We start from the raw sequence: 57,671 nt of genomic DNA, 5'->3' as shown, positions 1-57,671 counted from the left end.
GCTGGCCCACCCGGCCGTTCACGACGCCGCGGCCGTGGGCGTGCCCGACCCGGTCATGGGCGAGCGGACCTGCGCGTTCCTCATCGTCCGTGAAGGCGACACCCCGCCGACTCTGCGGGAACTCAAGGAGTTCCTCAAGAGCCGGGGGGTGGCCGCCTACAAGTTCCCCGACCGGATCGAGACGATCGACGTGTTCCCGCGCACGCCGGTCGGCAAGGTCAGCAAGAAGCAACTGGCCGCCCTCCTCACCTGAGACGTGTCCAGACGTACAGACGCATGGACGAAGACGCCCCCGGGTCGTTCCCGGGGGCGTCCTCGTTACTGGCCTACGACGTGCGGTGCGATGCAGGAGAGCTTCTCGCACGTCTCCTCGTACTCGCGTTCCGGCGTGGAGCCCGAGACGACGCCCGCGCCCGCGCGCAGCCAGGACTGCCCGTTCTGGCTGTAGAGGGCGCGCAGGACGAGTGCCGCGTCGAGCGAACCGTCGTCGGAGACGGTCAGGACGGCGCCCGCGTAGAGGCCGCGGGGCTCCTCCATGCGGGCGATCGCGTCCATCGCCTCGCGCTTGGGGATTCCCGACGCCGTCACGCCGGGGAACAGCGCGCGCAGCGCGTCCCAGGAGGTGCGTCCCGCGGCGAGCCTGCCCGTGACACGGGAGGCGAGGTGCTGGACGCTGCCTCGCTCCTTGATGTTCATGAAGTCCGTGACGTGGACGGTGCCCGGCTCGCAGACCCCGTACAGCTCCTCCTGCGAGGTCCGGACGGAGACGGCGTGCTCGAAGATCTCCTTGGGGTCGTTCTGCAGTTCGCGGCGGTGGGCGGAGTCGGTGTCGGAGCCCAGGCCGAACGCGCGGGTGCCCGCCAGGGGCTGGGTGGTGACGACGCCGTTCTCGTCGACGGCGGCCACGACCTCGGGGCTGAAGCCGGTGGACCGGAAGCCGTCGACGTCGAGCAGGAACGAGCGGGCCGGGGTGTTGGCGGCGCGCCCGGCCAGGTAGGTGCCGATGACGTCCACGGGGAAGGGGACGGGCAGGCGCCGGGAGACGATGACCTTCTGGTATTCGCCGGCCTCGATCTCGGCGACGGCGCGGGCGACGTTCTCGCGATAGGCCTCGCCGCCCGTGCGCACGTCGATGGGGGACGGCACGGGGGCCTCCGGCGGGAGGTTCTCCGAGAGCAGCTTGGCCACGGCGTTCAACTCGTCCGGTTCCTCGCCGGTGAGGTAGGCGATGCCCTCTTCGATGCGCACTTCGGTGCGCGGGACGATGAGATGCGCAAGGCGGCCGGTGTAGGGGGTTCCGGCGAACTCGAAGGCGATCCACCCGTAGGCCGTCCAGCCGGAGCCGGGGACTTCGGCGAGCGCGTCACCGAGCGCGCGGGCCGGATCACCGGACCAGGACGTGGCCGATTCCGGCCGTTCGGCCCAGCGGAGACGGACCGTCTCCGCGTCGAGCGTCACCTCGCCGAGGGCGCCGCCCGCGAACCGCCAGGAGCCCGGACGTTCATAAGCCACATAGTCCGTGAACAAGCCCGAGCGGGCCAGACGGGCGACGAGCTGGACCGGATCCGCCGTGACGGGGACGGCGATCTGCGTGCTGACACCGATGGACAACTGACCCACTCCTCTGCCGATCAACTTAGGTAAGGCTAACCTTGCAGAGTTTTCGTAGGCAAGGCTAACCTAACCAATGGGTGGGCGATCTTCGTCCGCATGGTGTTCCTCCAACGGAAGAGTTGAGCGTGCAGGGACAGACGGCCGCGCTTCGGCGCGAACTGATGCGACGGATGATGGCCGAAGCCGGACTCGGCGCCGAGACCGACCGGATCACGCCGAGGACCGCGGAGGGGCCCGCCCCGCTGTCCTACGCGCAGCAGAGCATGTGGCTGCACCACCAGGCGTTCCCCGACAGCCCCGCCTACAACGTCTGCCTCCTCGTCCGCATGAGCGGCGACCTGGACGTCGACGCCCTGCGCGCGGCCCTGCGGGGCCTGCTGCGCCGGCACGCCGTCCTGCGGACCGTCTACGAGGACGGACCGGTGCAGCGCGTCATCCCCGATGACCCGGCTGACACGGCCGACACGCTGGAACTGCCCGTGCACGCGTGCGACGACGCCGAAGCGCGCGCCTCCGAACTCGCCGCCTCGCCTTTCGACCTGCGCAAGGAACGGCCGATCCGGCTGGAACTCCTCCGCCTCGGCGAAGCGGAGTACGCGCTCGTGCTCGTCGTCCACCACATCGCCTGGGACGGCATGACGTGGGGTTCGCTCTCCCGCGACCTGTCGGTCCTCTACCGGGCCGAGATCGACGGCGAGCCCGACGCGCTGCCGCCGCTGAAGGCGCAGTACGCCGACTTCGCCGACTGGGAGCAGAAGCGCGAACTCGACGCCGAGGACCTCGCCTTCTGGCGGAGCCGCCTCGACCCGCCGCCCGCCCCCCTGGAACTGCCCGCCGACGCCCCGCGCGGCGCGACCGTCTCCGAGCGCGGCGGACGCCGTGCGCGCCGGTTCGGCGACGACGTGACGGCCGGAATGCGCGACCTGGCGGCCCGCGAGAACGTCACCCCGTACATGGTGATGCTCGCCGCCTACAAGGTGCTGCTCCACCGCTACACGGGAGCGACGGACATCCCCGTCGGCTCGGCCGTCATGAACCGCGAGCACACCGAGATCGAGCGGCTGGTCGGCAACTTCGGCAACACCCTGGTGCTGCGCAGCGACCTCTCCGGCGAGCCCACCTTCCGCGAGGTGCTGCACCGGGTCCGCGAGGTGTGCACCGAGGGCTTCGCCCACCAGGCGATGCCCTACGACAAGATCATCAAGGAGCTGCGCCCCGCCCGCCGGAGCGGCAGGTCCCCGTACTTCGACACGATGCTGCTGTTCCTCGCCCAGGAGATCGGCGAGCTCGACCTGCCCGGAGTGAAGACGAGCTGGGCGCACATCCACAACGGGACGACGCACTTCGACCTGTCCCTGGAGGCGTTCGTCAGGCCGTCCGGGACGGTCGTGGAGGCCACCTTCCGGCGCGAACTGTTCACCGACGAGCGCATGGACGCGCTGCTCGCGCACCTGGAGACCCTGCTGCGCGCCGCGACCGCCGACCCGTCACGCGCGATCCGCGACCTTCCGCTGCTGGACGAGGCCGAACTCTCCCTCCTGGAGAGTTGGAACGCCACCGACCGGCAGGTCCCGGCCGAGACCATCACGGATCTCTTCGAAGCCCAGGTGCGGCGTACCCCCGACGCCGTGGCCGTCGAATCATCGGACGGCACCCTCACCTACGCCGAGCTGGACGCCCGAGTCACGGCCCTGGCCGCCCGTCTGGGCACCGGGCGCGGCGACGTGGTGGCCCTGGCGCTTCCGCGTACCCCGACCCTGGTGGTCGCCCTCCTCGCGGTCCTCAAGACGGGAGCCGCCTACCTGCCCCTGGACCTCGCCCACCCCGCGGACCGGCTCGCCTACATGCTCCAGGACGCCGCTCCCAAGTGCGTGATAGCCGACCCCGCCACCGCGGAACTCGTCCCCGAAGGCCACCCCGTGGTGCTCGCGGACGGCACCGGCCCCGAACACTTCGAGCGCCCCGAGGTCCGGGGCGGCGACCTCGCTTACGTGATCTACACCTCGGGCTCGACCGGACGGCCCAAGGGCGTCGCCATCCCGCACACCGCGCTGACGAACTTCCTGTGCACGATGCGGGACCGGCTGGCGCTCGGAGCGGACGACCGCCTCGTCGCGGTGACCACGATCGCCTTCGACATCGCGGTGCTGGAGCTGTACGTGCCGCTGATCAGCGGAGCGACCGTCGTGCTGGCCGACCGCGGCACTGTACGAGACCCCGAACGGCTCGCCGGCCTGCTGCGCGGGGCGACGATCGTCCAGGGCACCCCCTCGCTGCTGGGCACCCTGGACCCCGAGGCGTTCCGCGGCCTGCGCGTCCTGGTGGGCGGCGAGGCCCTGCCCCGCGCCCTCGCCGACGCACTCGCCGCCACCGCCGACGAGGCCGTCAACGTCTACGGTCCGACGGAGGCGACCGTCTGGGCGACTCTCACCGAGCTCCCGTCCGACGGAATCGGCCGCCCCTTCTGGAACACCCGCGCCCACGTCCTGGACGCCGCGCTGCGGCCGGCGCCCGTCGGGGTCCCGGGAGAGCTGTACCTGGCGGGCGACCAGCTCGCCCGCGGCTACGTCGGCCGGCCCGACCTGACCGCCGAACGCTTCGTCGCCGACCCGTACGGCCCGCCCGGCACGCGCATGTACCGGACGGGCGACCTGGCCCGGTGGAACCGCGACGGCTCCCTGGAGTACCTGGGCCGCACAGACGACCAGGTGAAGATCCGCGGCTTCCGCATCGAGCCCGACGAGATCCAGGCCGTGCTGAACGCGGCCCCCGGGGTGGCGCAGGCGGCCGTGGTCGTCCGGGAGGACGTCCCGGGGGACAAGAGGCTCGTCGGCTACGTCACGGCCTCCGGCGACCCCGCCCTGCTCGACCTGGACGAGGTGCGCGCGGCCCTGTCCGACCGCCTCCCCGAGTACATGGTCCCCGCCGCCCTGGTGCGGCTGGACGCGCTGCCCCGGACGGTCAACGGCAAGCTCGACCGCGCCGCGCTCCCCGCCCCCGAGGTCGAGGTCGGGGGACGCGCTCCCCGCGACGAGCGGGAGGCCGCCCTGTGCGCGGTCTTCGCCGAGGTCCTCGGGCTGGAGGAGGTCGGCATCGACGACGACTTCTTCGCCCTCGGAGGCCACTCCCTGCTCGCCACCCGCCTGGCGGGCCGCGTCCGCGCCGCGATGGACGCCGAACTCACCATCGCCGACGTCTTCGAGGCCCCGACCGTGGCGATGCTGGCGCCCCGGCTGGTGGAAGGAGCCCGGGAACGGGTCCGCGACGCGGTCCGCCCCGAGACGGTCCCCGCCTCGCACGCCCAGCGCGGCATCTGGCTGGAGGAGGCGCTGCGCGAGCCGTCGGCCGCCTACACGCTGCCCCTGGGCCTGCGCCTCACCGGCGAGTTCGACCCCGCGGTCCTGCACCGCGCGCTGAAGGACGTCGTGGCCCGCCACGAGGCGCTGCGCACGCTCCTCGTCGCCGACGCCGACGGGCTGCCCGTCCAGCGGATCCTGGACTCGAACGAAGTCGCCTTCGACGTCTTCGACGCCCGCGACTGGACGCCGGAGCGGCTGCACGCCGACCAGGCCCTCGCGGCCTCCCACGTCTTCGACCTCGGCAGGGAACTCCCCATCCGCGCGGCGGTGTGGCGCACCGGCGACACCGAGTGGGTGCTCGTCCTCGTGCAGCACCACTCCGCGGCCGATGAATGGTCGTTCACTCCGCTGCTCGCCGACCTCTCCACGGCGTACGTCTCCCGGTCGGAGGGCGAGGAGCCGGACTGGGCCCCGCTGCCCGTCCAGTACGCCGACTACGCCGCCTGGCAGGCGGGGCGCGACGTCGACGCGCAGCTCTCCCACTGGGAGGAGGCGCTGGCCGGCCTGCCCGCGGAGAGCACCCTTCCGCTCGACCGGCCCCGTCCGGCCGAGGCGGGCCACCGGGGAGGGCTGCTGCCGTTCCGGATGCCGGCCGCCGGGATACGCGAGCTGGCGAGGGAGACCGGCACCAGCGTCTTCATGGTCCTGCACGCCGCCGTCGCGGCCGCCCTGCGCGCCGCCGGGGCGGGAGAGGACCTCGCGCTCGGCTCGCCCATCGCGGGCCGCGCCGACGAGGACCTCACCGACTTGGTCGGGGTCTTCGTCAACCTGCTGGTGCTGCGCACCGACCTGTCGGGCGACCCGGCCTTCCGGGACCTGCTCGAACGGGTCCGCCGCACCGACCTGGCCGCTTTCTCCCACTCCGAGGTGCCCTTCGAGCGGGTGGTGGAGCGCCTGGCCCCCGAACGCTCCCTGGCCCGCAGCCCGCTGTTCCAGGTGATGATCGTGCACCAGCGGCTGGACGACGTGCGGCTGCGGCTGCCCGGCGTCGCCGCCGCGCCGTTCCTGCCCGAGACCGGCGGGGTCAAGTTCGACCTCGACCTGTACTTCGGTGAGGGCGAGGACGAGATCGAGGGCTTCGCGGCCTACTCCACCGACCTCTACGACCGCGAGACGATCGAGGGTCTGCTCGCCGACCTGAGCGGACTGCTCGCCAGGGCGGCCTCCGAACCCGGTCTGCCACTGTCCTCGCTGCTGCCGTCCGCGTCGGAGCGGGCTCCGGCCGCGCAGGCCTACACCGGCCCCCTGGCGGCCGAGCTGATCGAGGCACAGGTCCGGCGCACCTCGGACGCCACGGCCCTCGTCTTCGGCGACGAGTCGCTCACCTACGCCGAGCTGGACGAGCGGGCGGAGCGGCTTGCCGGCCGCCTCGCCGCGGCCGGAGCGGGCCCAGAGCAGGTCGTCGGTATCGCCCTTCCCCGCTCGGCGGACTTCGCGGTCGCGCTGTTCGCCGTGCTCAAGACGGGCGCCGCCTACCTGCCGATCGACGTGACGTACCCGCAGGCCCGGGTGGACCTCATGCTGGAGGCGGCCGAACCGCTGCTCGTCCTGGGGCGCGACGAGCCCCCGGCCGAGACGGCCTCCCTCGACCGCGGCGGCGTCAGGCCCGGACACCCCGCCTACGTGATCTTCACTTCGGGTTCCACCGGAGCCCCCAAAGCCGTCGCCGGGACCCAGCGAGCCCTGGCCAACCGCCTCGCCTGGGGCATCGGCCTGGTCGATCCGGGCGTCCGCGCGGCCAAGAGCTCCCCGTCGTTCATCGACGGCACCACCGAGCTCCTCGGCGGCCTCGTCTGCGGCGACACCGTGGTGATCGCCGACGATGCCACCGCCACCGACCCCATCGCGCTCGCCGAGTTCCTCGACCGCCACCGCGTCACGACGGTGACGGTCGTCCCCAGCCTGCTCAACGCCCTCCTGGAAGCGGGCCCCCCGTCCTCGGTGACCACCTGGATCAGCAGCGGCGAACCCCTCCCCGAGGCGCTCGCCGGCCGCGTGCCGGGACGGCTCATCGACCTGTACGGCTGCTCCGAGGCGGCGGGCGACAGCCTTGTCCGCGAGGTGTCGGCGGGGACCGGCCTGCTTCCGATCGACGGCACCACCGCCTACGTGCTCGACGGCTCCCTGCGCGAAGCCGTCATGGGAGAGCTCTACCTGGCCGGAGAGGGCCTCGCCCGCGGCTACCTGGGCGACCCCGTCCGCACCGCCGAACGCTTCGTCGCCGACCCGTTCGGCCCGCCCGGCTCCCGCCTCTACCGCACCGGCGACCGCGTGCGCCGCCGCCGTGACGGCAGCCTGGAGTTCCTCGGCCGCGCCGACTCCCAGCTCAAGATCCGCGGCTTCCGCATCGAGCCCGGCGAGGTGGAGACGGTCCTGGCCGCGCAGGAAGGCGTCCGGCGCGGCGCCGTGGCCGAACGCTCCGGACGGCTGGTCGGCTACATCGTCGGCGACGCCGCCTCCGTTGATGTCGAGACCCTGCGTGGCCGCCTGGCGGAACTGCTGCCCGACTACCTCGTCCCGTCCCACCTCGTCCGGCTCGACGAACTGCCGCTCAACCCGAACGGCAAACTCGACCGGAAGGCGCTTCCCGAGCCCGACTCCGAAGCCGGAAGGGCACCGCGCACGGAACGGGAGAAGACCGTGGCCGCGCTCTTCGCCGGACTGCTCGGCAAGGACGGCGACGAGATCAGCGCGGAGGCGGACTTCTTCCGCTCCGGCGGCGACAGCATCAGCGCCGCCCTCCTGGTCGCGCGCGCCCGCAAGGCGGGACTGACGGTCACCTTCCGCGACGTGTTCAAGCTGCGTACCGTCGAGGCGCTGGCCCGCCACAGCACCGCCTTCGACGCCACCGCTTCCGCCCAGGTCGAGGAGGACGCCGGCGAACTGCCGCTCTCCCCGCTGCAGGAAGGCCTCCTGTTCCACCTGATGATGGCCGGAGAAGGACGTGACATCTACGTCCAGCAGGCCGTCGTCAAGCTGGAAGGCCCGGTGGACGAAGTCCGCCTCGCCCGCGCCGCCCGCGGCGTGATGGAGAAGTTCCCCAACCTGACGGCCGGGTTCCGTACCGACGGGCTGCGGACCGTGCAGTTCATCCCCGAGGACTTCAACCTCGACTGGACCTACGTTGAGCTTTCTGGCGCCGACCTGGACGCGTTCGTCGAGGAGCAGAGGGCACGGCCGTTCACACCCGGCGAGCCGCCGCTGATCCGGTTCGCACTGGCCCGCGTGGGCGAGGACGACCACCGGCTCGTCCTGACCTCCGAGCTGATCCTGCTCGACGGGTGGTCCGGCGGCCTGCTGGTCACCTCGCTGCTGGAGTCCTACACCGACGCGGAGGCCGAGGCCCGGCGGCCCGTCACGCCGTTCCGCGCCTACCTGGACTGGGTGACGGCCCAGGACCGGGAGTCGGCGGTCAAGGCGTGGGCGCGCAGCCTGGACGGCCTCGAAGAGCCGACCCTCCTGCGTCCCGACCTCCTCGACCGGCCCGCTGACCTCGCCACCGCGCGGGAGCGGCACCTGAGCCTGCCCCCGGACCTCGCGGCCGCACTCGAACGGGCCTCCCGGGAGACCGGCAACACCCTGAGCACCCTCTACGAGACCGCCTGGGGCCTCCTGCTCATGGGCCTCACCGGACGTGACGACGTGGTGTTCGGCGCGTCCGTGTCCGGGCGCCACCCCGACATCGACGGCGTCGAATCCATCGTCGGACTGCTGTTCAACACCATCCCGGTACGGGTCTCGGCGGCACCCGCAGAGCCGGTCGGAGCCGTGATGGACCGGGTTCAGGCCACCCAGGCCGAACTGTTCGACCACTCCTACGTCGCCCTGGCCGACGTCCAGCGTGCCACCGGGCTCGGCACGCTGTTCGACACGCTGTTCGTGTTCCAGAACTTCCCCGGAATGCCCACAGACCGTGGATTCGGCCCGGACGGCGACCTTCGGGTCGTCGACCGCGAGGTGCGCGACGCCACGCACTACCCCGTCACCATGGTGGTGAACCCCGGCGGGAACCTGCGGGTCATGTACCGCACGGACGCGTTCACCGACGCGGAGGCCGAGCGCCTCACCGAGCGGTACGTCCGGCTCCTCCGGACGCTGGCCGCCGACCCGCGGACGGGCTGCGCGGACCTGCCCCTGCTCCTCCCGGGGGAAGAAGAGCGCATCCGCCAGGACTGGGCAGAGGCCGAGAAGCCCGTCCCCGAACTGACCATCGCGGAACTCCTGGCCGACCGCGCCGCGCGCATCCCCGGCGAGACGGCCCTCGTCTCCCAGCCGGACGTGTGCTTCACGTACGCCGAACTGAACGCCGAGGTCAACAAGCTCGCACGGCTCCTGCTGAAGTACGGCGCGGGCCCGGAGAAGGTCGTCGCGCTCGCGCTGCCACGCTCGGCGGAGATGGTCGTCGCCCTGTTCGCGGTGCTGCGTACCGGCGCCGCCTACCTGCCTCTGGAGCTGGACTACCCGGCCGAACGCCTGGACTACATTATCCAGGACGCCGCGCCCACGTGCCTGGTCTCCCACCGGGGTATCGCAGCCGGGCTCACCTACGACACCGGCACAGTGACCCCGATCCTGCTGGACGACCCGGAGGTCGGCGCGGAACTGGCCGCCCAGCCCTCCGGCGACCTCGGGGACGAGGAACTGCCAGGCTTCGCCCCCGGCACTCCCGGACGGCTCGAACACCCCGCGTACGTCATCTACACGTCCGGCTCCACCGGGCGTCCCAAGGGCGTGGTCACCCCCTACAGGGGCCTGACGAACATGCAGTTCAACCACCGGGCCAACATCTTCGACCCGGTGGTGGCCGAGGCCGGACGACGCCTGCGCATCGCGCACACGGTCTCCTTCTCCTTCGACATGTCGTGGGAGGAGCTCCTGTGGCTCATCGAAGGCCACGAGGTGCACGTCTGCGACGAGGACCTGCGGCGCGACGCGGAAGCCCTCACGGCCTACCTGCGCGAACACCGCGTCGACGTCATCAACGTCACGCCCACCTACGCCCAGCAGCTCCTCGAGGAAGGACTGCTGGAGGGCGGGCACCGGCCGCCGCTCGTCCTCCTCGGAGGCGAGGCGGTGCCGACCTCCGTCTGGGACCAGCTGGCCGAGGCCGAAGGGGTGCTCGGCTACAACCTGTACGGGCCGACCGAGTACACCATCAACACCCTCGGCGGCGGCACCACCGACAGCGCCACCCCGACCGTCGGCCGGCCGATCTGGAACACCCGCGCCTACGTGCTGGACGGCTGGCTGCGGCCCGTACCGCCCGGCGTCCCCGGTGAGCTCTACATCGCCGGAGCGGGCCTGGCGCGCGGCTACCTGGGCCGCCCGGACCTGACGGCCGAGAGGTTCGTCGCCGACCCCTACACGGCGGGCGGGCGGATGTACCGGACCGGCGACCTGGTGCGGGTCCGGGAGGACGGCATCATCGACTTCCTCGGCCGCACCGACGACCAGGTGAAGATCCGCGGCTACCGGGTGGAGCTGTCGGAGATCGAGACCGCGCTCGCCGCCGAGCCGGGCGTCGGCCAGGCCGCCGTCATCGCGGTGGACAGCGACGTGCCCGGAGTGAAGCGGCTCGTCGGCTACGTCGTCCCCGACGCCCAGCCGGAGGCCGAAGAGGCCCAGATCGCCGAATGGCAGCAGGTGTACGACGAGGAGTACACCGAGATCGGCACGGCCGTCCACGTCGAGGACTTCGCCGGCTGGGACAGCAGCTACGACGGTGCGCCGATCCCCCTGGAGGAGATGCGCGAGTGGCGTGAGACGACGGTCGAGCGCATCAAGGAGCTGGCTCCGCGCGACCTTCTGGAGATCGGCGTCGGCAGCGGCCTGCTGCTGTCGCGCCTGGCGCCCGTGTGCGAGACGTACCGGGGCACCGACTTGTCCGGCCCCGTCATCGCCAAGCTGCGCGAGGATCTGGGCTCGGGAACGAACGTCACACTGAGCCGCCAGCCCGCCCACGACTTCACCGGCCTGGAGGAGAGCCGCTTCGACACCATCGTCATCAACTCGGTGGTGCAGTACTTCCCGAGCGCCGAGTACCTGGCCGAGGTCATCACCAAGGCCTTCGACCTTCTCCTCCCGGGCGGAGCGCTGTTCATCGGCGACGTCCGCGACCTCAGGACGGCCCGCGCGTTCCACGCCGCCATCCAGCTGCTGCGGGGGAGCGGAGACCTGGCGGCCGTCGACCGCGCCCTGCGCATGGAGAAGGAACTCCTCCTGGAGCCCGCCTTCTTCACCGCCCTCGGCCTGCCCGCGGACGTCGAGATCCGCACCAAGCGCGGCGCCCACCACAACGAACTGACCCGTCACCGCTACGACGTCACCTTCCGGAAGACCGAGGCGTCCCCCGAAGCACGCGTGGTCCCCTGGAGCGGTCTGGACGGTCTGGACGGTCTCGTGGACGAACTGCGGGAACTGCCCGTGCGCGTCCAGGGCGTCCCCGATCCGCGCCTGTCCGGTGAACTCGCCGCCCTGGGGGCGCTGGAGAACGGCGCGAGCGTGGAAGAGGCCCGCGCCCTGCTGGACGGCGCACCCGAAGGCATCGAGCCGGAGACGTTCTACGCTCTCGATCCGGACGTCGTCATCACCCGCTCCGCCGAGCCCGGCCACTACGACGCCGTCTTCGGAGGGGCGGCGGCCCGGCCGCAGGCGGAAGCGGGACGCAAGCCCGCCTCGTACGCCAACAACCCCGCCGCCGCACGCGGCAGAGGAGCACTCGCGTCGAAGGTCAGGGACGCGCTCAAGCAGATCCTGCCCTCCTACATGGTGCCCAGCGCGATCATGACGCTGGACGCGCTGCCGCTGACCGTCAACGGCAAGCTGGACCGCCGCGCCCTGCCGCTGCCCGACGGTCAGGCCGCCGGAGGCACCGGACGCGAGCCGCGCACACCCGTCGAAGGGCTGCTGTGCGCGCTGTTCGCCGAGGCTCTGGACGTCTCCAGGGTCGGTATCGACGACAGCTTCTTCGACCTGGGCGGCCACTCCCTGCTCGCCACGCGCCTGGTGGGCCGCGCCCGTACGGTGCTGCGTACCGAGCTGGCCATCCGGGACCTGTTCGAGGCTCCGACGGTCGCCGAACTCGCCCAGCGCATCCATGACCGCGCGGGTGAAGAGGTACGTCCCCCGCTCACCGTGCGCGAACGTCCCGAACGCATCCCGCTGTCGTTCGCCCAGCGCCGCCTGTGGATGCTCGACCAGCTGCTGCGGGAGGACGACGGTCCTCGCGAGGCGTACCACCTTCCGCTCGCCGTCCGGCTGCGCGGTCCGCTGGACACCACCGCGCTGGAAGCGGCGATCGGTGACGTCGTGGCCCGTCATGAGAGCCTGCGCACCGTCTTCGCCGAGCACGAAGGCACCCCCTACCAGCGCATCCTCGCGCCGGAGCAGGCCAGGCCCGAGCTGGAGATCGCGACCTGCGCCCCGGAGGAGGTCATCGCACGCCCCTTCGACCTCTCCAGGCAGATCCCGCTGCGCGTGGCCGTCTTCCCCGAAGGAGAGAACGAGCACCTGCTGCTGGCGGTCTTCCACCACATCGTGTTCGACGAGTGGTCGTTCGGGCCGTTCGCCCGCGATGTGGCGCAGTCCTACAACGCCCGTACGGCGGGGGACGCGCCCGCCTGGGAGCCCGAGCCCGTCCAGTACGCCGACTACACGCTCTGGCAGCGCGACCTGCTCGGCGACCCGCTCGACCCCGGCAGCAGGCACGCCCGCCAGCTCGCCTACTGGGCGGCCGCGCTGTCCGGCCTGCCGGAGGAGATCCCTCTCCCGGTCGACCGGCCACGGCCCGCCACGGTCGGCCAGCGGGGCGGCACCGCCGTCCGGGAGGTCCCGCGCCCGCTGACCGAGGCGGTGCGCGCCCGCGCCCGTGAGGCCCGCGCCAGCATGTTCATGGTCTGCCAGAGCGCGGTGGCCGCGCTGCTGCACGCGATGGGCGGCGGCGAGGACATCCCGCTGGGCAGCCCGGTCGCGGGCCGCACCGACGACGCGGCCGGCTCCACGATCGGGTTCTTCGTCAACACGCTGGTGCTGCGCGCCGACCTGTCGGGCGACCCGACCCTGGAGGAGCTGCTGGCCCGGATCCGGGACACCGACCTGGCCGGGCTGGCCCACCAGGACCTGCCGTTCGAGGCGGTCGTGGAGGCGCTGAAGCCGCGCCGCGTGCCGGGCCGCAACCCGCTGTTCCAGGTGATGGTGGGCTACGAGGCCCAGGACCCCGGCGAGGTCGTCTTCTCCGGGCTGGAGCAGCGGCCCGCGCTGTTCGGCCCGGCCGCCGCCAAGTTCGACCTGGACTTCATCTTCCGCGAGGAGGGGGAGGACCTGCGGCTGATCGTCGACTACTCGGCCGACCTGTTCGACGCCTCCACCGTGGAGCGGATGATCGACGCGCTGCTGGCCGTCTTCGAGGCGGGCCCGGGGACGCCGGTGAGCGGCCTGCCCGCCTCGCTCACCGCCCGGACGGTCACCGCCGCCGCGGCGCCGGGCGGCGCGGGCGCGGCCTCGCCGGACCGCGAGGCCGCGCTGTGCCGGATCTTCGCCGAGGAACTCGGGGTGGACGCGGTGGGCCCGCACGACGACTTCTTCGACCTGGGCGGCCACTCGCTGCTGGCGATGCGGCTGGTCCGCCGGATCCGCAGGGAGCCGGGCTGCGCCGGGCTGAAGATCGCCACGCTGATGGCCGCCCCGACCGTCGCGGGGATCCTCGGCGTCCTCGGGACTTCCCAGGAGACCCACTGATTGCTAAGTTAGGCAAGCCTTACCTAATACGCCCCCCAGGAAGGACCCATATTCATGCGCAGCACGATGCGCCGGCTGGGTGCCGTGGCCGCACTGGCCCTCGGCCTCAGCCTCACCGCCGCCTGCGGCGGGGAGAGCGACGAGCCGTCGAAGGACGCCCCCGCGAACGCGGCCGGCGCCTTCCCCGTCACCATCGAGCACAAGCTCGGCACCGCGACGATCGAGTCCGAGCCCAAGCGCATCGTCGCCCTCGGCGAGGCCGACCAGGACGCCCTGCTCGCCCTGGGCGTGCAGCCCGTCGGCATGGCCGAGCTGACCGGCGTCCAGGACGACGGCCTCGCCCCCTGGACCGCCTCGAAGATCACCGGTGAGAAGCCCAAGCTGCTCAAGGCCGGCGAGGCCGGGTTCTCCATCGAGGAGATCGCCGCGCTGCAGCCCGACCTGATCCTGGCCGGCGGCGACTACTACATCGACCAGGAGTACGAGAAGCTCTCCAAGCTCGCCCCGACCGTCGCCTACACGACCGGCCCGGCCGAGGACTCCTGGCAGGCCGTCACCGCGCAGGCCGCCAAGGCCGTGGGCCGCGAGGCCGACGGGGGCAAGCTGATCGGCGAGGTCGAGAACAAGATCGAGGCGGTGGTGACGAGCCACCCTGAGCTCAAGGACAAGGGCTTCGCCTTCACCAGCGTCTTCCCGTCGGGGAACATCGGGGTCATGAAGTCCGAGACCGACACCAGCGTGAAGCTGCTCAGCCGGTTCGGCCTGGTGCTGCCCGACGAGATCAAGAAGCTGCCCGGCGAGGGCTTCGCCGCCGAGCTGAGCATCGAGAAGGCCGGTGTCCTGGACACCGACATCCTCATCAGCCACTACAACGACGACCCCGCGACCCAGAAGAAGATCGAGAGCAGCGGCGTGTTCTCGAACCTGAAGGTCGTGAAGCGCGGCTCCTACGTCGCGATCGACCTCAAGGCCTTCTGGCCGCTGCGCACCCCCACCGCGCTGGCCGTCCCCTACGTCGTCGACGAAGTGGTCCCGCAGATCGCCGAGGCGGCGAAGAAGGCGGCCTCCTGACCGTCGCGCCCGTCGCGCCCGTCGCGGCCGGTACCGGCCGCGGCGGCCCTTCTCCCAGGGAGACCCCCATGAGCACCAACCCCTTCGACGATTCCGAAGCCTCCTTCCTCGTCCTGGTCAACGGCGAGGAGCAGCACTCGCTGTGGCCCTCCTTCGCCCCGGTCCCCGAGGGCTGGACGAGCGTGCACGGGCCCGCCGACCGGGCCTCCTGCCTGGACCACGTCCGGACGCACTGGAACGACCTCGCCCCTCTCGGCGTCCGCGCCTGACCTCCCGCTCCACGGACCGCACCGCCCCGAAAGGCGGTGCTTCTGTGTTTTCGGGCGTCCGGCTTGGCAGGGAAGGCCGGGACGGATCCATCAATTGGATCGGATGTCAAAAGACACACCGTCATCGGACGAAGGCAAAACCGGTACGGAGTGAGCTGTACCACTTAACTCCGCTCAGTTTTGGCGATGTTAATTGCTGCGGATCGATCAATCTTCTGAGTGCCCGGACCGGTAATCTCAGCCCGCACAATTTCCCTGTGTAACCCCCCTCATTCGCGAGGTAACTGATGGTGACGGACGCCCCCCAGGTTCTCGGCAGGACCCGGCAACTGATCCTGGATTTGTGGGAGATTTCGCGCCCCGGTCTGTTCCTTGTCTCACTGGTGCCCTTCTACCTGGGATATCTGCTCGCCAGCGGCGAACTGATCGGCCCCGCCACCGGCCTGCTCGGGCTGGTCATCTGGGGGCCCCTGGTGTGGCTGGCGGTCCTGGCCATCAACGACGCCTACGACCTGGAAGGGGACCTGCTCAACCCGAGGAAGGACACCCCGCTGACCAGCGGCCGGATCTCCGAGGGCGGAGCGAAGGCCGCCGCCTACGGATCCGCCGCGCTGGCCCTGGCGCTGTCCTTCGCGGTCCGGCCGGAAATGGCGCTGGCCACCCTCGGTTTCCTGGTGTGCGGATGGGTCTACAGCGTTCCGCCGATGAAATGGAAGAACCGCCCCGGCCTGGACGTGCTGAGCAACTGCACCGCGCTGGGCGTGTTCCCGGTGCTGGGCGGCTGGGCGGCGGTCAAGCCGTTCGACGGGCTCCCCTGGCTGGTCATCGCCGTGGTGCTCCTGGTGGAGATCGCGTTCTACACCCCGACGATGATCCCCGACATCGAGAGCGACCGGGCCAGCGGCTACACCACCATGGCGGTGCGCATCGGAGCCGAGCGCACCTACCTGGTGGGGATGGTCTGCTGGACCGGGTTCTGGCTGCTGACCGTCGGGATGGCCGCCGTCGGCGAGGTGTTCCCGCAGTGGATGGTCTGGCCCTGGGCCGTCTTCGCGCCGGTGTTCCTCTGGCTGTACCACGACGGGCTCAGCAAGGCCCGCGAGCCCAAGGACGTGGGCAGGGGCATGATCCGGGTCGGCAAGCTGTTCCTGCTGCCCTGCCTGCTCTTCGCCCTCGGCTACACCGAGATCATCTCCTTCTGAGCCCTCGCGGCGGGGACCTCCTCGCTCAGAGCCTCCGGGCGTCGATCCGGCTCATCAGCTTCGGCCAGAGGCGCTTGGAGATCCGCCGCCACGCCGGCCAGTTGTGCCGGCCGTCGCCGTAGAGGTTCGCGGTGTAGGGGATGCCCAGGTCGTCCAGGCGTCCGCGGAACTCGCGGTTGGTCTGGCCGACGGTGCGCTCCCCGAAGAGGCCGACGTCGACCGGCCCCACGTCCGGGTCGCCGGGCCCCGGACGTCCGGTGGTGCCCGCGGAGAAGAAGATCCCCGTGCCGCGCAGCCGGGGCGCGAGCACGTACGGGTCGTGCGCGCGCCAGTTGGCGGCGTCGATGCCGGGAAGGCCGTAGATGGCCGTGGGGTCCTGCTTGTTCGCCGCGTTGGTGACCATGGCCAGCGCGGGCATGCCCGGGGCGGTGAGGTGCAGGATTCCGCTGAGCGAGGCGACGTGGCGGAACAGCCCCCGGTGCCGGGCCGCGTAGCCGACCGAGCCCATGCCGCCGGCCGAGACCCCGATCGCCGCGCGCTTCCGCCCCCCGCGGTAGTTGCGCTCGACGAGTTGGACGACATCAGAAGTGTGGAACGTCTCCCAACGGGGCCTGCCGCCCCGGCCGTAGTTGTACCAGTCGGTGTAGCTGCCGTTTCCGCCTTCCGGCATGACGACTATCGCGTCATATTTTCGGGACCATTTCTCGATGTCGGTGTTGCGGGTCCAGGAAGTGTAATCGTCCTGCCCGCCGTGAAATGCATAAAGGACGGGCCAGGTTCTCCTGGCATTCTTCTTCCACTTCTTGGGGAGCAGGATCCGGATCTTCACGGTTCCGTTGAGGTTCGGTGTCCGAACGGTGATGTCGCGCATGTAACGGCTGATCCGCTGCTCCCGGACCACCTTCGCACCGCTGTCCGCCGGGGCCTTCGCGGCCGCTCTGACCGGGACGTCTCCCAGCAGGGGGAGGGCAAGGACCACCCCCATCAGTCCGAAAGTCGCCCACGGGTTATGTTTTCTGCTCATTCCACCCACCGTTCATCCTCCTCCTCGTGGGACAAGAGTGTGGGTGGTGAAATTTGTTATGTATAGACATGAGATGAGTGATAACAAGCGTTCCGCCGGTGAGGTGCGAAAGATCAGCACTGGAATCGCCAACGGGCGTCCGTTGCCCGTGTAGGGGCGGACCGAAAGTGGAGCCGTGAATGGGTGAATAGTCCGGTTTCAGCGGTGCGGGGCGGATTCCGGAGGACCCGGGCGGACACCCAGCTGGGCCGGGGCCAGGCCGTCGAGGAGGCGGTCCAGATGGGCGAGGAGCTCGCCGTGGAGGGGCCAGTGGCCCGGGTCGTCGCGGAGGAGGGAGCCCAGGGCCTCGCGATGGCTCCGGCCCTCGACGAGGAGTTCGTGGGTGGCCATGCCGTACTTCAGGCGGGACTTCGGGCCGGGGGCGGTGGCCGTCGCCGCGAACAGGCGGACCGCGTTCGACAGGCGGCGGAGCGTGAGCGCGAGCTGGGTCCGCACATCCGTCGCCCACATCTCGGAGCCGAGGCCGGTGCGGTCGTGCAGGTGCAGCCACGTGCGGTCGGCCATGCAGAAGGCCAGGCCCCGCAGCCGGATGGCGGAGTGCTCCAGCGAGCTGATCGCGATGCGCAGGTTCTGGGAGGGCCCGCCGCCGGACCGGGTCCTCGGGTTCAGCCGGGTGCTCTCCTCCGCCTCGGTGAGCCTGATCTCGGCCTCCTCGGCCCGGTCCGACAGCCGCCTGCTGCGGCCCAGCCAGGTGGTGGCGTGCACGTTGCCCGGTTCGAGGTGCAGGTCGTCGGCGAGGGATTCGAGCAGCTCGGCGGTGTGGGACGCCAGGTCCAGCAGCCCCTGCTCGGCGGACTCCACCCGGACCGGCGCGGTCAGCAGCACCCCGACCAGCCCGACCAGCGCGCCGATGATCGTCTCCACCACCCGGTCGGCGGCGCCCTCCTGGGTCTGGGTGCCCAGCTGCAGGATGAGCATCGCGCTGATCGGCACCTCGAGCACGTGGTCGCCGAGCTTGAACAATCGGCCCAGCAGCAGCGCGATGCCGATGACGAGGCCCAGGCTCCACCAGCTGAAGCCGATGGGGCCCGCCACCACCACCGCGACGATCACGCCGGTGCTGACGCTGAGGATGCGCTGGAGGGAGTGCCGGAGCGTCTGGTAGAGCGAGACCTGGACGATCAGCAGGGCGGTCAGCGGCGCCAGCAGCGGAGCCCGCACCGTCAGCACCAGATCGGCCACGAGGTAGGCGGCGACCGCGGTCACCACCAGCCTGACGGCGGTCCCCCAGCTCACCCTTTCCTTGATAGGCGATCCGCGGCGCGCGCGCCAGGCTCAGGAACCGGAACTGGAGGGCTCTTGGCTCCAGTTTGGATCTCCTAAGATCCAGGACTCCAGCCACATCCGGGAGTGCCACTCGCCGTGGGGGATGTTCTGGGCGCTCAGCACCGGATACAGGTACCAGAAGTTCAGCAGCACCAGCAGCACGAACCCGCCCGCGATCAGCGAGCCGACGACCCGCCGGGAGCGCGGGACGACCCGCTCGGGCCCGATGATCAGCCCCAGCACCAGGACGACCGCCAGCACCATGAACGGGGCCAGCGGCAGCGCGTAGAACATGAACATGGTCCGGCCGCCGAACGCCGAGGGGAACCAGGCCAGCCACCCCGCCACGTAGGCGGCGATGACCGTCCCGGCCCGCCAGTCGCGGTAGGCCAGCCACAGGAAGACGACGACGATCAGGGCCGCGAGGGCCGCCCACCACAGGGCCGGGGTGCCGATGCCGAGGATCTCGCGGGCGCACTTGTCGGCGCCGCACCCCGTCACCTTGTCGTCGTAGAAGTACGCCACGGGACGGCGCAGGATCGGCCAGTCCCACGGCCGGGACTGGTAGGGGTGCTTGGACGTCAGGCTGTTGTGGAAGTCCAGGATCTCCCGGTGGTAGCGCACCAGGTCGGGCAGTCCTTCGAACGGGCGCAGCCACACGCTCTTCGAGGGGGTGCCCCGGCCCCAGCCGCCGCTGGTGAACAGCCAGCCCGACCAGGTGGCCACGTAGGTGACGACCGGCAGGACGCCCAGGCTCAGCACCGTGGCGGTCCCGTCCTTGGCCAGCGCGCCCCCCACCGGGAACTGCACCCGGGCCGCGCGGCGGGCGCCCGCGTCCCACAGGACGACCAGCAGGAGGAAGACGGCCAGGAAGGGCGCGGCCGACCACTTGGTGCCGCAGGCCAGGCCGAAACAGATCCCGGCCGCGATCCGCCACGGGTGCGCCACCCACGGGCCGAGGGAGAACGCGCGGTCGGGATCGGCTTCGATCTTGGCGGCGAGGGAGCGCCGGGACCGGTCGCGGTCGGCCACCAGGCAGGCGAAGCCGGCCAGGATCCAGAACATCAGGAAGATGTCGAGCAGGGCGGTCCGGCTGGAGACCAGGTGCAGGCCGTCCAGGGCCAGCAGGAGGCCCGCCGTGCAGCCCAGCAGGGTGCTGCCGGTCATCCGCCGGGCCACCCGGCACAGGACGAGCACCGAGAGGGTGCCGACGAGCGCGGCCGTGAACCGCCAGCCGAACGGGGTGACGTTGAACAGCTGCTCGCCGATCGCGATCATCCACTTGCCCGCCGGGGGGTGGGCGATGAAGGAGCCGCCCCCTTCCCAGATCTGGTCGGCCTTGCCCTCCAGGAACAGCTTGTCCGCCAGTTCCTCGGGCTCGCGCACCCAGGAGTGCTCGTACCCGAACCTCAGCAGCGCGTAGGCGTCCTTGGCGTAGTACGTCTCGTCGAAGACGACCGCGCGGGGGATCCCGAGCCGGTCGAAGCGCAGGAAGGCGGCGAAGGCGGTGACGAGCAGCGGCCCGAGCCAGCCCCACAACGCGCTGCCCGGCACCCTGGGAGCCATCTTCTCGCGCAGGGTCGGAGGCGCCGGTGCCGTTTCTCTTTCGATGACAGCCACCCGGCCATCGTAGGGGGATCGGATGCGCGGAATGGGGGCCCCTGTGGACGGGAGGGGGAGAATGGACGGATGAGCACAGGCACCCTCATTCTCGCCGCCGCCCCCATCGGGCGGGCGGACGACGCCTCGCCCCGGCTGCGGGCCGCCCTCGCCGAGGCCCCGGTCATCGCGGCCGAGGACACCCGGCGACTGCGCAGGCTCGCCGCCGACCTGGGGGTGGCGCCGGCGGGCAGGATCGTCTCCTACTACGACCAGAACGAGCGGAGCCGCGCGGTCGAGCTGCTCGGCGACCTGCGCGACGGCAGGGACGTCCTGGTCGTCACGGACGCCGGGATGCCCGGGGTGTCCGATCCCGGTTACCGGCTGGTCGTCGAGGCCGTCGCCGCGGACGTCCCGGTCACGGTCCTGCCGGGCCCGTCGGCGGTGACCACCGCCCTGGTCCTGTCCGGCCTGCCCACGGACCGCTTCTGCTTCGAGGGCTTCCTGCCCCGCAAGGCCGGGGAGCGGGCGGCCAGGCTCGCCGAGCTGGCGGAGGAGCCGCGCACCATGGTCTTCTTCGAGGCCCCCCACCGCCTGACGGCCTCCCTGGAGGCGCTCGCCGCCGCGTTCGGCCCGGCCCGCCGCGCCGCGGTCTGCCGCGAGCTCACCAAGACCTACGAGGAGGTCCGCCGCGCCCCCCTGCCGGAGCTGGCCGCCTGGTCGGCGGACGGCGTCCGGGGCGAGATCACCCTGGTCGTGGAGGGCGCCCCGCCCCGCGAGACCCTCTCGGACCCGGCCGACCTGGCCGAGGCGGTCCTCACCCGCGAACGCGTGGGGCTCTCCCGCAAGGAGGCCATCGCGGAGATCGCCAAGGAGAACAAGGTCCCCAAGAAGATCGTCTACGACGCGGTGCTGAAGGCCGTCCACCGAACCTCGTGAATCTCGGCCTTCCGCGGAGCGCATGGGGCCGCCTGGATCTTCGGCGCGCCCCGGAGCGGCGCTAGGGCGGAGGTTTCCGCGGCGAGATGATCAGCGGGGGGAGCGTCGCGCGGGGGCGGGCGAACGCGTACGCGGCGGCGAGGGCGATGATCGGCGTCGCGGTCAGGGCGTAGCGGTGGTCGAAGTCGACGGTCAGCGGGGGGACGGCCAGGAGAGCGACTCCGGCCGCCCACGGCAGGAGGGCCGAAGGCTCCGCGCGGCGGCGGTACCAGGCGCAGGCGGGCAGGAGCAGGGCCACCGCGAGCACGGGGCCGCGCACCGTGACGGCGTCCTGGTAGGAGCGGATGATCGCGGCGTAGGGCTCGACGACTCTCGTGCCGCTGCTCGCCGGCGTGCCCGGGTCGTAGGCCGTGAGGACGGACGCCGGGGTGCCGCCTCCCAGGACCGGCCAGGTCGGAAGGTCCTCGGCCCGTTCCGGGAAGAGGTATTTGCGGGCCGTCACGGGGGTCGGGTGGTCGTCGCGTTCCCAGCGGAACGTCCGGACGAAGAAGTCGTAGGCGACCGTCCCGGCGTAGTCGAGAGGCTGTTCCAGGATCGCCTGCATCGCGAAGCGCTGGGCGTCCTTGTTGATCTGCGGGTCGAAGGCCTCGCCGTAGTTCCAGCCGATGGGGGACTCGCGGGCCCACACCTGGGAGGAGGAGGCCTTGCGGTCCCGGGGATCGCCTTCCGGGCACAGGTGGCGGAGCTCCTCGGAGATGTTCTCGCACCGGACGAAGGCCGCCGTCCGGCCCCAGAGGAAGACGCCGTCCGTGGCGGTGATCCCGTAGCGGCCGTTCTCCGAGTGGAACCAGCCCGCGTAGCCGACCAGGGGGAGCAGGCCCGTCACCGCGACCAGGCCCACCGCCCTCCAGCGCCGCCGCAGGAGCAGCCAGAGCAGGGCGAGCAGCAGCAGCGGCAGGCCGATCGTCCTGGTCGTCGTGGCGGCGGACAGGAGGAGCCCGGCCGCGGCGAGGCGGGCCGGGTGGTTCCCTGGCCACAGGAGGGCGGTCAGGGCGGCGACGACCAGGAACAGGAACAGCGTGTCGGAGAGGACCAGGCTCTCCAGCTCGATGACGCCTCCGTCGAGCAGGACGGGGGCGGCGGCGAGCGCGGCCCCCCACGGGGGCAGGCCGCGCCGGGTCAGCAGGAGGTAGATCAGCAGGCCGGTGGCGAGCCCGAGCAGGTGCTGGACCGCCACGACCAGTTCGAAGCTGTGGAAAGGGCGCAGCAGCCACAGGAAGAGCCCGTATCCGGCGGGGCGGACGGGGTGGGGGAAGGGCCCCAGTGCGATCTGCACGTAGTCGTAGCTGTCGTTGAACCAGAGGGCGGGCCGGTACCCGAGCGCGGAGACGACCCGCAGCAGCGCCCCGGCTGTGAGAACCGCCACGAAGGCCCGGTGCCGCCGCAGGCGGGGACCGGAACGGGCGGTGGGGGGAGGGGGGCCCGAGCCCTTCTCCCCGGCCGCCGGGAGGGCTCGTCGTATCCTGGTCATCTGATCCAGATCTCGTCGGTCCGATCCATGGGCCTGACCTGCACGAACCGCGACGACGGGTCGCGGTCCACGGTTGCGGCTTGGCAACGGCGCCGATGTGCGGTCAGAATGCCCGGCACCATACTTCACCAGGCCCAGTCGAAATCCTAAGGAGCCCTTTCCCATGGAACTGTCCGTGGTGATGCCTTGTCTGAACGAGGCTGAGACCGTGGAGACCTGCGTCCGCAAGGCAGTGGGTTTCCTGGAGGAGCACGGCATCGACGGCGAGGTCATCGTCGCGGACAACGGGTCCACCGACGGCTCGCAGGCGCTGGCCGAAGCGGCGGGGGCCCGGGTCGTCCCGGTGGTGCTCAAGGGCTACGGCAACGCGCTGATGGGCGGCATCCGGGCCGCGAAGGGCACCTATGTGATCATGGGCGACGCCGACGACTCCTACGACTTCACCGCGCTCATGCCCTTCGTCGAGAAGCTGCGCGAGGGCGCCGACCTGGTGATGGGCAACCGCTTCGAGGGCGGGATCGAGCCGGGCGCCATGCCGCCGCTCCACCGCTACCTGGGCAATCCGGTCCTGTCGTTCGTCGGGCGGCTGTTCTTCGGCTCCAAGATCGGCGACTTCCACTGCGGGCTGCGCGGCTTCCGCCGGGACACCGCGCTGGCGCTGGGCCTGCAGTCGTCCGGCATGGAGTTCGCCTCCGAGCTGGTGGTCAAGATGACCCTCGCCGACGCGAAGATCACCGAGGTGCCGACCACCCTGAAGAAGGACGGCCGGTCCCGTCCCCCGCACCTCAACACCTGGCGGGACGGCTGGCGGCACCTGCGCTTCCTGCTGCTCTACAGCCCCCGCTGGCTGTTCCTCATCCCCGGCCTGGTCCTGATGACGGTGGGGCTGGTCTCCGGGGTGGCGCTGGCGGTCAAGCCGATCGAGATCCGGGGCGTCGTGTTCGACGTCGACACCCTGGTGGGCGCCTCGGCCGCGGTGGTGATCGGCTTCCAGGGGGTGGTGTTCTCCCTGCTCACCAAGGCCTACGGCGTCGCCGAGGGCTTCCTGCCGGCCGACCGCAGGGCCAACTGGCTGCTGAACTCCTGGAGCTTCGAGAAGGGCCTGATCGTCGGCGGGGTGCTGGCGGTCGCGGGCCTGGCCGGGGTCGGCGTCTCGGTCGTGCACTGGCACGGCGCCCAGTTCGGCGAGCTCAACGCCCGGGAGACCCTGCGCATGGTCGTCCCGTCGGCGACCGCGCTGATGATGAGCTGCCAGATGATCCTGGGGACGGCGTTCCTGTCGATCCTGGGCATCCGCCGCTCCAGCCACCCGGGCACCGAGGACGGCGCGCACGAGACGCTCACCGTGGCGGACGCCGTGCGCAAGCAGGACCGCGAGCCGGCGCCCGAGCCGGTGCCGGTGGAGGACTGAGCAGGGGCCGGCCGTGCGGGACGGCACCTGAACGGGAACAAACGGGAACAGGGATTGCGATAGCGCAACGACCGTCCTGTTTCGTCCGACGGTGAACCTCCGATAAGGGAGATTGAGCGCCAAAGCTACTCTTAAGTAAACTCGGGGGTGGGATCGTGACGGAGTCGCCGAAGTGGCGGAAGCTGCAGAAGATGCTTCCGCCCGTGCCGGACCGTGCGGGCCTCCTCGCGTCCGCCCGGCGCCACCGCGTCTTCCTCGCCCTCCTGGGCCTGGCCCTCCTGCTGCGGATCATCACACTCCTCGGCTACCGGTGGGCCATCTGGTTCCCCGACTCCTACCCGTACGTGGACGTGGCCCTGCACCCGCGGCCCGACCCCGTCCGGACCTTCGGCTACCCGCTGCTCCTGATGGTCCTGCGGCCCCTGCACAGCGTCGGGGCCGTGGTGGTCGTCCAGCACCTGATGGGCCTGGCCGCCGCGGGCGTCCTGTACGCGCTGCTGCGCCGCCCGCACCTCTTCCGCGGGAAACGGGCCCTGCCGGGCTGGGCGGCGGCGCTGGCCGTCACCCCGGTGCTGTTCGACGGCAACCAGATCGAGCTGGAGCACCTGCTGCTGTCGGACACCTACTTCCTGCTGCTGGTGACCGCCGCGGCGGCCCTGGTGCTGTGGAGCCCGAAGCCGTCGGCCCGGCAGGTGGTCGCCGCGGGCCTGCTGCTCAGCCTCGCCATCATCACCCGGACCATCGGCACGCCGCTGCTGATCATCCTGCTGGTGTTCCTGGTGATCCGCGGGGTCGGCTGGAGGCTGGTCGCCGGAGGGCTGGCCGCCGCCGTCGTCCCGATCGCCGCCTACTGCGGCTGGTACGCCTCGGAGAACGGGTCGTTCGCGCTCAGCGGCACCGACGGCGTCTTCCTCTACAGCCGCACCATGACGTTCGCGGACTGCGACAAGTTCGGCGACAGGCTGCCCGTCGACGCCTACGCCCTGTGCGACAGCACCCCGCCCGAACAGCGGCCCGTCTCCCACTTCTACGTGTGGGAGGAGAGCCAGATCTTCCGCTACCCGGGCGGCATCTTCGCGCCCTACAAGAGCGACCTGGCCCGCACCTTCGCCAAGGAGGCGATCGTCGCCCAGCCCGGCGACTACCTGAAGGCCTTCCTCACCGACTTCGGGCGGACGTTCCGCTGGGACCGCCCGATCTACCCCGACCCGAAGACCTACAGCTACTACGTCTTCCCCGAGGAGACCCAGGAGTACTGGCCCGGCAAGGCCGACATGGCCGCCCAGTACGACGACCAGAGCACCGCCACGCGGGTCGTCGAACCGTACGCGGGCTTCATGCGCGGCTACCAGAAGGCCGTCCACCTGCCCGGAACGGTCCTGGGCGTCCTGCTGCTGATCGGCCTCGGCGGCATCCTCGCCCGCTGGCGCTCCTGGGGAGGGGTCGCGCTGCTCCCGTTCGGCTACGCCATGGCCCTGCTGGTGATCCCGCCCGCCACCGTGCTGTTCGACTACAGGTACGTCCTGCCGGCCGTCCCGTTCGCCGCCGTGGCCGCCGCGATCGCCCTGCGGGACCTGGACGCCTGGCGGCGCTCCCGCGGGGCCCCGGACGCCGAAGGGGCCTCCGGGCCCGCCGAGCCCGAGGGGCGGAAGGAACCGCGCGTCGCCGTGGTGTCGTAACCGGGTGCCGGGCGGGGCCCCCGCGGGTAGGGCATACGGCGGAGGCAGGCCATGAACCGGATCTTCTCGTTCCACATAGTGAGCGTCGACGGCTACTACCAGGGTCCCGAAGGGGAGTTCGACTGGCCGAACACCGACGAGCAGTTCAACGAGTTCGCGGTCGCCCAGCTGCGGGAGATCGACACGCTCGTCTTCGGGCGCAGGACGTATGAGCACATGGCCGCCTACTGGCCCACGGCCGAGGCCCTGGAGGACGATCCCGAGGTGGCGGGGCTGATGAACTCCTACGCCAAGATCGTCGTCTCCCACACCCTGACCGCCGCCGGCTGGCACAACACCGAGGTGATCACCGATCCGGCGCTGCTGCGGTCGCGGCCCGGCACGCTGGCCGTCTTCGGCAGCTCGGAGCTGACCACCTCGCTGCTGGCCGCCCGCCTGATCGACGAGCTGCGCGTCATGGTCCACCCGGTGGTGCTGGGGGCGGGCCGGCCCCTCTTCCACACCGCGACCCGCAGGCACCCCCTGGCCCTCGCCCAGAGCCGCACCTTCTCGTCCGGGAACGTGCTGCTGACCTACCGGCCGGCCTGAGCAACGGTTCGGCGGCGGCACGCGCAAGCCGTAGGCTTGGACCATGTCATCGCCGTCCCGCCACATCCTGACCGCCCCCGCCTGGCCGTACGCGAACGGCCCGCGCCACATCGGGCACGTCTCCGGTTTCGCCCTGCCGTGCGACATGTTCAGCAGGTACCAGCGCATGCTGGGCAACCAGGTGCTCATGGTCTCCGGGACGGACGAACACGGGACCCCGATCCAGGTCCAGGCGGACAAGGAGGGCGTGACGGCCCGCGAGCTGGCCGACCGCTACAACCGGGTGATCGTCGAGGACCTGCACGGGCTCGGCATGTCCTACGACCTGTTCACCAGGACCTCCACCGAGAACCACTACGCCGTCGTCCAGGAGATCTTCAAGGGCCTGTACGACAACGGCTACATCTTCCCCGAGACGACGATGGGCGCGATCTCGCCGTCCACCGGCCGCACCCTGCCCGACCGCTACATCGAGGGCACCTGCCCCCGGTGCGGCTACGACGGCGCCCGCGGCGACCAGTGCGACAACTGCGGCAACCAGCTCGACCCGATCGACCTGATCAATCCGGTCAGCAAGATCAACGGCGAGACCCCGAACTTCGTGGAGACCGAGCACTTCATGCTCGACCTGCCGGCCTTCACCGAGGTGCTGGGCCGCTGGCTGCGCGGCAAGGAGGGCGACTGGCGCCCCAACGTGCTGCGGTTCTCGCTCAACCTGCTGGAGGACCTCCAGCCCCGGGCGATCTCCCGCGACCTGGACTGGGGCGTGCCGATCCCGCTGGACGGCTGGCGCGACCAGCCCAACAAGCGGCTGTACGTCTGGTTCGACGCGGTCGTCGGCTACTTCAGCGCCTCGGTCGAGTGGGCCCGCCGCACCGGCGACCCCGAGCGCTGGCGCGAGTGGTGGCAGAACCCCGAGGCCCTGGCGTACTACTTCATGGGCAAGGACAACATCGTCTTCCACACCGAGATCTGGCCGGCGATGCTGCTGGGCTACAACGGCGAGGGCGCCAAGGACGGCACGCCCGGCTCGCTGGGCAGGCTGAACCTGCCGGACGAGGTGGTCTCCAGCGAGTTCCTGACCATGGAGGGCAAGAAGTTCTCCTCCTCGCGCCAGGTCGTGATCTACGTCAAGGACTTCCTGGACCGCTACGACGTGGACGCCCTGCGGTACTACATCGCGGTGGCCGGCCCGGAGAACCAGGACACCGACTTCACCTGGCAGCAGTTCGTCGACCGCAACAACGGCGAACTGGTCGCCCAGTGGGGCAACCTCGTCAACCGCAGCGTCTCCATGGCGGCCAAGGAGTTCGAGACGATCCCCGAGGCCAAGGACCTCACCGAGGCCGACCACGCGGTGCTGGAGTTCGGCCGCGCCGCGTTCGCGAAGGTCGGCGCGGAGTTGAACCGCTCCCGGTTCAAGAACGCCATCACCGAGGCGTTCGAGGTGGTCCGCGAGGCCAACCGCTACCTCGCCGAGCAGGAGCCCTGGAAGATCAAGGACGACCCGGTGCGCAAGGGCACGATCCTGCACGTGGCGCTCCAGTCCGTCTGGGACGCCAAGACCCTGCTCACCCCGTTCCTGCCCAACAGCTCGCAGAAGGTCTTCGAGATGCTCGGCGGCCAGGGCGTCTGGTCCGGCATGCCGCGGATCGACGAGGTGTCCGAGGGCGAGCGGACCTACCCGGTGATCACCGGTGACTACACCACGGCCCAGGCCCGCTGGGAGCACCAGCCGATCACCGCGGGCACCCCGCTGCAGCGGCCCGTCCCGCTCTTCCCCAAGCTGGACCAGAGCGTCGTGGAAGAGGAGCTGGCCCGCCTTGGAGCCTGAGGGGCCGAAGACGGCGGAGGGGCGGAGGAAGGCGGGTAAGGCCGCCAAGGCCCCGGAGCCCGTCCCGGTGCTCCCCGTGGACGTCTTCGACAGCCACTGCCATCTCGACATGCTCGAGATGACGGTGGCCGAGGCGGTCGAGAAGGCCCGCCAGGCGGGCATCCGGCGGATCATGACGATCGGCTGCGACCTGCCGTCCTCGGAGTGGGCTGTGAAGGCCGCCTCCGAGCATCCCGACGTGTACGCGGGGGTGGCGATCCACCCCAACGACACCAAGGGCCTCACCGACGACGTCCTGGCCCGGATCGCGGAGCTGGCGCGCGATCCGCGGGTCGTCGCGGTGGGGGAGACCGGCCTGGACTACTACCGCGACCACGCCTCCCGCGAGGAGCAGCAGAGCTCGTTCCGCGCCCACATCGCCATCGCCAAGGAGACCGGCAAGGCCCTGGTCATCCACGACCGCGAGGCCCACGACGACGTCCTGCGCCTCCTGGACACCGAGGGCGCCCCGGACAAGGTGGTCTTCCACTGCTTCTCGGGCGACGCCGCGATGGCCGAGGTCTGTGCCGACAAGGGCTACGTGATGAGCTTCGCGGGCAACGTGACGTTCAAGAACGCGCAGCCGCTGCGCGACGCCCTGGCCGTCGCGCCCCTGGACCTCCTGCTGGTGGAGACCGACGCCCCGTTCATGGCGCCGGTCCCCTACCGGGGCAAGCCGAACGCCTCCCACCTGATCCCCTTCACCGTCCACCTCATGGCCGAGGTCAAGGGAGTCCCGGTGGAGGAGCTGTGCTCGGCCATCGCCGGGACGGGCTCGCGTTTGTTCGGCTTCCCCGAGGGGTAGATCGGGGAAAGACCCGGGAGATCCTCGCCTGACACGCGACAAACCGACACGTTGCGTCATTCGGCCCTCACGCTACGGGTTCGGCCCCTAATGTTCTGTGACCGTGACTCGTAGTGGAAGGCATGCGGCGGGCAGGCCCCCGAGCCGAGCCCTGCCCGTCGTCGGGGCGGCGTTCCTGCTGGCCCTCGCGGCCGGCGGATGGTCCCTGTTCGCCCAGACCCCTTCGGAGGCCGAGCAGCTCGCCCTCGCGGGCGAGCAGAGCACCATGGTCCTGCCGCCCGCCCTCCGGACGGTGACCGCGGCCCCGGCACGGCCCGAAGGCGGCGCCCGGCGCCAGTCCCGGACCGCCGGCCCCGGATCGCGCCCGCACGAGGCCTTCGAGGCGGACGAGGAGCTCACCTCCCACCCGATGATCACCCCGCCCGAGGTCCCCACCGTGGTGATGCCCACGGCCGCTCCCGCGCGTCCCGAGCCCGAGGTCCCCGAACTCCAGCCCAAGACCACCGCGGTCGAGAAGCTCGGGCACCTCACCGACTCCGCCGCCGAAGGGCTGGCCTCCGAGCTGAGGGCGGCCGAGGCGAAGGTCCGCGAGCTGAAGGCCGCCGACCTCAACTGGGACGCCGTGGCCCGCTGCGCCTCCCGCAACGACCCCAAGGCCGTCACCCCCGGCGGCGAGCACGGCCTCTACCACTTCACCCTCGAGAACTGGCGCTCCGTCGGCGGCACCGGCCTCCCCAGCGAGGCCGCCCCCGCCGAGCAGACCAGGCGCGCCCAGCTCCTGTACGCCCGCGAAGGCGGCCGCTGGGAGTCCCTCTGGCCCCAGTGCGGCCGCCTTCTCTTTCTCAAGTGACGGCGGGCGCCGCTCAGTCGACGGCCTCCAGGTCCACGATCAGGTGGCCGTCCTCCACCGGAGTGGCGTACATCCGCGAGCCCGTCCCCTTCAGGAGGGAGTAGGTGGCGTCACCGTCCGACAGCATCGGGGCGATCGACCCGACCCGCCCCGTCCGGAGGTCGTGCACCAGGATCCGGGCCTTGTCCCCCGAGCCGGTGGTGCTCAGGGCGAACCGGTCGAGGGCCACCCTCCCGTTCACCAGGCGGCCGGGCAGGAGGGCCATGCGGTTCCCGTCCCTGCTCGTGACCGACCTCCCGTCCTGGGAGAGGCACCAGGTGATCCCGCAGTCCCAGTTCGTGTCCCCGTCCTCGAGGGTCGTGGACCTCTTCTCCCCGGTCTCCAGATTTCGCAGTTCCCGATGGGTGATATGCGCTTTGCCCCCGTCCTGTGAGCGGTCGCGGACCGGGCCGCCCGCCCAGGGCCACTGCACCAGCAGCTCTTTCTCGGTGCCCGGGACCAGTTCGGCGGGACCCCCGGTGAGCGGCGCGGTGTGGACCCCGCCCAGGGAACCCGACCAGTAGATCTTTCCGCCGGAGACGGCGAGGTCGACGATCCCGGGGGAGACCGGATCGACCGTGGTGCCGTCTTTCGCGGAGGCGGTGGCGCCGTCTTTCGCGGAGGCCGAGGCGGTGGCGCCGTCGCCGGTCTCGCCGGGGATCCGCTCGACCGTCGCGACCGCGGCGCCCCCCTCCACGGGGACGGACCAGATCGTGCTGGTCCCGTCGGTGGAGGCGGTGTACCAGATGATCTTCCCGTCGCCGACGGTGAACCCGGACGCGAAGATCTTGGTCTTCTTCGGCGTCACCACATCGGTGATCTTTCTGGCCTCGCCCGTCGCCAGGTCGTAGGCGTACAGGACCGAGGTCTTCTCGAACTTCGACCAGGCGTTGACCAGGACCGTCCGCTCGTCGATCAGCGCCTGGGGCTCGATCTCGGTCCCGTTCGGCAGTTCGGTCGGGATCCGGTGCACGGCCTCCGGCCACAGCTTCTCGATCGGAGTGATCTCGAACGGGCTCTCCTTCTCCTGTCCGGGCGTGGAGGCGGCCGGGTTCAACGACCCCGAGGGAACCACCGTTCCGCCGTCGTCCGGCCACACGCCGAACGTGGTTCCGCCCAGGACGAGCGCCATCGCGGCGGCCGCTCCGGTCATCCGGGCCCGGCGTCGCTTGCGGTATCGGGTCTCCACCCGCTCGACCAGGTCGGGGGCTGGTGCGGGGGCCTTTCCCGCGTACCGTTCGAGGGTTCGGTTGAGGGTGTCTTCCAGGTTCTCCACGGGCTGCCCGGTCATCGGGTGCTCCCTTCCATGACGGCCGGGTTCCAGGCCCGGCGCAGTTTCTCCAGGGCGCGGGAGGCCTGGCTGCGGACCGTCCCCCGCGAGATGCCGAGCTGGGCGGCGATCTCCTCGTCGCTGAGCACCTCGTAGTAGCGCAGCACCAGGACCGCGCGCTGCCGTCGCGGCAGCGTCTCCAGCGCCCGCCAGAGCACGTCGTCGGACGGCGCCGGATCGGTGTAGGAGCCTTCGGGGACCAGGTCCGTGAGGGTCTCCCGGCGGGTCCGCCGCCAGAGCGAGACGTGCTGGCGGGCCATGGTGGTCCGCACGTAGCCCTCGGGGTCGCGCTTGTTGATCACTCGGGGCCAGGCTCCCCGGAGCTTGAGCAGGGCGTCCTGGACGAGATCGGCGGCGTCGTGCGGGTTGCCGCTGAGCACGTAGCCGTAACGCAGCAGGGACTGCGCGCGGGAGGCCACGAATTCCTCGTAGGTGTCATTCACCGGCTGACGACCGCCTGACGGCGTGCTGCCGGTGGCCGGATGCATGCTGGTGCGTGCTGAACGATCCACAGGGGTCCTCCTTCATGACCGGGACGCCGCGGGGCGCCCAACTGTTGCAGGGGAGAGGCACCCGATCCCTCTGGGAGAATCGAGGGGTGGGGGACGACGAGACCGCTGAGCGGGAGACGGCGCTGCTGGGCGCCGCTGACATCCGGGAGATCGCGGCTGCCTTGGGGGTCCGGCCCACCAAGCAGCTCGGCCAGAACTTCGTGGTGGACGCCAACACGGTGCGGCGGATCGTCCGGACGGCCGGGCTGACGCCCGAGGACGTGGTGATCGAGGTCGGGCCGGGGCTGGGGTCGCTGACCCTGGCGCTGCTCCCGGAGGCGGCCCGGACGGTGGCGGTCGAGCTGGATCCGGTGCTGGCGCAGGCGCTGCCGGCGACGGTCCAGGGCCGCGCGCCGAAGCTGGCCTCTCGGCTGGAGGTCGTCCACGGCGACGCCATGCGGATCGGGGAGATCCCCGGGCCGCCGCCGACGGCGCTGGTCGCCAACCTCCCCTACAACGTCGCGGTCCCGGTGGTCCTGCACCTGCTGGAGCTGCTGCCGTCGCTGCGCAAGGGCCTGGTGATGGTGCAGGCCGAGGTGGGGGAGCGGCTGGCGGCCCGGCCCGGGAGCAAGATCTACGGGGTGCCGTCGGTGAAGATGGCCTGGTACGCCGAGGCGCGGCGGGCCGGGAACGTGGGGCGCGCCGTGTTCTGGCCGGCGCCCAACGTGGACTCGGCGCTGGTCGCCTTCACCCGCAGGGAGCCGCCTTCGACCAGCGCGTCGAGGGAAGAGGTCTTCGCGGTGGTCGACGCGGCGTTCGCCCAGCGGCGCAAGACGCTGCGGGCCGCGCTCGCCGGGTGGGCGGGTTCGGCGCCGCTGGCCGAGCGGGTGCTGCGCGCCGCGGACGTCGATCCCACCGCGCGTGGTGAGATGCTCGACGTCCATGCATTTGCCCGTATAGCCGAACATCGTCTGATCTGAGGTCCAGCATGTCCGTGACCGTCAAGGTCCCCGCCAAAGTCAATCTCCAGCTCGGCGTGGGGCCGCTGCGCGACGACGGCTACCACGACCTGGTGAACGTCTTCCACGCGGTCTCGCTGTTCGACGAGGTGACCGTGACGCCGGGCCCTCTGGCGGTGACGGTCGCCGGGGCCTCCGTCGAGGGCGTGCCCACCGGCCCGGACAACCTCGCGGCCAAGGCGGTCGTGCGGCTCGCCGGGCACCTGGGCCGCGCGCCCGAGGCGTCCGTCCACATCGAGAAGGCGATCCCGGTGGCGGGCGGCATGGCGGGGGGCAGCGCGGACGCCGCGGCGGCCCTGCTGGCCTGCGCCCGCCTGTGGGAGGCCGACGTCCCCCTGCCGGTCCTCATGGACCTGGCCGCCGACCTCGGCAGCGACGTCCCGTTCGCGCTGCTGGGCGGTACCGCCGTCGGGCTGGGCCGGGGCGAGCGGCTGACCCCGCTTTCGTGCGAGGGCGAGTTCCACTGGGTCTTCGCGCTGGCCGACGGCGGCCTGTCCACCCCGGCCGTCTTCGCCGAGTGCGACCGGCTGCGCGCCGCCTTCGAGGCGGAGGCCGGCTGGCCGCACGAGTCCCCCGACCTGCTGGCCGCCCTGGCCTCGGGCGACGCGAAGGCGCTCGGCGCGGCGCTCACCAACGACCTGCAGCCCGCGGCCCTCAGCCTCCGGCCGTCCCTGGGCCGCACCCTGGCCGCGGGACGGGAGTTCGGCGCGCTCGGCGAGCTGGTCTCCGGGTCCGGGCCCACCTGCGCGTTCCTGGCCGCCGACGCCGAGCACGCCGCCGAGCTCGCCGCGGCCCTGGCGGAGGCGGGCGTGGCCCGCGCGCTGGCCGCCGCCACGGGGCCGGTCCCGGGCGCCCACGTCCTGTCCTGACCCCCGTCCGAACCGGCACGGGCGTCCGGGCCGGTCCATGCCGTCTCTCGGCGGTATTAGCCTGGTGGATGCCGTGAATCTGATCAATCTTGAGAACGTCTCCAAGGCCTACGGGCCGGAACCACTGCTCGACGGGGTCTCCCTGGGCGTCGAGTCGGGCATGCGCATCGGTGTCGTCGGCCGCAACGGAGGCGGCAAGTCGACCCTGATGGCGATCATGGCCCGCCGGCTCGAGGCCGACTCCGGGCGGGTCACCCACACCGGCGGGCTGCGCCTGGCCTACCTCCTGCAGCGCGACGAGTTCGGCCCGGACGCCACCGTCCGCTCGGTGGTGCTGGGCGACCGGGCCGAGCACGAATGGGCCGGGGACACCCGGATCCGCGACGTGCTCGCCGGGCTGCTGACGGGCCTGGACCTCGACGCCCCGCTGTCGGGCATGTCCGGCGGGGAGCGCCGCAGGGTGGCGCTCGCCGCGCTGCTGGCGCCCGAATCCGACATGATCATGCTGGACGAGCCCACCAACCACCTCGACATCGAGGCGATCACCTGGCTGGCCCGCCACCTGCGGGCCCGCAAGGAGTCCCTCGCGATCGTCACCCACGACCGCTGGTTCCTCGACGAGGTCACCGACCGCACCTGGGAGGTCGTGGACGGCCGGATCGAGCGGTATGAGGGCGGCTACTCGGCCTACGTGCTGGCCAAGGCCGAGCGGACGCGGATCGCCGACTCCGCCGAGTCCAAGCGCCAGAACCTCATGCGCAAGGAGCTGGCCTGGCTGCGGCGGGGCCCGCAGGCCCGCACGTCCAAGCCGAAGTTCCGGGTGGACGCCGCGCAGGCGCTGATCGCCGACGTGCCGCCGCTGCGCGACAAGGTGGAGCTGACGAAGTTCGCCACGGCCCGCCTGGGCAAGACCGTCTACGACGTCGAGGACGTCACCCTGCACCTGGGCGGCGAGCCGGTCTTCGAGCACGTGACGTGGCGGCTGGGCCCCGGAGACAGGATCGGCCTGGTCGGGATCAACGGCAGCGGCAAGACGACGATGCTGCGGCTGCTGGCGGGAACCGTCCAGCCGGAGAGCGGCCGGATCGTGCGCGGCAAGACCGTCGCCCTGGCCCACCTGTCGCAGGAGCTGGCCGAGCTGGACCCGCAGCGGCGGGTCCTGGAGTCGGTGGAGGAGATCGCGCGCCGGATCACCGTGGGCAAGCGCGAGTGGACGGCCGGGCAGCTGCTGGAGCGGCTCGGCTTCCGCGCCGACGCCCAGTGGAAGCCGGTCGGCGACCTCTCCGGCGGCGAGCGGCGGCGCCTGCAGATCCTGCGGCTGCTCATGGGCGAGCCGAACGTCATGCTGCTGGACGAGCCGACGAACGACCTGGACATCGAGACCCTCACCGAGCTGGAGGACATCCTCGACGGCTGGCCCGGCACCCTGGTGGTGGTCAGCCACGACAGGTACTTCCTGGAGCGGGTCACCGACGTCGTCTACGCCCTGCTGGGCGACGGCACCATCCGGATGCTCACCGGCGGCGTCGACGAGTACCTCCAGCGGGTGGAGGCCGGCACCGTCTCGGCGGTCCGGAACGCCCCCTCGGCCGTGGAGCAGGCGTCGTCCCCGGGCGAGGCGAAGCCCGTCCAGCAGGCCAAGCTCGACTGGAAGACCCAGAAGGAGCTGGACAGGCTGGAGCGCAGGCTCGGCAAGCTGTCCCAGCGCGAGGAGCAGCTGCACGCGGAGATGGCCGGGGCGGCCACGGATCACTCACGCCTGATGAAGCTGGACGAGGAGCTGAAGGCGGTGCTGGCCGAGAAGGACGAGGTCGAGATGGCCTGGCTGGAGCTGGCCGACGCCGACTGAGGACCGGAGCCCGATGCTCATTCCCGGTCGAAGGGGATGAGCAGGGTGCGCAGGAGGTCGGTCAGATGCCTGCGGTCGACCTCGCTGAGGGCGGCCAGCAGGTCGCGCTCCCGTTCGATCAGGTCGGCGAACGCGGCGTCGACGCGCTGCTTCCCGGTCTCGGTGAGCCTGACCTGCACGCCGCGCTTGTCCTGCGGGTCGGGGTGGCGTTCGACCAGTCCGGCCGCGGTGAGGCGGTCGATGCGGTTGGTCATGGTGCCGGAGGTCACCAGGGTGGCCTTCAGCAGCTGCCCGGGGTTGAGCTGGTAGGGGGATCCCGCGCGGCGCAGCGCGGTGAGGACGTCGAACTCCCAGGACTCGAGGTCGTGGGCCAGGAAGACCGCGCGTCTGGCGCGGTCCAGGTGGCGCGCGAGCCGGGAGACCCTGCTCAGCACCTCCAGCGGCGCGACGTCGAGGTCCGGGCGCTCCACGCGCCAGGCCGCGACGAGCCGGTCGACCTCGTCCTTCATATGCGCACCCTACCTGTCTCGACATCAAGACACATGCATCCCGGAGAGATGGCGCATTCCATCTTGACGTCGAGACATTTGTGTTGCCATCATGTATCTCGATGTCAAGAGACAGCTGAACGAGGTGCCGCCCGCAGTGGGAGGAAAGCGGCTATACGTTCCCCTGCGGTGCTGCCGACTCCCGTAGCGGGCGGCACCTACCCTCGGCGGCTCACCCGTCGCCACCCGGGCTCCCCATCTCGGAGCCGTTTCGGACCGGCGATCGTGTGGAAAACCTCCCACGATCGTCCGGTCTTCATTTATTTGGGGCGATAGCAGGAATTTGCCAAGCGGGTCTTTCAAGGTTACGAATCCGTAGGTTACGGTAGCGTAAGTACGTGACTTCGATCGAGAGACGATGCTTGTGACCGCTTCCTCCATCGCCACGCCGCAGCAGCCGATGAGCGATTTGTCCGACAGCCGCAACGGCGTCAAGCACAAGATCCTGGTGGCGATCTTCACCGGGATCCCCTTCCTCGCCCTGGCCGCCGTGGTGCCGATGGCCTGGGGGCGGATGCTGGGCTGGACGGACGTCGCCATCTTCGCCGTGTTCTACCTGCTCTCGGTCGTCGGCATCACCGTCGGCTACCACCGGTACTTCACGCACGGCTCCTTCAAGGCCAAGCGCCCGCTGCGGGTCTTCCTGGCGATCGCCGGCAGCCTCGCCCTGGAAGGGCCGGTCATGAACTGGGTCGCCGACCACCGGCGCCATCACAAGTTCTCCGACAAGGAGGGCGACCCGCACTCGCCGTGGAAGTACGGCGAGGACGCCAAGGGACTGTTCAAGGGCCTGGTCTGGGCGCACTACGGCTGGCTGTACGCCGACAAGGCGACGAACGTCGACAAGTACGCCAAGGACCTGAAGGCGGACAAGGACATCAACCGCATCCACCGGTACTTCGGGGTGTGGGTCGCGGCCACCTTCCTGCTTCCCGCGATCATCGGCGGCCTGGTCACCTGGTCCTGGGCGGGCTTCTTCACCGCGCTGTTCTGGGCCGGCCTCGTCCGCGTCACCATGGTCCAGCACGTCACCTGGTCGATCAACTCGATCTGCCACACCTTCGGCGACACCCCGTTCGCCTCGCGCGACAAGTCCCGCAACGTCTGGTGGCTGGCCATCCCGTCGATGGGAGAGTCCTGGCACAACCTGCACCACGCCGACCCGACCTCGGCCCGTCACGGCGTCCTCAAGGGGCAGATCGACATCAGCGCGCGGATCATCTGGATCTTCGAGAAGCTGGGCTGGGCTTCGGACGTGCGCTGGCCCTCCGCGGAGCGCCTGGAGGCCAAACGCGCTTAGGGTCTAGACCATGACCGACTCCCGAAGACGGCGGATGTCCGGCGGTGAAAGGCGCGAACAGCTGCTGGGCATCGGCCGCGCCCTCTTCGCCGAGCGAGGGCTCGACGGCACGTCGGTGGAGGAGATCGCGGCGAAGGCCAAGGTCTCCAAACCGGTGGTCTACGAGCACTTCGGCGGCAAGGAAGGGCTGTACGCGGTCGTCGTCGACCGGGAGATGGCCCTGATCCTCGAGGCGGTCACCGCCGCGCTGAGCACCGAGGCCGACTACCGGCGCAAGCTCGAGCTGGGCGCGATGGCGCTGCTGGAGTACATCGAGGAGAGCACGGACGGGTTCCGCATCCTGGTCCGCGACTCCCACTCGGGGCCGGGCCAGGGGAGCTTCGCCAGCCTCCTGTCGGAGATCGCCGCCCGGGTCGAGCACCTGCTCGGCAAGGAGCTCGACCACCAGGGCTACGACGAGGACTTCGCGGCGATGTACGCCCAGATGCTGGTCGGCATGATCGCGCTGACCGGCCAGTGGTGGCTGGGCACCCGCAGGCCCAGGCGCGAGGACGTCGCCGCCCACGTGGTCAACCTCGCCTGGAACGGGCTGGCCCGGCTGGAGGAGAGGCCCACGCTCGACCCGCGCCGCAGGGCCAAGGAGCGCGAGCGCCGGGAGCGCCGCCAGGAGAAGGCCCAGGCGAAGGCCGAGAAGGCCAGGGAGCGCGCCCTCCGCAGGCAGCCCCTCCAGCCGCTGGAGGAGGTCGCCCCACTGGAGGCCTGACGCCTCTGGGGCATCATGGTCCGATGGCAGAGCGTCGCAGGCGGATGACCGGCAAGGAGCGGCGGGAGCAGCTCATCGAGATCGGCCGCGCCCTTTTCGCGGAGCGGGGGTTCGACGGCACCGCCGTCGAGGAGATCGCGGCGAAGGCCGGGGTGTCCAAGCCGGTGGTCTACGAGCACTTCGGCGGCAAGGAGGGCCTGTACGCCGTCGTGGTCGACCGGGAGATGACCCGGCTGGTGGACATGGTCACCCGGGGCATGGCCGAGGGCCGGCACTACCGGGGCAAGCTGGAGGGCGCGGCCCTGGCGCTGCTGGAGTACATCGAGGAGAGCACGGACGGGTTCCGCATCCTGGTCCGCGACTCCCACGCCGCCTCCGGGACGGGCACGTTCGCCAGCCTGATCAGCGACATCGCCACCCACGTCGAGTACATCCTGGTCGAGGAGTTCGACCGGTACGGCTATGACGGAAAACTCGCCCCCATGTACGCCCAGATGCTGGTCGGCATGGTCGCGATGACCGGCCAGTGGTGGCTGGAGGTGCGCAAGCCCCGCCGGGAGGAGGTGGCCGCCCACCTGGTCAACCTGGCGTGGAACGGGCTGGCCCACCTGGAGCCGAACCCCAGGCTGCGCCCCTCCTCGCGGCGGAGGCGCTGACCTGCGGGGCGGAACGCCCGCGGGGGCGGCGGGATGGACGGAGATCACGGGGATAACGGCGCGCCGCCCGGTGCTCCGCGCGGTATCGTGGCCCCGGTGAAACGATCCGGCGTGGTGTAATCGGCAGCACAAGGGTTTTTGGTGCCCTTTGTTCAGGTTCGAGTCCTGGCGCCGGAGCTCAGTCTGTGCAGGTCCGGTGCGGGCGCCCATCGGCCCGGGCGGTATTCTCTCTACATGTCGGGTGAGTTACGCCCTGACGAAAATTTCCCGTCCTTGACGCCCAGGAGCCACTCTGTGAGCCCGGCCGCAGTCATCGTCCTCGCCGCCGGCGAGGGCACCCGGATGAAGTCCCGTACCTCCAAAGTCCTCCACCCGCTGGCAGGACGCTCGATGCTCGGCCATGTGCTGGCCGCGGCCGGAGAGCTCGACCCCGAGCGGGTCCTCGTGGTGGTGGGGCACCGACGTGAACAGGTCATCGACCACCTCCGGCAGGTGGCGCCCGCGGCGGTGCCGGTCGTGCAGGAGCGGCAGGGAGGCACCGGGCACGCCGTCCGGGTGGTCTACGAGCAGGCGGGCGCGCTGGAGGGCACCGTCGTGGTGACCAACGGCGACCACCCCCTGCTGAGGGGCGAGACCCTGCGCTCGCTGGTCGCCACGCACGAGTCCGAGGGCAACGCCGTCACGGTCCTCAGCACCGACGTCCCCGACCCGACGGGCTACGGACGCGTCCTGCGCGACGCCGACGGCTCCGTCGCCGGCATCGTCGAGCACAAGGACGCCACCGAGGAGCAGCGGCGGATCGTCGAGATGAACGTCGGCATGTACGCCTTCGACGGCGCGCTGCTGGGCGAGGCCCTCAAGCGGCTGACCACCGACAACGCCGGGGGTGAGGAATATCTCACCGACGTCCTGGGCATCGCCCGCGCCGACGGGCACCGTGTCGGAGCGCACAAGGTCGCCGACTGGGTGGAGACCCAGGGGGTGAACGACCGCGTGCAGCTGGCCGCGGCCCGCCGCCAGCTCAACGACCGGATCCTGGAGCGCCTCATGCGCGAGGGCGTCACGGTCGTCGACCCGCGGACCACCTGGGTGGACGTCCAGGTGAGCGTGGAGCAGGACGTCACGCTCCACCCCAACGTCCAGCTGCACGGCGACACCGTCGTCGGAGCGGGGGCCGAGGTCGGCCCCAACGTGACGCTGAGGAACTCCTCGGTGGGCGAGGACGCGGTGATCCGCGACGCCGTGGTCGAGGGGGCCGAGGTCGGTCCCCGGGCGAGCGTCGGCCCGTACGCCTACCTGAGGCCGGGCGCGAAGCTCGGTCCCGGGGCCAAGGCCGGGACGTACGTGGAGATCAAGAATTCCGAGGTGGGCGCGGGAAGCAAGGTCCCGCACCTGACGTATGTCGGGGACGCCACCATCGGCGAGGGATCGAACATCGGCGCGGGCTGCGTGTTCGTGAACTACGACGGGGTCGCCAAGTACCGCACGACGGTGGGCGACCACGCCAGGGTCGGCAGCGACAACATGCTCGTCGCTCCGGTCGACATCGGGGACGGCGCCTACACGGCGGCCGGCTCCGTGATCATCAAGGATGTGCCGCCCGGAGCCATGGCCGTGGCCCGCGGGCAGCAGCGCAACGTTGAGGGCTGGGTCGAGCGCAAGCGCGCCGGTACTGCCGCCGCGGAAGCGGCGAAACGAGCGCGTGAGAACAGCACCCAGGAGGGGGACAAGTGACCGAGATCAAAACCCAGGTGGAGAAGAAATTGATGCTCTTCTCCGGCCGGGCCTATCCGGAACTGGCCAAGGAGGTCGCCGCCAATCTCGACTGCGAGCTGGTGCCGACCGCGGCCTACGACTTCGCCAACGGCGAGACCTTCGTACGGTTCCTGGAGTCGGTCCGGGGCAGCGACGCCTTCGTCATCCAGAGCCACACCGCGCCCATCAACCAGTGGATCATGGAACAGCTGATCATGGTGGACGCGCTCAAGCGCGCCAGCGCCTCGCGCATCACCGTGGTCGCCCCCTTCTTCGGCTACGCCCGCCAGGACAAGAAGCACCGCGGCCGGGAGCCGATCTCCGCCCGGCTGATGGCCGACCTGTTCAAGACCGCGGGCGCCGACCGGATGATCACCGTGGACCTGCACACCGCGCAGATCCAGGGCTTCTTCGACGGCCCGGTCGACCATCTCTTCGCGCTGGAGCTGCTGGCCGACCACGTCGCCGCCACCCTGGACACCTCCCAGGTGACCGTCGTGGCCCCCGACGCCGGCCGCGTGCGCGTCGCCGAGCGCTGGACCGACCGGCTGGGCTGCCCGCTGGCGATCATCCACAAGCGCCGCGACCCGCTGGTCGCCAACGAGGTCAAGGTCTTCGAGGTGGTCGGCCAGGTCGAGGGCCGCACCTGCGTGATCGTCGACGACATGATCGACACCGGCGGCACCATCGTGAAGGCCGCCGAGGCGCTGTTCGAGCAGGGCGCGGCCCGGGTCATCGTCACCGCCACCCACGGCGTGCTGTCGGGTCCGGCCGTGGACCGGCTGAAGAACTCCCGCATCTCCGAGGTCGTGCTGTGCAACACGCTGCCGATCCCGCCGGAGAAGCAGTTCGACAAGCTGACCGTCCTGTCGATCGCTCCGCTGCTGGCCAGCGCCATCAACGAGGTCTTCCACGGAGGCTCGGTCACCTCGCTGTTCGACGGCGAGGGCTGATCCTCCGCTCGACCGGGCCCGGGGATTCCGTCCCCGGGTCCGGGAGAGCAGCGTTCGGGCGCATTTCAGCTCTGGATATCGGCTAGACTTTATGGACCGTGTGCGCCTCCTGCTGCGCGGCATGCCTGACCGGATCAGGCGGCCTGTGCCGGAGATGCGCCCGAACGACGCCCTAGGAAGGGCCGAGGTCTTTCAGCAGACACCACCAACGAGGAGTTTTCGCCGTGTCCGAGGTACGCATCGCCGCCGAGCCGCGCTCCGAGTTCGGTAAGGGTGCCGCTCGGCGCACCCGCCGGGCCGGGAAAGTGCCGGCCGTCCTCTACGGGCACGGCACCGACCCGCAGCACATCACCCTGCCGGGCCACGAGCTCATGCTCGCCCTGAAGACCCCCAACGTCCTGCTGCGCGTCTCCGGCCTGTCCGGCGCCGACGAGCTGGCCCTGCCCAAGGACGTGCAGCGCGACCCGCTGAAGGGCTTCCTGGAGCACGTCGACCTGCTGCTGGTCAAGAGCGGCGAGAAGGTCGTCGTGGACATCCCGATCACCCTCGCGGGTGAGGTCCCGTCGGGCGGCCAGCTGGCCCAGGAGCTGACCACCGTGTCGCTCGAGGCCGAGGCCACCCACATCCCCACCGAGGTCGTCATCGACCTGAGCAGCCTGTCCGAGGGCTCGACCGTCCTGGTCAAGGACCTCGACCTGCCGCGCGGCTCGATCGTCGCCGGCGACCCCGAGGCCCTGGTGCTGCAGATCACCGGTGTCTCGGTCGTCGCCGAGGAGGCCGAGGGCGGCGAGGCCGAAGAGGCCCCCGCCGCGGAGTGACCGCCACGGAGTGAGAGCACGTCATGCTGGGCCCGGACGCCGTGGAGTGTCCGGGCCTTCGCCATACCCGAAAGGCCTACCGTGAGCGGGAGGGTGCGATGAGCGAGGACCTGTGGCTGGTGGCGGGTCTGGGCAACCCCGGCCCGGCCTACGCCGGGCACCGGCACAACGCCGGCTTCATGGTGCTCGACCTGCTGGCCGAGCGGATGGGCGGCGCGTTCAAGTCCCACCGCAGCCGCAACGACGTGGTGGAGGGCCGGCTGAACGGGCGCAGGGCCGTCCTGGCCAAGCCGCGCTGCTACATGAACGAGTCCGGCGGTCCGGTGAAGGCGCTGCGCGACTTCTACAAGGTGCCCGCCGACCGGATCGTCGTCGTCCACGACGAGCTGGACATCCCCTACGGGGCGATCCGCCTGAAGAAGGGCGGGGGTGACAACGGACACAACGGACTCAGATCCATCACGAAGTCCCTGTCCGACAAGGAGTATCTGAGGTTGCGCTTCGGGGTGGGACGCCCGCCCGGCAGGATGGACGCGGCGGCCTTCGTGCTGAAGGACTTCTCCGCCGCCGAACGCAGGGAACTGCCGCTCTTCGTGGACCGGGCGGCCGACGCCGTCGAGGCGCTCCTTGAAACCGGTCTTTCCGCGACACAGAACACATTCCACGCGTTGTAATACCCCATACTGGCTCAGACACGAACGATAGGGAACCAGGTAGATGCCCTCCGAAGACGATCACTCCCTGGCCGCCAGGCTCGCCGCCGAAGCGGGGGAGGTGCTGCTGAGACTGCGCGCCGAACGCGGGTTCGAGGACGGCCGTGCCCTGAAGGACGCGGGTGACAGCGCCTCGCACGAGTACCTCATGGCCGCCCTCGCCGAGTTCAGGCCCGGCGACGCGGTGCTCAGCGAGGAGGGCAAGGACGACAAGGCCCGGTTGGAGAGCGATCGCGTCTGGATCGTCGACCCCCTCGACGGCACCCGCGAGTTCAGCGAGGAGGGCCGCGACGACTGGGCGGTCCACGTGGCGTTGTGGGAGGGCGACAGGCTGGCCGCCGGCGCGGTGGCGCTGCCGGCCCAGGGCGTCACCCTGTCGACCGGCAACCCGCCGAAGGCCGCGGAGCGTTCCACCGAGGCCATCCGGATCGTGGTGAGCCGCACCAGGCCCCCGCAGATCGTGCACGAGCTGACCGCGAAGCTGGAGGCGGCCGGGCACAGGGTGGAGCTCGTCCCCATGGGATCGGCCGGCGCGAAGATCGCCGCGGTGCTCACCGGGGACGTCGACGTGTACGTCCACGCCGGGGGCCAGTACGAGTGGGACTCCGCCGCGCCGGCCGCGGTGGCGCTGGCGGCGGGGGCGCACGCCTCGCGGATCGACGGCTCGCCGCTGGTCTACAACGAAGAAGACCCCTACCTCCCGGATATCCTGGTCAGCCATCCCTCCCTGGCACAGCTGATCCTTTCCGGGCTGAACTGAGGAACCCCATGCAACGCGCCGACTACTTGATGTCCCAGCTGGACGTGCTCGAAGCAGAGTCGATCCACATCATCCGGGAGGTGGCGGCCGAGTTCGAACGGCCGGTGCTGCTCTTCTCCGGCGGCAAGGACAGCATCGTGATGCTGCGCCTGGCCGAGAAGGCCTTCGCCCCCGCGCCCGTCCCCTTCCCCGTCATGCACGTCGACACCGGCCACAACTTCGACGAGGTCATCGAATACCGGGACCGCAAGGTCGCCGAGCTGGGCCTGCGCCTGGTGGTCGCCTCCGTGCAGGACGCCATCGACAAGGGCCAGGTCGTGGAGCAGAAGGGCCGCCGCGCCTCGCGCAACAAGCTCCAGACCGTCCCGCTGCTGAACGCCATCGAGGAGCACGGCTTCACCGCCGCCTTCGGCGGCGCGCGCCGCGACGAGGAGAAGGCCCGCGCCAAGGAGCGCGTGGTCTCCTTCCGCGACGAGTTCGGCCAGTGGGACCCCAAGAACCAGCGGCCCGAGCTGTGGAACCTCTACAACACCAGGATCCACCCCGGTGAGCACGTCCGGGTGTTCCCGCTCTCCAACTGGACCGAGCTGGACATCTGGGACTACATCCGGCGGGAGGAGATCGAGCTGCCCTCGATCTACTTCGCGCACACCCGGCCGGTGTTCGAGCGGGACGGCATGCTGCTGGCCGACCTGCCCCCGGCCAACCGCGGCGAGGACGAGCCGGTCTTCGAGGCCATGGTCCGCTACCGGACCGTCGGCGACATCTCCTGCACCGGCGCGGTGAAGTCCACCGCGGTGGGCCTGGACGAGGTGATCGAGGAGATCGCCGCCACCCGGGTCACCGAGCGGGGCCAGACCCGCGCCGACGACCGCGCCTCCGAGGCCGCCATGGAAGACCGCAAGAAGGAGGGCTACTTCTGATGGCCGCCCCGCGTATGGACATCCTGCGTTTCGCCACCGCCGGCTCCGTCGACGACGGCAAGTCGACCCTCATCGGGCGGCTGCTGTACGACTCGAAGTCCATCTTCGAGGACCAGCTGGAGTCGGTGGAGCGCACCTCCGCCGACCGCGGCGAGGAGTACACCAACCTCGCGCTGCTGACCGACGGTCTGCGCGCCGAGCGCGAGCAGGGCATCACGATCGACGTGGCGTACCGCTACTTCGCGACGCCGAAGCGCAAGTTCATCATCGCCGACACCCCCGGGCACATCCAGTACACCCGGAACATGGTGACCGGCGCCTCCACCGCCGACCTGGCGATCATCCTGGTGGACGCCCGCAAGGGCATCCAGGAGCAGTCGCGCCGGCACGCGTTCCTCACCACGCTGCTGCGGGTGCCGCACCTGGTCGTCGCGGTGAACAAGATGGACCTGGTGGACTACTCCGAGGACGTCTTCAACGGCATCGTCGACGAGTTCACCGCGTTCGCCTCCAAGCTGTCGATCGGCGACCTGTCCTTCATCCCGCTGTCGGCGCTGCACGGCGACAACGTGGTGGAGCGCTCGATGAACATGCCGTGGTACGACGGCAGCAGCCTGCTGCACCACCTGGAGAGCGTGCACATCGCCTCCGACCGCAACCTCATCGACGTGCGGTTCCCGGTGCAGTGCGTGATCCGCCCGCACAAGTCGACCGACCCGGCCCTGCACGACTACCGCGGGTACGCCGGCCAGGTCGCGGGCGGCGTGCTCAAGCCCGGCGACGAGGTCATGCACCTGCCGTCCGGCCTGACCAGCACCATCACCCGGATCGACAGCCCGAACGGGCCGGTCGAGGAGGCCTACGCCCCGATGTCGGTCACGATCCGCCTGGCGGACGAGATCGACATCTCCCGGGGGGACATGCTCTGCCGGCCGAACAACCAGCCGCAGACCGCCCAGGACCTCGACGCGATGATCTGCTGGATGGACGACGCCAAGGCGCTGGCCCCGCGCGCGAAGCTGACGCTCAAGCACACCACGCGCACCGTCAGGGCGCTGGTGAAGGACCTCCAGTACCGTCTGGACGTCAACACCCTGCACCGCGACGACACGGCCGAGAGCCTCACGCTCAACGAGATCGGCCGGGTGACCCTGCGGGTGACCCAGCCGCTGTTCGTCGACGACTACGGCCGCAACCGGCTCACCGGCGGCTTCATCCTCATCGACGAGGCCACCAACGCCACGGTCGCGGCGGGCATGATCTCCAACCCGCTGCGCTGACCCGTGTTGTTCCGGGGGGCGGTCCCCGGGCCCCCCGGGGGCCGGTCGGCCGATCCTCGCTTCGCTGCGGTCGTCCGACCGGTCGGGAACGACGAACGGGCCTCCCTTCGGGGAGGCCCGTTCTGTTGCGTTTTATTACAGGTGCGTTTGTCGCGGGATGTTCGTCAGGCGTTGGTGTCCATGTTCTTGGCGGGCTCGGCGGGCCCGGCGTGCCCGGCGGTCTCGGCGGGTCCGGCGTCCTCGGCGCGGCGGCGCAGCAGCACCCAGCTGAGCGCGGCGACGATGATGAGGGCCAGCAGCGTCCAGGCCAGGATGACGGTCGGGACGCCGAACAGCTTCAGCGCCGAGGCCAGCAGCACCACGGCCAGCGCGCGCCGGATGAGCTGCCCGGGCGCCCTGGAGGAGATGCGGGCGCCGATGTAGACGCCGGGGATGGAGCCGACCAGCAGGGCCGCCGTCACCGACAGCTGGAAGTCGCCGAAGAGGATGTGGCCGATCGCCGCGGCGATGACCAGCGGCACGGCCTGGAACAGGTCGGTGCCCACCAGCTGGTTGGCCTTGAGCATCGGGTAGAGCGCCAGCAGCGCCACGATGATGAGCGAGCCGGAGCCCACCGAGGTGATGCCGACGATCAACCCGCCGATGACCCCGGTGAGGACGGTCAGGACGGGCTTGACCTTCAGCTCGGGCGGCGCCTCGGAGGCGGGGGAGCCGGGCTCGGCGGTGACCCGAGCCTCCTCCGACCGGGCCTGGGCCTTGTCGCGGATGGCCTGGTACATCCGGACGATGAGCCCGGTCGCGGCGATGAGCAGCGCCACGCCCATGGCCTTCTCGAGGAAGTTCTGGGTGGTGTCGCCGTCGGGCAGCAGCCGGGTGACGATCAGTACGCCGCAGAAGGCGGAGGGGATCGAGCCGACGCACAGCCAGCCGACCAGCTTCAGGTTCACCGTCCCGCGCCGCAGGTGCACGAAGCTGCCGATCGGCTTCATCACCGCCGAGGCCACCAGGTCGCTGGAGATCGCGGTGATCGCGGGAACGCCGAAGAAGGTCATGAGCATCGGCGTCATCAGCGCGCCGCCGCCCATACCGGTCAACCCGACGACGATGGCCACCAGAAAGGACCCGATCGCCATCCATACGTCAAAGTGCATCGGTATATCCCACAGAAATACTAGGAAATATTCCGTCACACTTTACAGGCCCGCCGTCGCCTTCGTTTACCTGACCCAACCGCCGGCTGTCAGGAGCTTGAGCACCGAGCCCACGGCCTCCTCGGTGGACAGGCCGGTGGTGTCCAGCACGAGATCGGCGTCGGCCGGGGTCTCGTACGGGTCGGAGATGCCGGTGAATTCGGGGATCAGTCCGGCCCTGGCCTTGGCGTACAGGCCCTTGCGGTCGCGGCGCTCGCACTCCTCCAGCGGGGTGGCGACGTGCACCAGGACGAAGTCGCCGACGGTCTCGACCATGCGGCGGACCTCGGCGCGGGTCGCCGCGTAGGGCGCGATAGGGGCGCAGATCGCCAACCCGCCGTGGCGGGTGATCTCGGAGGCCACGAAGCCGATCCGGCGGATGTTGAGGTCCCGGTCGGCCTTGGAGAACGTCAGGCCCGAGGAGAGCATCTGGCGGACCACGTCGCCGTCCAGCAGCGAGACCGTGCGCCCGCCGTTCTCCACCAGGGCGTCGGCCAGGCCGCGCGCCACGGTGGACTTGCCGGAGCCCGACAGGCCGGTGAAGAAGACCGTGACCCCCCGCTCGTGCCGCGGCGGGCGCGCCCGGCGCAGCTCGACGGCGACCGCGGGCGGGGTGAACCACTCGGGGATCGGCGCGCCCTGGTCGAGCAGCTCGCCGAGCTCCTCGGGGGACAGCTCGGCCCGCGCGTGGCCGGCCTCGATCCGGGCGACCGGCCGCCAGACCTCCACGTCCGCGTCGTAGGCCCACGGCTCGGGGACGACGACCGACAGCGGCACGTCACCGTCCAGCGGAACCGGTGTGAATCCGGAGGACGACCCCCGGGCCCCCGAGGCGGCCCGGAGGATCCCCGCTTCGCTGCGGTCCTCCTGGACCGCGAGAAGGTGCGTGGCCCCGTAGGCGGCGGCCACGTGGGCCCGCAGCTCGGACTCGCGGCCGCCCGTCCTGGTCGCGAGGTTCACCGGGACGATCTGGGAGCCGTCGGGCAGGTCCTTGCGCACCGCCAGCAGGGCCCGGACGAGCTCCTGCTCGTGTGAGCCCGACAGCAGGGCCAGCACCAGCACCGGGGCGCCGAGCTTCTCCGCGGCCTGCCGCACCTGGCCGAGCTGCTTGCGGTGCAGCGGCTCGCGGGTGGCCACGGCCAGCAGCCGCCCCTCCCTGCCGGGGGCGATCTCCAGCTCGGCGGGGGTGCGCCTCAGCCCGTGGAAGGCGCCGTAGGCGGGCCGGCGCAGCTGGGTCAGCGGGCCGGCGAGCCGCACCCGGCCCTCGGGCAGGCTCGGGTCCCGCCAGGCCTCGTCGACCTCCAGGACCGCCAGCGGCACCCCCTCGGGGTCGGAGAGGATCAGCCGCCGCTCACCGGCCAGCCCTTCGGGCGCGGCCAGCAGGACCGGCGACGGCCACGGCGTGCCGTCGGCGAGCCTGCCGCCGGCCACCACGGCGGCGGTGTCCAGCGAGCCGAGGAACCCGGCCAGCGGGCGGAAGGCGCCCGCCAGCAGCAGTTCCAGATCGGCGAGTTCCGTCGGGTCGGGGGTCCAGGACTTCAGGTCGTGGAGTTCTTCGGGCAGTCCAGCGCTCACCGGGCCACGGTACCGCCCGCCGCGACGCCACGGGGTGTCCCGGTGGTCACATCAGGCTCCGGGGTCAGATGATGCGGGCGAAACGGCTCTCGGGCTTGCGGATGACGAGGACGAGTTCGCTGTGGTCGGCGGTGAGGCGGCCGCCGGTCAGCGTGGCCAGCGCGCGGGCGAGGGCGACGACGCTGCCGCCGCCCCGGGTCTCGGTGTGCGCCTCGGCGATGACCAGGCCGCGCTGCAGGCACCAGTTGCGCATGCCCTCCAGAGAGGTGATCGGCTCGTAGACGCTCGGATGGGTGTCGCCGACGTCGTCGCCGAGCAGGCGGCGCAGGCGCCGCGGAAGCGCGCGGCGGATCAGCCCGTAGGCGCTGTCGCGGTCGGTGAAGCGCACCAGCAGCAGCCCGCCGGGCTTGAGGGCGGCGATCATCCGGTCCAGCACCAGTTCGGCGTGGGTGATGCGCTCGATCAGCGAGTCGGCGTGCACCACGTCGTAGGCGCGCGGGGGCAGCGGGGCGTTGCGCAGGTCGCCCAGATGGAAGGTGTCCAGATCCTCCCGGGCCGAGGTGCGCGCCCGCAGCGCCGGGGTGTCGAGGTCGATCCCCGTCACGTGCCGGTCGAGGTCGGAGGGGAGCGCCAGGCCGGACCCCCGGCCGCACCCGGCCTCGAGGATGTGGACCTTGCGCAGCCCCTTGTCGTGGGTGTGCAGTCTGACCCGCTCGGCGAAGAGGTCGTCCTCCGCGACCGCGCGGTCCCTTACAGAAAGCTCGGTCATGATTCCGCAGCGTAGTAAAAGAAGGCGCGTGCGTCCCGTATTTGCTCTTTCTTGGAGGAATTCTTGATCCGGCAGCAGGTAGGCCGGAACGCGTAGGCTGGAGGCCGATCCCGGAAGCCTTCGCTCCGGGTGCTTCGGGCTGCGCGGACGCGCGCGGCCTCCGCCTGCCACAAGGTCGATGATGTCTCTCTCGCCACTGCTCGATGTCGTGCTCACCGATCCGGCGCTGCGCCGCTCCCTGGACGGCGGCGAGCACACGCTCGTCGGCCCTCCATCGCTGCGGCCGGTGCTGGCCGCGGTGCTGGCGCGCACCGCGATCGACGGCGCCGCCGTCCTGGCCGTCACCGCCACCGGCCGCGAGGCCGAGGACCTGGCGTCGGCGCTGACCAGCCTGCTGGACCCGAACTCGGTGGCGCACTTCCCGGCCTGGGAGACCCTGCCGCACGAGCGGCTCTCCCCGCGCAGCGACACGGTGGGGCAGCGGCTGGCGGTGCTGCGCAGGCTCAAGCACCCCGAGCCCGGCGACCCGGCCGGCGGGCAGCTCAGGGTGATCGTCACCCCGGTGCGCGCGGTGCTCCAGCCGATCGTCGCGGGCCTGGGCGACCTGGAGCCGGTCCGGCTGCGCCAGGGCGACGAGGCCGAACTCGACGACGTGGTGCTGCGCCTGGTGGAGACCGGCTACGACCGGGTCGACCTGGTGGAGAAGCGCGGCGAGATCGCGGTGCGCGGCGGCATCCTGGACGTGTTCCCGGCCGGCGAGCAGCACCCGTTGCGGGTGGAGTTCTGGGGCGACCAGGTCGAGGAGATCCGCTACTTCAAGGCCGCAGACCAGCGCTCCCTGGAGATCGCACAGGACGGGCTGTGGGCGCCGCCCTGCCGGGAGCTGCTGCTGACACCGCCGGTGCGGGAGAAGGCGCGGCTGCTGGCCGCCGACCACCCCGCGCTGGCCGACGTGCTGGACAGGCTGGCCGAGGGCGAGGCCGTGGAGGGCATGGAGACGTTCTCCCCGGTCCTGGCCGAGCGCATGGAACTCCTCGTCGACCTGCTGCCCAAGGGCAGCCGGATGCTGATCTGCGACCCCGAGCGCATCCGCAGCCGGGCCGTGGACCTGGTCAGCACCAGCCAGGAGTTCCTGGAGGCGTCCTGGGTGAACGCGGCCGCGGGCGGCGTCGCGCCGATCGACCTCGGCGAGGCCGCGTACCGGAGCCTGGAGGAGATCCGGGACAGGGCGCGCGAGCTGGAACTGCCCTGGTGGTCGACCAGCCCCCTGATGACCGGCGACGACGAGGACGAGAACGTCCTTCTGGACGTCCAGCCCGCCGACGCCTACCGGGGCGACCGGGAGAAGGTCGTCGCGGACGTGCGCCACTGGCACGACGAGGGCTGGAAGGTGGTGTTCACCAGCGAGGGGCAGGGCCCGGCCGAAAGGTTCGTGGAGGTGCTGCGCGACGCCGGGGTCCCGGCCTCGCGCCAGGAGGCCGAGGGTTCGGTCCTGGTCACCACCGGCCGCCTGGAGCACGGCTTCCTGTGGTCGGGCCACGGCGAGGTGAAGCTGGCCGTCCTCACCGAGACCGACCTGTCGGGGCAGAAGTCCTCCACCAAGGACATGCGGCGGATGCCGTCCCGGCGGCGCGGCGGCATCGACCCGCTGCAGCTGTCGGCGGGCGACTACGTGGTGCACGAGCAGCACGGCGTCGGCCGGTACGTGGAGATGGTCTCCCGGACGATCCAGGGCGCGACCCGCGAGTACCTCATCCTCGAGTACTCCAAGGGCGACCGGTTGTTCGTCCCCACCGACCAGCTGGAGGAGCTCACCCGGTACGTCGGCGGCGAGGCGCCGTCGCTGCACCGGCTGGGCGGCGCGGACTGGCAGAAGGCCAAGTCCCGGGCCCGCAAGGCGGTCAAGCAGATCGCCGGGGAGCTGATCCGGCTGTACTCGGCGCGGATGGCCAGTCCCGGCCACCCGTTCGGCCCGGACACCGTCTGGCAGCGGGAGCTGGAGGACGCGTTCCCCTACACCGAGACGCCCGACCAGCTCGCCGCGATCGAGGAGGTCAAGCAGGACATGGAGAAGCCGGTCCCGATGGACCGGCTGATCTGCGGCGACGTCGGCTACGGCAAGACCGAGATCGCGGTGCGCGCGGCGTTCAAGGCGATCCAGGACGGCAAGCAGGTCGCGGTGCTGGTGCCGACCACGCTGCTGGTGCAGCAGCACCTGTCGACGTTCTCCGAGCGGTTCGCGGCGTTCCCCGTCGTGGTCAGGCCGATCTCCCGGTTCCAGACCGACAAGGAGGTCGCCGAGACCCTGGAGGCGCTCGCGGAGGGCAAGGTCGACCTGGTGGTGGGCACGCACCGGCTGCTCAGCCCCTCCACCCGGTTCAAGAACCTGGGCCTGTGCATCATCGACGAGGAGCAGCGCTTCGGCGTCGAGCACAAGGAGGAGCTGAAGCGGCTGCGCACCCAGGTGGACGTGCTGGCGATGTCGGCGACGCCGATTCCGCGCACCCTGGAGATGGGCCTGACGGGCATCCGCGAGATGTCGACGATCCTGACCCCGCCGGAGGAGCGGCACCCCGTCCTGACGTTCGTGGGGCCCTACGACGAGAAGCAGATCGCCGCCGCGGTCCGCCGCGAGCTGCTGCGCGAGGGGCAGGTCTTCTTCGTCCACAACCGGGTGAAGTCCATCAACAAGGTCGCCGCGACGATCAAGGAGCTGGTGCCCGAGGCGCGGGTGGCCACCGCGCACGGCCAGATGAACGAGCAGCAGCTCGAGAAGGTGATGGTCGACTTCTGGGAGAAGAACTACGACGTCCTGGTCGCGACCACGATCGTGGAGTCGGGTCTGGACATCCCGAACGCCAACACCCTCATCGTGGACCGGGCCGACACCTACGGCCTGTCGCAGCTGCACCAGCTGCGGGGCCGGGTCGGCCGCGGCCGCGAGCGCGCGTACGCCTACTTCCTGTACCCGCCGGAGAACCCGCTGTCGGAGACCGCGCACGAACGGCTGGCGACGATCGCCCAGCACACCGAGATCGGCGCGGGCATGTTCGTGGCGATGAAGGACCTGGAGATCCGGGGCGCGGGCAACATCCTGGGCGCGGAGCAGTCGGGCCACGTCGCGGGCGTCGGGTTCGACCTGTACGTCCGGATGGTGGGCGAGGCGGTGCGCGAGCTCAAGTCCGAGCCCGAGCGGACGATGCCCGAGACCAAGGTCGAGCTCCCGGTGGACGCGCACATCCCGCACGAGTACGTGCCGGGGGAGCGGCTGCGCCTGGAGGCCTACCGGCGCATCGCCGGCATCGCCTCCGACGACGAGATCCCCGAGGTCCTCGAGGAGCTCAAGGACAGGTTCGGCGCCCCGCCCGTGCCCGTCCTCAGCCTGCTGGAGGTCGCCCGGTTCCGGTCGCGGGCGCGGCGGGCCGGGCTCACCGAGGTGGTGCTGCAGGGCAACTTCGTCCGCTTCGCCAAGGCGGGCGGCGAGGACCGCATCCTGCCGGAGTCCCGCCAGGTCCGCATGCAGCGCCTCTACCCCAAGAGCCTGATGAAGCCGGGCCAGATCCTGGTGCCCACCCCCAAGACCGCCCCGCTCGGCGGCCGCCCGCTACGCGACGGCGAGATGCTCCGCTGGGCGACGGAACTCGTGGACGCCTTGTTCCTCGAGGGCTAGACCGCTTTTCTCCATGTCGTCTCTCGGGCCGGTCGGTCAGTAAGGTGTGCGGGTGATACGAAAGATCCTCGTCGTCGCGGCGCTCGCTCTCGGCGTGACGGCCTGCGGAGACCAGACGCGCATGGGCGCCGCCGCGACCTTCGGCGACACGCCCCGGATCAGCGAGGCGGAGCTGAGCGGCGCCGTCAACGAGTGGAGGGACTCCTACAAGGAGAACCCGCTCCCGGCGCAGCAGCTGACCCTGGCCGACCCCGAGTCGACGCCGCGCAGCGTGCTCAGCCGGCTGATCTCGATGCGGGTCAGTGAGAAGGCCGCCGACGACCGCGGCATCGTTGTCACCTCCGCGCAGGTGGACGAGCTCATGGGCCAGGTCGCGCGCGAGGGCGGCGCGGAGTTCTTCGACCTCTTCACGATGTCCTACGGCGTCCCGCCGAGCCACCGCCGCGAGTTCGCGCGGATGATCGTCATCAACAACAGGCTCTCGACCGGCGCGGGCTCGGACGCGGCCGCGAACGAGCAGGTGCACCAGGCGCTGCAGCAGACCGCCCGGACCATGCGGATCAAGGTCAACCCGCGGTACGGCTCCGGCTACGACGAGGGCCTGCTGCAGGCTCCGGTGACCACCCTGTCCCGCAGGGAGAGCGGGGCGGCATGAGCCTGATCCTGCTGAGCACCACCCACCGGGTCGCGCCCGGCCTGCTCACCTGGAGGGCGTGGCGCGCGCTCCAGGACTCCAGGGTCCTCACCGCGGCCGCCGACCACCCCCAGCTGCCGTTCCTGCGGGAGGCGGGGGTCGCGGCCGAGGTGGTGGAGCCGGACGCACGCCCGGTGGTGGACGCCGCGCGGCGGGGCGACGTGGTGTGGCTGGCCGCCCCGGACGGCGACGCGGCCTTCGCCGAGCGGGTCGGCGAACTGGTCGTCGGGGACCCGCTGGACGTCGAGATCGTGCACGGCTCCTACGACCTGCCCGGCGCCCGGCTGCTGGACGTGGTCTCGGTGATGGAGCGGCTGCGCCGCGACTGCCCGTGGGACCGCAAGCAGACCCACCAGTCGCTCATCCCGTACCTGGTCGAGGAGACGTACGAGACGGCCGACGCGGTCGCCTCGGGTGACTTCACGTCCCTGCGGGAGGAACTGGGCGACGTGCTCATGCAGATCGCCTTCCACTCCGTGGTCGCCGCCGAGCGCGGCGAGGACGGCTTCACCATCGACGACGTCGCCGAGGGCATCGTCGACAAGCTCGTCCGGCGCCACCCCCACGTGTTCGCCGAGGTGGACGTCTCCGGCGCCGCCGAGGTCGAGGTGAACTGGGATGCCATCAAGAAAGAGGAGAAGGGCGAACGCGGTCTGCTGGAAGGCGTGCCCTTCTCCCAGCCCGCGCTGCTGGAGGCGGCCCAGCTCGTTCGCCGGGCACGCAAGGGCGGGGTGCCCGAGGAGCTGTTCGCCGACTACGCCGACCGGGCCGGTCCCGCCGAGGACGCCGAACGCGAACTGCGCGCGTGGTCCGCTCGCTTCCGGGCGAAGGTAGAGGAATGGGAGCGCGAGAGCCGGGGATGACCCTGGTATGAGCGAAGCCCGCCCCCGGGGCCCTGCTGGTTATCGGACATCTGTCCGGTCTATGGTGTGCCGCATGGAAGCGGACGGGGGTATCGGCAGAGCCGGTGCGGTACGGCGGCTCGCGGGATACAGCATGATGGCCGGGCTCCTGGCCGGGCTGCTGCTGGTGCCGCTCGCCTGGACGGCGGGAGTCGGCGCCCGGGACTCGGCGGACTGGCTGCTCAGCGAGCCGGCGGACCTGGACGAGCTGAAGGCCCCCCAGCGTTCGCAGATCCTCGCCGCGGACGGTTCGCTCATCGCCACGTTCTTCCGGCAGAACCGGGTGGAAGTGCCGCTCGACGAGATCTCGCCGGCCGTGAAGCAGGCGGTGCTCGCCATCGAGGACTCCAGGTTCTACGAGCACGGCGCGCTCGACACCCGGGGCACGGTGCGCGCCCTCATGTCGAACCTGAACAACTCGGGCGAAGGCGCGCAGGGCGGTTCGGGCATCACCCAGCAGTACGTGAAGAACCTGCTGTACATGAACGCCGAGAGCGAGGCGGAGAAGCAGCAGGCGGTGGAGATCACCAAGGGCCGCAAGCTCCGCGAGCTGCGGTACGCCATCGCCGTCGAGCGCAGGTACCCCAAGGACGAGATCCTGGAGAAGTACCTGAACATCGCCTTCTTCGGAGACCACGCGTACGGGGTCGAGGCCGCGGCCCGCAGGTACTTCTCGGTCTCCGCCTCCAAGCTGAACCTCAACCAGGCGGCGACGCTGGCGGGCATCCTCAAGAACGGCAACTTCTACAACGCGCGGCTGAACGGCGAGGGCGCCCGCAACCGGCGGGACGTCGTCCTGGACCGGATGGCGGAGCTCGGCTGGATCAGCCGGGAGGAGGCCGCGAAGGAGAAGGCCAAGCCGCTCGTCCTCAAGCTCACCGAGACCAAGAACGGCTGCACCGAGAGCAAGGCCCCGTTCTTCTGCGACTACGTGCAGCGGGAGATCCTCAACAACCCGATCTTCGGCAAGACGAAGGGGGAGCGGGAGCGGCTGCTGTGGGCGGGCGGTCTGAAGATCCGCACCACGATGGACTGGAAGACGCAGAACGCCGCGCGCAAGGCGCTGCTGCGGCACGTCCCGGCCAGGAACAAGGAGAAGAAGGCCGCGGCCCAGGTCCTCGTCGAACCGGGCACCGGTGAGATCAAGGGCATGGACGTGGGCCGGGAGCTGGGGCCCGACGAGGAGCCCGGCAAGACCTGGATCAACTTCGCGGCGGACGCCTCCCACGGCACCAGCGTCGGCATGGCGGCCGGCTCGACCTTCAAGGCGTTCACGCTGGCCGCCGCGTTCGACGAGGGCATGCCGATCGGCGAGCGCATCACCGCGCCGGTCGCGTACGCGCCCACCGGGTTCCGCGACTGCAAGGGCAAGAACGTCAGCGACACCACCGAGCTGCGCAACTCCTCGGACGGCGAGGGCGGACGCAGCTTCAGCCTGCTGACGGGCACCTGGCACTCGGTCAACACCTTCTTCCTCAAGCTGGAGAAGGAGGTGGGCCTGTGCGACACGGTGAAGATGGCCAAGAAGCTCGGCATCCGCCGGGCCGACGGCAAGCCGCTGCAGGAGTTCGCCTCCTTCACCCTGGGCTTCAACGACGTCTCCCCGCTGCGGGTCGCCGCCGCCTACGCGGCGTTCGGGGCGCGCGGCAAGTACTGCGAGCCGATCGCCATCAAGCGGATCGACCGCAGCGACGGCAAGAAGATCAAGGTCCCGTCGGCGAACTGCGAGCAGGTCATCGACAAGGGCGTCGCCGACGCGGTGAACCACGTGATGAGCGGCGTCCTGACCAAGGGCACGGCGCGGGGGCTGGGTCTGGGCCGTCCCGCGGCGGGCAAGACCGGCACGGTGGACAACTACTCCGCGGCCTGGTTCGCCGGGTACACCCCGGAGCTGGCCTCGGCCGTCTGGGTCGGCGACCCGCGCGGCGGCTACAGCAACCCGATGACGAACGTGTGCCTGCCGACGCACTGCGGCGGCCCGGTCTACGGGGCGAGCATTCCGGGGCCGATCTGGCAGGACACCATGGCCGAGGCGCTGCGGGGCGTGAAGGCCACCGGTTTCCGCAGGCCGCCGTCGGAGTTCTTCCGCAAGGGTTCGGGCGAGGACCGGGTGCGCATGCCCGACCTTCGCGGCCTGAAGCCGGAGGCCGCGGCCGACAAGCTCCGGGCGATGGGCATGGATTACCGGATCGCCTCGTCCGAGAAGCACTCCGAGTACCCCGAGGGCACCGTCGCCTCGACCGACCCGGCGCCCGGCGCGAGCATCGACCCCGGCGACTTTGACACCACCGTCGTCCTCACCGTCTCCAAGGGCCCCGAGCCCCACGAGGAGGAGCCTCCGCCGCACGAGGACGGCCCGTTCCTGCCCGAACTGCCCTTCCAGGCGACGCCCTTCCAGGTGCCCTTCCTGTCGCGCTGACCGGTCCGGACAGGCCCGCGCGCCTCAGGGCGACAGCAGGGCCTGGATCCGGGCCGGCAGGCGGCCGTCGCGCAGGTCGGCCAGGGTGACGGCGTCGATCACCTCGTGCTGGGCGGTGTCGGCGGCCCGCCACACCTGGCGCAGGGCGTCGACGAGGGCGGAGGGCTCGCCCTCGGGCGGCTCGGCGCGCTCCTCCGCGCGGGTTCCGCTGACCAGCCGCAGCACCTCGCCGACGGTGAGGTCCTCGGCGGCCCGCGCCAGACGGTAGCCCGGATGGGGGAGCCGCTGGTTGTAGACGAGGTCGGCGCGGCGCAGGTCGCCGAGGATCGACTGCAGGAAGGTCAGGGGAAGGCCGTGGGAATCGGCGAGCGCGTTGGCGGTGAGGGCGGACGGTTCGACGACGGCGAGGGCCAGCAGCGCGCGGAGCGCGTACTCGACGCGGGCGGTGACGTGCACGTTCTCCCCGATTATTTCGACTCTTTAAATAGGAAAATGCTTCCGGAAGGGCCG

The 57,671-nt window shown here is 71.0% G+C and carries 41 protein-coding genes and 1 tRNA gene (1 of these 42 running past the window's edge); 30 read left to right on the top strand and 12 right to left on the bottom strand.

Annotated elements, in window-relative coordinates; translation table 11 throughout:
* On the top strand, positions 1-253 hold the final stretch of the coding sequence (locus tag ABD327_RS10030; protein WP_344450119.1) for a (2,3-dihydroxybenzoyl)adenylate synthase. It extends 1,319 nt beyond the left edge of the window; 253 of the gene's 1,572 nt are visible here — the last part of the coding sequence; the start codon falls outside the window, past its left edge; its stop codon occupies positions 251-253.
* Positions 254-318: 65 nt separating this feature from the next.
* Here ABD327_RS10030 and ABD327_RS10025 read toward each other — a convergent pair whose 3' ends face one another.
* Positions 319-1,611 carry a salicylate synthase gene (locus tag ABD327_RS10025; RefSeq protein ID WP_344449983.1) on the bottom strand — a complete coding sequence of 431 codons (1,293 nt, stop codon included), beginning with the start codon at positions 1,609-1,611 and terminating at the stop codon, positions 319-321.
* A gap of 128 nt (positions 1,612-1,739) precedes the next feature.
* On the opposite strand from ABD327_RS10025, the gene ABD327_RS10020 reads away from it, so the two are divergent.
* The 4 genes from ABD327_RS10020 (at position 1,740) to ABD327_RS10005 (ending at position 16,251) form a co-directional block, all read left to right on the top strand.
* A complete protein-coding gene (locus ABD327_RS10020; protein ID WP_344449982.1) occupies positions 1,740-13,709 on the top strand; it encodes an amino acid adenylation domain-containing protein in 11,970 nt (3,989 codons plus the stop codon).
* A 54-nt stretch (positions 13,710-13,763) separates the two neighbouring features.
* Complete coding sequence (locus tag ABD327_RS10015) at positions 13,764-14,780, top strand: iron-siderophore ABC transporter substrate-binding protein (RefSeq protein WP_344449981.1); 1,017 nt, start codon at positions 13,764-13,766, stop codon at positions 14,778-14,780.
* 68 nt (positions 14,781-14,848) lie between these two features.
* Positions 14,849-15,049 carry an MbtH family protein gene (locus tag ABD327_RS10010; RefSeq protein WP_344449980.1) on the top strand — a complete coding sequence of 67 codons (201 nt, stop codon included), beginning with the start codon at positions 14,849-14,851 and terminating at the stop codon, positions 15,047-15,049.
* 383 nt (positions 15,050-15,432) lie between these two features.
* Positions 15,433-16,251: a UbiA family prenyltransferase gene (locus tag ABD327_RS10005; RefSeq protein WP_344449979.1), complete on the top strand. Its 819-nt coding sequence runs from the start codon at positions 15,433-15,435 to the stop codon at positions 16,249-16,251.
* 25 nt (positions 16,252-16,276) lie between these two features.
* Here ABD327_RS10005 and ABD327_RS10000 read toward each other — a convergent pair whose 3' ends face one another.
* The 3 genes from ABD327_RS10000 to ABD327_RS09990 form a co-directional block, all read right to left on the bottom strand.
* Positions 16,277-17,236, bottom strand: a complete 960-nt coding sequence (locus ABD327_RS10000) for an alpha/beta hydrolase (RefSeq protein WP_344449978.1) — start codon at positions 17,234-17,236, stop codon at positions 16,277-16,279.
* A gap of 237 nt (positions 17,237-17,473) precedes the next feature.
* Positions 17,474-18,571 (bottom strand): FUSC family protein, encoded by a 1,098-nt coding sequence (locus ABD327_RS09995; RefSeq protein WP_344449977.1) that lies wholly within the window; start codon positions 18,569-18,571, stop codon positions 17,474-17,476.
* A 39-nt stretch (positions 18,572-18,610) separates the two neighbouring features.
* Positions 18,611-20,221: a dolichyl-phosphate-mannose--protein mannosyltransferase gene (locus tag ABD327_RS09990; RefSeq protein ID WP_344449976.1), complete on the bottom strand. Its 1,611-nt coding sequence runs from the start codon at positions 20,219-20,221 to the stop codon at positions 18,611-18,613.
* Positions 20,222-20,290: 69 nt separating this feature from the next.
* On the opposite strand from ABD327_RS09990, the gene rsmI reads away from it, so the two are divergent.
* Complete coding sequence (gene rsmI / locus ABD327_RS09985; RefSeq protein WP_344449975.1) at positions 20,291-21,139, top strand: 16S rRNA (cytidine(1402)-2'-O)-methyltransferase; 849 nt, start codon at positions 20,291-20,293, stop codon at positions 21,137-21,139.
* A 61-nt stretch (positions 21,140-21,200) separates the two neighbouring features.
* Here the strand turns inward: rsmI and ABD327_RS09980 are convergent, their stop codons facing one another.
* A complete protein-coding gene (locus ABD327_RS09980) occupies positions 21,201-22,565 on the bottom strand; it encodes a hypothetical protein (RefSeq protein WP_344449974.1) in 1,365 nt (454 codons plus the stop codon).
* Between the two features lie 268 nt (positions 22,566-22,833).
* Here ABD327_RS09980 and ABD327_RS09975 point away from each other — a divergent pair, with 268 nt between their 5' ends.
* From ABD327_RS09975 to ABD327_RS09950, 6 genes are all read left to right on the top strand, one after another.
* Positions 22,834-24,081, top strand: a complete 1,248-nt coding sequence (locus ABD327_RS09975; RefSeq protein ID WP_344449973.1) for a glycosyltransferase family 2 protein — start codon at positions 22,834-22,836, stop codon at positions 24,079-24,081.
* Between the two features lie 155 nt (positions 24,082-24,236).
* Positions 24,237-25,760: a hypothetical protein gene (locus ABD327_RS09970; protein ID WP_344449972.1), complete on the top strand. Its 1,524-nt coding sequence runs from the start codon at positions 24,237-24,239 to the stop codon at positions 25,758-25,760.
* Positions 25,761-25,811: 51 nt separating this feature from the next.
* On the top strand, positions 25,812-26,348 hold the full coding sequence (locus tag ABD327_RS09965; protein ID WP_344449971.1) for a dihydrofolate reductase family protein: 537 nt from the start codon (positions 25,812-25,814) through the stop codon (positions 26,346-26,348).
* Positions 26,349-26,391: 43 nt separating this feature from the next.
* Positions 26,392-28,182, top strand: a complete 1,791-nt coding sequence (metG, locus tag ABD327_RS09960) for a methionine--tRNA ligase (protein WP_344449970.1) — start codon at positions 26,392-26,394, stop codon at positions 28,180-28,182.
* A complete protein-coding gene (locus ABD327_RS09955) occupies positions 28,172-29,026 on the top strand; it encodes a TatD family hydrolase (RefSeq protein ID WP_425547083.1) in 855 nt (284 codons plus the stop codon). The genes metG and ABD327_RS09955 overlap by 11 nt, the downstream gene beginning before the upstream one ends.
* 103 nt (positions 29,027-29,129) lie before the next feature.
* Positions 29,130-29,876, top strand: coding sequence for a transglycosylase family protein (locus ABD327_RS09950; protein ID WP_344449969.1), 747 nt, complete (start codon positions 29,130-29,132; stop codon positions 29,874-29,876).
* A gap of 13 nt (positions 29,877-29,889) precedes the next feature.
* Here the strand turns inward: ABD327_RS09950 and ABD327_RS09945 are convergent, their stop codons facing one another.
* Together ABD327_RS09945 and ABD327_RS09940 are read right to left on the bottom strand one after the other, a co-directional pair.
* Entirely contained in the window at positions 29,890-31,206 is a 1,317-nt protein-coding gene (locus tag ABD327_RS09945; protein ID WP_344449968.1) for a TolB family protein, read from the bottom strand.
* Positions 31,203-31,757, bottom strand: coding sequence for a SigE family RNA polymerase sigma factor (locus tag ABD327_RS09940; RefSeq protein WP_344449967.1), 555 nt, complete (start codon positions 31,755-31,757; stop codon positions 31,203-31,205). The genes ABD327_RS09945 and ABD327_RS09940 overlap by 4 nt, the downstream gene beginning before the upstream one ends.
* An 86-nt stretch (positions 31,758-31,843) precedes the next feature.
* Between ABD327_RS09940 and rsmA the strand changes: the two genes are divergently transcribed.
* The 3 genes from rsmA (at position 31,844) to ABD327_RS09925 (ending at position 35,473) form a co-directional block, all read left to right on the top strand.
* Positions 31,844-32,716: a 16S rRNA (adenine(1518)-N(6)/adenine(1519)-N(6))-dimethyltransferase RsmA gene (gene rsmA / locus ABD327_RS09935; RefSeq protein ID WP_344449966.1), complete on the top strand. Its 873-nt coding sequence runs from the start codon at positions 31,844-31,846 to the stop codon at positions 32,714-32,716.
* An 8-nt stretch (positions 32,717-32,724) separates the two neighbouring features.
* Entirely contained in the window at positions 32,725-33,624 is a 900-nt protein-coding gene (locus tag ABD327_RS09930; RefSeq protein ID WP_344449965.1) for a 4-(cytidine 5'-diphospho)-2-C-methyl-D-erythritol kinase, read from the top strand.
* 73 nt (positions 33,625-33,697) lie between these two features.
* Positions 33,698-35,473, top strand: coding sequence for an ABC-F family ATP-binding cassette domain-containing protein (locus ABD327_RS09925; RefSeq protein WP_344449964.1), 1,776 nt, complete (start codon positions 33,698-33,700; stop codon positions 35,471-35,473).
* Positions 35,474-35,490: 17 nt separating this feature from the next.
* Here ABD327_RS09925 and ABD327_RS09920 read toward each other — a convergent pair whose 3' ends face one another.
* Positions 35,491-35,982: a MarR family winged helix-turn-helix transcriptional regulator gene (locus tag ABD327_RS09920; protein ID WP_344449963.1), complete on the bottom strand. Its 492-nt coding sequence runs from the start codon at positions 35,980-35,982 to the stop codon at positions 35,491-35,493.
* A 439-nt stretch (positions 35,983-36,421) separates the two neighbouring features.
* On the opposite strand from ABD327_RS09920, the gene ABD327_RS09915 reads away from it, so the two are divergent.
* The 11 genes from ABD327_RS09915 (at position 36,422) to ABD327_RS09865 (ending at position 45,942) form a co-directional block, all read left to right on the top strand.
* Positions 36,422-37,321 carry an acyl-CoA desaturase gene (locus ABD327_RS09915; RefSeq protein ID WP_344450117.1) on the top strand — a complete coding sequence of 300 codons (900 nt, stop codon included), beginning with the start codon at positions 36,422-36,424 and terminating at the stop codon, positions 37,319-37,321.
* Positions 37,322-37,331: 10 nt separating this feature from the next.
* Positions 37,332-38,084: a TetR/AcrR family transcriptional regulator gene (locus ABD327_RS09910; protein WP_344449962.1), complete on the top strand. Its 753-nt coding sequence runs from the start codon at positions 37,332-37,334 to the stop codon at positions 38,082-38,084.
* A gap of 23 nt (positions 38,085-38,107) precedes the next feature.
* Complete coding sequence (locus tag ABD327_RS09905; RefSeq protein WP_344449961.1) at positions 38,108-38,740, top strand: TetR family transcriptional regulator; 633 nt, start codon at positions 38,108-38,110, stop codon at positions 38,738-38,740.
* 105 nt (positions 38,741-38,845) lie between these two features.
* A tRNA-Gln gene (locus ABD327_RS09900) sits at positions 38,846-38,917 on the top strand.
* A gap of 57 nt (positions 38,918-38,974) precedes the next feature.
* Positions 38,975-40,474, top strand: coding sequence for a bifunctional UDP-N-acetylglucosamine diphosphorylase/glucosamine-1-phosphate N-acetyltransferase GlmU (gene glmU / locus ABD327_RS09895; protein WP_344449960.1), 1,500 nt, complete (start codon positions 38,975-38,977; stop codon positions 40,472-40,474).
* The gene (locus tag ABD327_RS09890; protein ID WP_344449959.1) at positions 40,471-41,448 is read left to right on the top strand and encodes a ribose-phosphate diphosphokinase; all 978 of its coding nucleotides are present in this window, start codon (positions 40,471-40,473) and stop codon (positions 41,446-41,448) included. The genes glmU and ABD327_RS09890 overlap by 4 nt, the downstream gene beginning before the upstream one ends.
* Before the next feature lie 224 nt (positions 41,449-41,672).
* Positions 41,673-42,266: a 50S ribosomal protein L25/general stress protein Ctc gene (locus tag ABD327_RS09885; protein ID WP_344449958.1), complete on the top strand. Its 594-nt coding sequence runs from the start codon at positions 41,673-41,675 to the stop codon at positions 42,264-42,266.
* 98 nt (positions 42,267-42,364) lie between these two features.
* Positions 42,365-42,940 (top strand): aminoacyl-tRNA hydrolase, encoded by a 576-nt coding sequence (gene pth / locus ABD327_RS09880; RefSeq protein ID WP_344449957.1) that lies wholly within the window; start codon positions 42,365-42,367, stop codon positions 42,938-42,940.
* Positions 42,941-42,983: 43 nt separating this feature from the next.
* Positions 42,984-43,739, top strand: coding sequence for a 3'(2'),5'-bisphosphate nucleotidase CysQ (locus ABD327_RS09875; RefSeq protein WP_344449956.1), 756 nt, complete (start codon positions 42,984-42,986; stop codon positions 43,737-43,739).
* A gap of 8 nt (positions 43,740-43,747) precedes the next feature.
* Entirely contained in the window at positions 43,748-44,662 is a 915-nt protein-coding gene (gene cysD, locus ABD327_RS09870; protein ID WP_344449955.1) for a sulfate adenylyltransferase subunit CysD, read from the top strand.
* A gap of 14 nt (positions 44,663-44,676) precedes the next feature.
* Positions 44,677-45,942 carry a sulfate adenylyltransferase subunit 1 gene (locus tag ABD327_RS09865; RefSeq protein WP_344450116.1) on the top strand — a complete coding sequence of 422 codons (1,266 nt, stop codon included), beginning with the start codon at positions 44,677-44,679 and terminating at the stop codon, positions 45,940-45,942.
* A gap of 164 nt (positions 45,943-46,106) precedes the next feature.
* On the opposite strand, the gene ABD327_RS09860 is transcribed toward ABD327_RS09865, so the two are convergent.
* From ABD327_RS09860 to ABD327_RS09850, 3 genes are all read right to left on the bottom strand, one after another.
* Complete coding sequence (locus ABD327_RS09860; protein ID WP_344449954.1) at positions 46,107-47,093, bottom strand: sulfite exporter TauE/SafE family protein; 987 nt, start codon at positions 47,091-47,093, stop codon at positions 46,107-46,109.
* A gap of 66 nt (positions 47,094-47,159) precedes the next feature.
* On the bottom strand, positions 47,160-48,707 hold the full coding sequence (cysC, locus tag ABD327_RS09855) for an adenylyl-sulfate kinase (protein ID WP_344449953.1): 1,548 nt from the start codon (positions 48,705-48,707) through the stop codon (positions 47,160-47,162).
* A 64-nt stretch (positions 48,708-48,771) separates the two neighbouring features.
* Complete coding sequence (locus tag ABD327_RS09850) at positions 48,772-49,476, bottom strand: class I SAM-dependent methyltransferase (RefSeq protein WP_344449952.1); 705 nt, start codon at positions 49,474-49,476, stop codon at positions 48,772-48,774.
* 181 nt (positions 49,477-49,657) lie between these two features.
* On the opposite strand from ABD327_RS09850, the gene mfd reads away from it, so the two are divergent.
* The 4 genes from mfd (at position 49,658) to ABD327_RS09830 (ending at position 57,161) form a co-directional block, all read left to right on the top strand.
* On the top strand, positions 49,658-53,146 hold the full coding sequence (gene mfd, locus ABD327_RS09845) for a transcription-repair coupling factor (RefSeq protein ID WP_344449951.1): 3,489 nt from the start codon (positions 49,658-49,660) through the stop codon (positions 53,144-53,146).
* Positions 53,147-53,198: 52 nt separating this feature from the next.
* Entirely contained in the window at positions 53,199-53,801 is a 603-nt protein-coding gene (locus ABD327_RS09840) for a SurA N-terminal domain-containing protein (protein ID WP_344449950.1), read from the top strand.
* The gene (locus ABD327_RS09835) at positions 53,798-54,703 is read left to right on the top strand and encodes a MazG family protein (protein WP_344449949.1); all 906 of its coding nucleotides are present in this window, start codon (positions 53,798-53,800) and stop codon (positions 54,701-54,703) included. Before ABD327_RS09840 ends, ABD327_RS09835 begins: the two co-directional genes overlap by 4 nt.
* Positions 54,704-54,776: 73 nt before the next feature.
* Positions 54,777-57,161, top strand: coding sequence for a penicillin-binding protein (locus ABD327_RS09830; RefSeq protein WP_344449948.1), 2,385 nt, complete (start codon positions 54,777-54,779; stop codon positions 57,159-57,161).
* A 24-nt stretch (positions 57,162-57,185) separates the two neighbouring features.
* Here ABD327_RS09830 and ABD327_RS09825 read toward each other — a convergent pair whose 3' ends face one another.
* Positions 57,186-57,617, bottom strand: coding sequence for an RrF2 family transcriptional regulator (locus ABD327_RS09825; protein ID WP_344449947.1), 432 nt, complete (start codon positions 57,615-57,617; stop codon positions 57,186-57,188).
* Positions 57,618-57,671: the final 54 nt, after the last annotated feature.

This window comes from Actinocorallia aurantiaca (assembly GCF_039533685.1).
Classification (GTDB): Bacteria; Actinomycetota; Actinomycetes; order Streptosporangiales; family Streptosporangiaceae; genus Actinocorallia; species Actinocorallia aurantiaca.
Note: the sequence above shows the minus strand (reverse complement) of the source record. Positions and strands in the feature narration are given on the sequence as shown.

Excerpts from the sequence above, each read along its gene's own strand:
- ABD327_RS09830 (WP_344449948.1), top strand. The coding sequence starts at position 54,777 with ATGGAAGCGGACGGGGGTATCGGCAGAGCCGGTGCGGTACGGCGGCTC.
- ABD327_RS09975 (WP_344449973.1), top strand. The coding sequence starts at position 22,834 with ATGGAACTGTCCGTGGTGATGCCTTGTCTGAACGAGGCTGAGACCGTG.
- ABD327_RS09945 (WP_344449968.1), bottom strand. The coding sequence starts at position 31,206 with ATGACCGGGCAGCCCGTGGAGAACCTGGAAGACACCCTCAACCGAACC.
- ABD327_RS09875 (WP_344449956.1), top strand. The coding sequence starts at position 42,984 with ATGCCCTCCGAAGACGATCACTCCCTGGCCGCCAGGCTCGCCGCCGAA.
- ABD327_RS09920 (WP_344449963.1), bottom strand. The coding sequence starts at position 35,982 with ATGAAGGACGAGGTCGACCGGCTCGTCGCGGCCTGGCGCGTGGAGCGC.
- ABD327_RS09850 (WP_344449952.1), bottom strand. The coding sequence starts at position 49,476 with ATGACCGAGCTTTCTGTAAGGGACCGCGCGGTCGCGGAGGACGACCTC.
- pth (WP_344449957.1), top strand. The coding sequence starts at position 42,365 with ATGAGCGAGGACCTGTGGCTGGTGGCGGGTCTGGGCAACCCCGGCCCG.
- ABD327_RS09865 (WP_344450116.1), top strand. The coding sequence starts at position 44,677 with ATGGACATCCTGCGTTTCGCCACCGCCGGCTCCGTCGACGACGGCAAG.
- ABD327_RS10000 (WP_344449978.1), bottom strand. The coding sequence starts at position 17,236 with ATGGGGGTGGTCCTTGCCCTCCCCCTGCTGGGAGACGTCCCGGTCAGA.
- mfd (WP_344449951.1), top strand. The coding sequence starts at position 49,658 with ATGTCTCTCTCGCCACTGCTCGATGTCGTGCTCACCGATCCGGCGCTG.
- glmU (WP_344449960.1), top strand. The coding sequence starts at position 38,975 with ATGTCGGGTGAGTTACGCCCTGACGAAAATTTCCCGTCCTTGACGCCC.
- cysD (WP_344449955.1), top strand. The coding sequence starts at position 43,748 with ATGCAACGCGCCGACTACTTGATGTCCCAGCTGGACGTGCTCGAAGCA.
- ABD327_RS10010 (WP_344449980.1), top strand. The coding sequence starts at position 14,849 with ATGAGCACCAACCCCTTCGACGATTCCGAAGCCTCCTTCCTCGTCCTG.
- ABD327_RS09910 (WP_344449962.1), top strand. The coding sequence starts at position 37,332 with ATGACCGACTCCCGAAGACGGCGGATGTCCGGCGGTGAAAGGCGCGAA.
- ABD327_RS10015 (WP_344449981.1), top strand. The coding sequence starts at position 13,764 with ATGCGCAGCACGATGCGCCGGCTGGGTGCCGTGGCCGCACTGGCCCTC.
- ABD327_RS09930 (WP_344449965.1), top strand. The coding sequence starts at position 32,725 with ATGTCCGTGACCGTCAAGGTCCCCGCCAAAGTCAATCTCCAGCTCGGC.
- metG (WP_344449970.1), top strand. The coding sequence starts at position 26,392 with ATGTCATCGCCGTCCCGCCACATCCTGACCGCCCCCGCCTGGCCGTAC.
- ABD327_RS09905 (WP_344449961.1), top strand. The coding sequence starts at position 38,108 with ATGGCAGAGCGTCGCAGGCGGATGACCGGCAAGGAGCGGCGGGAGCAG.
- ABD327_RS09835 (WP_344449949.1), top strand. The coding sequence starts at position 53,798 with ATGAGCCTGATCCTGCTGAGCACCACCCACCGGGTCGCGCCCGGCCTG.
- ABD327_RS09965 (WP_344449971.1), top strand. The coding sequence starts at position 25,812 with ATGAACCGGATCTTCTCGTTCCACATAGTGAGCGTCGACGGCTACTAC.
- ABD327_RS09915 (WP_344450117.1), top strand. The coding sequence starts at position 36,422 with ATGAGCGATTTGTCCGACAGCCGCAACGGCGTCAAGCACAAGATCCTG.
- ABD327_RS09860 (WP_344449954.1), bottom strand. The coding sequence starts at position 47,093 with ATGCACTTTGACGTATGGATGGCGATCGGGTCCTTTCTGGTGGCCATC.
- rsmI (WP_344449975.1), top strand. The coding sequence starts at position 20,291 with ATGAGCACAGGCACCCTCATTCTCGCCGCCGCCCCCATCGGGCGGGCG.